General features: G+C 57.4%; 49 protein-coding genes and 1 riboswitch (2 of these 50 only partly in view). Of the genes, 22 read left to right on the top strand and 27 right to left on the bottom strand.

The window, feature by feature from the left end; genetic code table 11:
* The 4 genes from IE099_RS05270 to IE099_RS05255 form a co-directional block, all read right to left on the bottom strand.
* Positions 1-135: the beginning of a hypothetical protein gene (locus tag IE099_RS05270; RefSeq protein WP_189568006.1), read on the bottom strand. Its footprint begins 1,209 nt before the window's first position; the window shows 135 of its 1,344 coding nt (coding positions 1-135); its start codon is at positions 133-135; the stop codon falls past the left edge of the window.
* A gap of 16 nt (positions 136-151) precedes the next feature.
* Positions 152-802: a hypothetical protein gene (locus IE099_RS05265; protein WP_189568004.1), complete on the bottom strand. Its 651-nt coding sequence runs from the start codon at positions 800-802 to the stop codon at positions 152-154.
* Positions 803-899: 97 nt separating this feature from the next.
* Positions 900-1,550, bottom strand: coding sequence for an SGNH/GDSL hydrolase family protein (locus IE099_RS05260; RefSeq protein ID WP_189568002.1), 651 nt, complete (start codon positions 1,548-1,550; stop codon positions 900-902).
* Between the two features lie 24 nt (positions 1,551-1,574).
* Positions 1,575-2,972: an arylsulfatase gene (locus IE099_RS05255; protein WP_189568000.1), complete on the bottom strand. Its 1,398-nt coding sequence runs from the start codon at positions 2,970-2,972 to the stop codon at positions 1,575-1,577.
* A gap of 326 nt (positions 2,973-3,298) precedes the next feature.
* A riboswitch (cobalamin riboswitch) is annotated at positions 3,299-3,419 on the top strand.
* A gap of 146 nt (positions 3,420-3,565) precedes the next feature.
* Here IE099_RS05255 and IE099_RS05250 point away from each other — a divergent pair.
* The 4 genes from IE099_RS05250 to IE099_RS05235 all read left to right on the top strand — a co-directional run bounded on the left by IE099_RS05250 (position 3,566) and on the right by IE099_RS05235 (position 7,796).
* On the top strand, positions 3,566-4,249 hold the full coding sequence (locus IE099_RS05250) for a PEP-CTERM sorting domain-containing protein (RefSeq protein WP_189567998.1): 684 nt from the start codon (positions 3,566-3,568) through the stop codon (positions 4,247-4,249).
* A 6-nt stretch (positions 4,250-4,255) separates the two neighbouring features.
* On the top strand, positions 4,256-6,235 hold the full coding sequence (locus tag IE099_RS05245) for a TonB-dependent receptor family protein (RefSeq protein WP_189567996.1): 1,980 nt from the start codon (positions 4,256-4,258) through the stop codon (positions 6,233-6,235).
* Positions 6,236-6,246: 11 nt separating this feature from the next.
* Complete coding sequence (locus IE099_RS05240; RefSeq protein ID WP_189567994.1) at positions 6,247-7,143, top strand: PEP-CTERM sorting domain-containing protein; 897 nt, start codon at positions 6,247-6,249, stop codon at positions 7,141-7,143.
* Positions 7,144-7,274: 131 nt separating this feature from the next.
* Positions 7,275-7,796 carry a YdcF family protein gene (locus IE099_RS05235; protein ID WP_229809397.1) on the top strand — a complete coding sequence of 174 codons (522 nt, stop codon included), beginning with the start codon at positions 7,275-7,277 and terminating at the stop codon, positions 7,794-7,796.
* Between the two features lie 76 nt (positions 7,797-7,872).
* Here IE099_RS05235 and IE099_RS05230 read toward each other — a convergent pair whose 3' ends face one another.
* Positions 7,873-10,599 (bottom strand): phosphoenolpyruvate carboxylase, encoded by a 2,727-nt coding sequence (locus IE099_RS05230; RefSeq protein ID WP_189567990.1) that lies wholly within the window; start codon positions 10,597-10,599, stop codon positions 7,873-7,875.
* A 114-nt stretch (positions 10,600-10,713) separates the two neighbouring features.
* Here IE099_RS05230 and IE099_RS05225 point away from each other — a divergent pair, with 114 nt between their 5' ends.
* Entirely contained in the window at positions 10,714-11,049 is a 336-nt protein-coding gene (locus IE099_RS05225) for a zinc ribbon domain-containing protein YjdM (RefSeq protein WP_189567988.1), read from the top strand.
* A gap of 73 nt (positions 11,050-11,122) precedes the next feature.
* Here the strand turns inward: IE099_RS05225 and IE099_RS05220 are convergent, their stop codons facing one another.
* Positions 11,123-12,058: a PfkB family carbohydrate kinase gene (locus IE099_RS05220; protein ID WP_189567986.1), complete on the bottom strand. Its 936-nt coding sequence runs from the start codon at positions 12,056-12,058 to the stop codon at positions 11,123-11,125.
* Positions 12,059-12,194: 136 nt separating this feature from the next.
* Between IE099_RS05220 and glmS the strand changes: the two genes are divergently transcribed.
* Positions 12,195-14,051: a glutamine--fructose-6-phosphate transaminase (isomerizing) gene (gene glmS, locus IE099_RS05215; RefSeq protein WP_189567984.1), complete on the top strand. Its 1,857-nt coding sequence runs from the start codon at positions 12,195-12,197 to the stop codon at positions 14,049-14,051.
* Between the two features lie 64 nt (positions 14,052-14,115).
* The gene (locus tag IE099_RS05210) at positions 14,116-15,492 is read left to right on the top strand and encodes a hypothetical protein (RefSeq protein WP_189567983.1); all 1,377 of its coding nucleotides are present in this window, start codon (positions 14,116-14,118) and stop codon (positions 15,490-15,492) included.
* 88 nt (positions 15,493-15,580) lie between these two features.
* Here IE099_RS05210 and IE099_RS05205 read toward each other — a convergent pair whose 3' ends face one another.
* Positions 15,581-16,798 (bottom strand): hypothetical protein, encoded by a 1,218-nt coding sequence (locus tag IE099_RS05205; protein ID WP_189567981.1) that lies wholly within the window; start codon positions 16,796-16,798, stop codon positions 15,581-15,583.
* Positions 16,799-17,157: 359 nt separating this feature from the next.
* Here IE099_RS05205 and IE099_RS05200 point away from each other — a divergent pair, with 359 nt between their 5' ends.
* Entirely contained in the window at positions 17,158-18,255 is a 1,098-nt protein-coding gene (locus IE099_RS05200; protein WP_229809396.1) for a Gfo/Idh/MocA family protein, read from the top strand.
* Here the strand turns inward: IE099_RS05200 and IE099_RS05195 are convergent.
* A complete protein-coding gene (locus tag IE099_RS05195; RefSeq protein WP_229809395.1) occupies positions 18,252-19,115 on the bottom strand; it encodes an ROK family protein in 864 nt (287 codons plus the stop codon). The genes IE099_RS05200 and IE099_RS05195 overlap by 4 nt on opposite strands.
* A gap of 256 nt (positions 19,116-19,371) precedes the next feature.
* Between IE099_RS05195 and IE099_RS05190 the strand changes: the two genes are divergently transcribed.
* Positions 19,372-20,811, top strand: coding sequence for a sulfatase (locus IE099_RS05190; protein WP_189567975.1), 1,440 nt, complete (start codon positions 19,372-19,374; stop codon positions 20,809-20,811).
* A 20-nt stretch (positions 20,812-20,831) separates the two neighbouring features.
* Positions 20,832-22,577, top strand: coding sequence for a sulfatase-like hydrolase/transferase (locus IE099_RS05185; protein WP_229809394.1), 1,746 nt, complete (start codon positions 20,832-20,834; stop codon positions 22,575-22,577).
* A 24-nt stretch (positions 22,578-22,601) separates the two neighbouring features.
* Here IE099_RS05185 and IE099_RS05180 read toward each other — a convergent pair whose 3' ends face one another.
* Positions 22,602-23,492: a kappa-carrageenase gene (locus IE099_RS05180; protein ID WP_189567970.1), complete on the bottom strand. Its 891-nt coding sequence runs from the start codon at positions 23,490-23,492 to the stop codon at positions 22,602-22,604.
* Between the two features lie 336 nt (positions 23,493-23,828).
* Here IE099_RS05180 and IE099_RS05175 point away from each other — a divergent pair, with 336 nt between their 5' ends.
* Entirely contained in the window at positions 23,829-24,233 is a 405-nt protein-coding gene (locus tag IE099_RS05175) for a hypothetical protein (RefSeq protein ID WP_189567968.1), read from the top strand.
* Positions 24,234-24,326: 93 nt separating this feature from the next.
* On the opposite strand, the gene IE099_RS05170 is transcribed toward IE099_RS05175, so the two are convergent.
* Together IE099_RS05170 and IE099_RS05165 are read right to left on the bottom strand one after the other, a co-directional pair.
* Positions 24,327-25,046: a uracil-DNA glycosylase family protein gene (locus IE099_RS05170; protein WP_189567966.1), complete on the bottom strand. Its 720-nt coding sequence runs from the start codon at positions 25,044-25,046 to the stop codon at positions 24,327-24,329.
* A gap of 7 nt (positions 25,047-25,053) precedes the next feature.
* Positions 25,054-25,584 carry a shikimate kinase gene (locus tag IE099_RS05165; protein WP_189567964.1) on the bottom strand — a complete coding sequence of 177 codons (531 nt, stop codon included), beginning with the start codon at positions 25,582-25,584 and terminating at the stop codon, positions 25,054-25,056.
* Positions 25,585-25,691: 107 nt separating this feature from the next.
* On the opposite strand from IE099_RS05165, the gene IE099_RS05160 reads away from it, so the two are divergent.
* The 9 genes from IE099_RS05160 to IE099_RS05120 all read left to right on the top strand — a co-directional run bounded on the left by IE099_RS05160 (position 25,692) and on the right by IE099_RS05120 (position 32,053).
* Positions 25,692-26,714 (top strand): L-threonylcarbamoyladenylate synthase, encoded by a 1,023-nt coding sequence (locus tag IE099_RS05160; RefSeq protein ID WP_189567962.1) that lies wholly within the window; start codon positions 25,692-25,694, stop codon positions 26,712-26,714.
* 51 nt (positions 26,715-26,765) lie between these two features.
* Positions 26,766-27,035, top strand: a complete 270-nt coding sequence (locus tag IE099_RS05155; protein ID WP_189567960.1) for a type II toxin-antitoxin system Phd/YefM family antitoxin — start codon at positions 26,766-26,768, stop codon at positions 27,033-27,035.
* Positions 27,035-27,490, top strand: a complete 456-nt coding sequence (locus IE099_RS05150) for a type II toxin-antitoxin system VapC family toxin (protein WP_189567958.1) — start codon at positions 27,035-27,037, stop codon at positions 27,488-27,490. Before IE099_RS05155 ends, IE099_RS05150 begins: the two co-directional genes overlap by 1 nt.
* A 62-nt stretch (positions 27,491-27,552) precedes the next feature.
* The gene (locus IE099_RS05145) at positions 27,553-28,740 is read left to right on the top strand and encodes a hypothetical protein (RefSeq protein WP_189567956.1); all 1,188 of its coding nucleotides are present in this window, start codon (positions 27,553-27,555) and stop codon (positions 28,738-28,740) included.
* Positions 28,741-28,764: 24 nt separating this feature from the next.
* Positions 28,765-29,643, top strand: a complete 879-nt coding sequence (locus tag IE099_RS05140) for a metal ABC transporter substrate-binding protein (protein WP_189567954.1) — start codon at positions 28,765-28,767, stop codon at positions 29,641-29,643.
* 32 nt (positions 29,644-29,675) lie between these two features.
* Positions 29,676-30,062, top strand: a complete 387-nt coding sequence (locus tag IE099_RS05135) for a hypothetical protein (protein WP_189567952.1) — start codon at positions 29,676-29,678, stop codon at positions 30,060-30,062.
* Positions 30,055-30,822, top strand: a complete 768-nt coding sequence (locus IE099_RS05130) for a metal ABC transporter ATP-binding protein (protein ID WP_189567950.1) — start codon at positions 30,055-30,057, stop codon at positions 30,820-30,822. Before IE099_RS05135 ends, IE099_RS05130 begins: the two co-directional genes overlap by 8 nt.
* On the top strand, positions 30,815-31,654 hold the full coding sequence (locus tag IE099_RS05125; RefSeq protein ID WP_189567948.1) for a metal ABC transporter permease: 840 nt from the start codon (positions 30,815-30,817) through the stop codon (positions 31,652-31,654). Before IE099_RS05130 ends, IE099_RS05125 begins: the two co-directional genes overlap by 8 nt.
* A gap of 30 nt (positions 31,655-31,684) precedes the next feature.
* Positions 31,685-32,053, top strand: a complete 369-nt coding sequence (locus tag IE099_RS05120) for a hypothetical protein (RefSeq protein WP_189567946.1) — start codon at positions 31,685-31,687, stop codon at positions 32,051-32,053.
* 5 nt (positions 32,054-32,058) lie between these two features.
* On the opposite strand, the gene IE099_RS05115 is transcribed toward IE099_RS05120, so the two are convergent.
* The 4 genes from IE099_RS05115 to IE099_RS05100 all read right to left on the bottom strand — a co-directional run bounded on the left by IE099_RS05115 (position 32,059) and on the right by IE099_RS05100 (position 37,581).
* On the bottom strand, positions 32,059-32,916 hold the full coding sequence (locus IE099_RS05115; RefSeq protein ID WP_229809393.1) for a SprT-like domain-containing protein: 858 nt from the start codon (positions 32,914-32,916) through the stop codon (positions 32,059-32,061).
* A 99-nt stretch (positions 32,917-33,015) separates the two neighbouring features.
* Positions 33,016-34,029, bottom strand: a complete 1,014-nt coding sequence (locus IE099_RS05110) for a hypothetical protein (protein WP_189567942.1) — start codon at positions 34,027-34,029, stop codon at positions 33,016-33,018.
* A gap of 61 nt (positions 34,030-34,090) precedes the next feature.
* Positions 34,091-35,098 (bottom strand): tRNA preQ1(34) S-adenosylmethionine ribosyltransferase-isomerase QueA, encoded by a 1,008-nt coding sequence (gene queA, locus IE099_RS05105; protein ID WP_229809392.1) that lies wholly within the window; start codon positions 35,096-35,098, stop codon positions 34,091-34,093.
* Between the two features lie 35 nt (positions 35,099-35,133).
* Positions 35,134-37,581 (bottom strand): AsmA-like C-terminal region-containing protein, encoded by a 2,448-nt coding sequence (locus IE099_RS05100; protein WP_229809391.1) that lies wholly within the window; start codon positions 37,579-37,581, stop codon positions 35,134-35,136.
* A gap of 283 nt (positions 37,582-37,864) precedes the next feature.
* Here IE099_RS05100 and IE099_RS05095 point away from each other — a divergent pair, with 283 nt between their 5' ends.
* Positions 37,865-41,194 carry a sulfatase-like hydrolase/transferase gene (locus IE099_RS05095; RefSeq protein WP_189567936.1) on the top strand — a complete coding sequence of 1,110 codons (3,330 nt, stop codon included), beginning with the start codon at positions 37,865-37,867 and terminating at the stop codon, positions 41,192-41,194.
* A 102-nt stretch (positions 41,195-41,296) separates the two neighbouring features.
* On the opposite strand, the gene IE099_RS05090 is transcribed toward IE099_RS05095, so the two are convergent.
* The 12 genes from IE099_RS05090 to IE099_RS05035 all read right to left on the bottom strand — a co-directional run bounded on the left by IE099_RS05090 (position 41,297) and on the right by IE099_RS05035 (position 55,426).
* On the bottom strand, positions 41,297-42,769 hold the full coding sequence (locus tag IE099_RS05090) for a sulfatase (RefSeq protein WP_189567934.1): 1,473 nt from the start codon (positions 42,767-42,769) through the stop codon (positions 41,297-41,299).
* Positions 42,770-43,083: 314 nt separating this feature from the next.
* Complete coding sequence (locus tag IE099_RS05085) at positions 43,084-44,571, bottom strand: DUF1501 domain-containing protein (protein WP_189567932.1); 1,488 nt, start codon at positions 44,569-44,571, stop codon at positions 43,084-43,086.
* 12 nt (positions 44,572-44,583) lie between these two features.
* Positions 44,584-47,478, bottom strand: coding sequence for a PSD1 and planctomycete cytochrome C domain-containing protein (locus tag IE099_RS05080; protein ID WP_189567930.1), 2,895 nt, complete (start codon positions 47,476-47,478; stop codon positions 44,584-44,586).
* Between the two features lie 124 nt (positions 47,479-47,602).
* Positions 47,603-48,010 (bottom strand): molybdenum cofactor biosynthesis protein MoaE, encoded by a 408-nt coding sequence (locus IE099_RS05075; protein WP_189567928.1) that lies wholly within the window; start codon positions 48,008-48,010, stop codon positions 47,603-47,605.
* 413 nt (positions 48,011-48,423) lie between these two features.
* Complete coding sequence (locus IE099_RS05070; protein WP_189567926.1) at positions 48,424-49,257, bottom strand: NTP transferase domain-containing protein; 834 nt, start codon at positions 49,255-49,257, stop codon at positions 48,424-48,426.
* A gap of 7 nt (positions 49,258-49,264) precedes the next feature.
* Positions 49,265-49,753: a cyclic pyranopterin monophosphate synthase MoaC gene (moaC, locus tag IE099_RS05065; RefSeq protein ID WP_189567924.1), complete on the bottom strand. Its 489-nt coding sequence runs from the start codon at positions 49,751-49,753 to the stop codon at positions 49,265-49,267.
* Between the two features lie 127 nt (positions 49,754-49,880).
* Positions 49,881-50,039 carry a DUF1328 family protein gene (locus IE099_RS05060; protein WP_189567922.1) on the bottom strand — a complete coding sequence of 53 codons (159 nt, stop codon included), beginning with the start codon at positions 50,037-50,039 and terminating at the stop codon, positions 49,881-49,883.
* A 45-nt stretch (positions 50,040-50,084) separates the two neighbouring features.
* Positions 50,085-50,657 carry a hypothetical protein gene (locus IE099_RS05055; RefSeq protein ID WP_189567920.1) on the bottom strand — a complete coding sequence of 191 codons (573 nt, stop codon included), beginning with the start codon at positions 50,655-50,657 and terminating at the stop codon, positions 50,085-50,087.
* Between the two features lie 157 nt (positions 50,658-50,814).
* Positions 50,815-52,812, bottom strand: coding sequence for a BatA domain-containing protein (locus tag IE099_RS05050; RefSeq protein WP_189567918.1), 1,998 nt, complete (start codon positions 52,810-52,812; stop codon positions 50,815-50,817).
* A gap of 145 nt (positions 52,813-52,957) precedes the next feature.
* Positions 52,958-53,323 (bottom strand): four helix bundle protein, encoded by a 366-nt coding sequence (locus tag IE099_RS05045; protein ID WP_189567916.1) that lies wholly within the window; start codon positions 53,321-53,323, stop codon positions 52,958-52,960.
* 78 nt (positions 53,324-53,401) lie between these two features.
* Positions 53,402-54,283 (bottom strand): DUF58 domain-containing protein, encoded by an 882-nt coding sequence (locus IE099_RS05040; protein WP_189567914.1) that lies wholly within the window; start codon positions 54,281-54,283, stop codon positions 53,402-53,404.
* Positions 54,284-55,426, bottom strand: a complete 1,143-nt coding sequence (locus tag IE099_RS05035; RefSeq protein WP_189567913.1) for an AAA family ATPase — start codon at positions 55,424-55,426, stop codon at positions 54,284-54,286.
* A gap of 243 nt (positions 55,427-55,669) precedes the next feature.
* On the opposite strand from IE099_RS05035, the gene IE099_RS05030 reads away from it, so the two are divergent.
* A protein-coding gene (locus IE099_RS05030) for a tetratricopeptide repeat protein (protein ID WP_189567912.1) crosses the window boundary here: on the top strand, positions 55,670-56,980 show its 5' portion. The gene runs 732 nt beyond the window's last position; only the first 1,311 of its 2,043 coding nucleotides appear in the window; its start codon is at positions 55,670-55,672; its stop codon lies off the right edge, out of view.

Raw genomic sequence — 56,980 nt, 5'->3', positions numbered from 1 at the left:
GTTATCGTGCCCGAAGACTTGCAGCCGTTCATCGGAGGAGACCACCCGGCTCATGGGGGCTCTTTCCGCAGCTTCCTCCGCAACTAGGGACTGGCAGGCGAGGAGACAGGTGAGGAAGAAAAGCCGGAGGTTCATGAGGAGGGAAAGGGGGTTAGAAGACAGGCATCCCCAGGTCTTCGCTGGAGGAGCGAGGCTCAAAGGTGACTTTGCCTTCTTCAAATTTAACGAGGGCTTTTCCTTCCAAAAGGGTGCGCAGGGACTTGACCTCGGGCTTCATGACCTCGGCCAATTCTTCATAGGAGCTCATCACTAGCGCCAGATAGCCTTGCATGACTGGCATTTGGCCCAGCCGTCCGCCTGCCCAGTTGATGTTGCTGCTCATTTGGTTGTTCCCCTCGATGAGCTGCTCGATCTGGACATTCATCGCGATGGTGTGGGTGCGGTTGAAGGCCTCCCGTTCGAAGATCAAGTCCACGGAGCCTTCCTTGAGGCGAACCCAGGCGCCGCGGTATTGTACTCGGTTTTTAAGGAGGCCATCTTGGGTCCCCTGAATTTGATTGGAGAGCCACTGATTGATTTCCTCTTCGGTGAGAGTGACCTTGATGCCCTGGCTGGCGGCATTCTCCAAGACGCGCTCCAGGTTGCGGGTGGGAGGGGTGGAGCTTCCGTCCGCGTTCCGTCCGTCGACATCACTCAGATCCTGGGGCAGAAAGGAGAGGGTGATGGCCGTGAAAAGAAAGATGAGGAGTATCAGCGCGAAAAGAAGAACCGCTGATTGAAAGCTTTTAGACCGATCTGCCATGGACAAGGGCTATCAGATTGTGCCCGAGACTCAAATTCCAAAACACTGGAATCCGGGCGGGCGGGATCTTCGGTGGGATGGTGTGGCTTGGGTTTCTCTAATCCTTTGAGGGCACTTGGTGTTCCGCCGGGAGAAGGGGGCGCAACTCCTTGGCTACCAGACGCGCAATGATGGTATTTCCCTCCGGACTGGGATGGACCCCGTCACGGCTGAGCCAGTTTGGCTTGTCGAGGAGTAGTTGGTTGAGATCGACAAGGGGAATTTCTTCGTCTTTTGCCAGTTTCATTGCGGCTTGCCGATAACTGGCAAGGAGGGCGGGGAGACCGCCGTGTTCTTCGTAGTCCGCCTTTTCATGTCGGGTGAAGTAAGTCTCCGCTGCGATTGGGGGCGGGGTGCAGAGCAGCACCTTGGCCCCGGCTTCGCGACTCTCGGCGATGATTCTGGCCAGGTTCTCGGTATACTTTGCCACCGGCACATGAGCTCTCTCGCTATCGACCCGCAGGTCATTGGTTCCGAAGAAAATGACCACGAAGTCCGGTTGGTGGGCGAGGACATCCTTCTCCATCCTGCGAAGACCTTGCCCACTGTTGTGCCCCGCCACCCCCGAGTTGATGACCTCGAGGTTGAGGAGGGTGGCGAGTTCTTCGGGGTAGCCCCGCTTGGTAATGCTATCCCCCAGGCAAACGACTTTGGTCGCTGCGCTGACTGCGGCGCAACTGGCGAGAAGGAGGATGAGAAGGGCTTTCATGTTCTTGGGTGAACTGACTTGTTATCAGTCCGCCTTGTGGCCCTTGAAACCGACTTTGGGGTCGAGGACTTTTCCCGCGCGCTTTGGGCCACTGGCTTCCTCGGCGAACTGGGTCATGGTTGCGAGGATTTCGGGGTGCTTGTCGGCGACATCGTTTTTCTCCGAGATATCCTTGCTGAGGTCATAGAGTTCGTAGGGCTTGTTCTTGGCAGGCTTGATCGCTTTCCAGTTGCCATAACGGACCGCGCGGCTGCGGTTGTCCTCCCAGTAGAGATACTTGTGTTGGGCTTGTTCGCCTTTGCCTAACAGGGTGGGAACAATCGAGATGCCATCGCTATCTTCAGGAGCCTTGGTCCCGGCGATTTCGGCCAAAGTGGGCATCATGTCGGGGAAGTAGCCGAGGTAGTCGGTGACCGAACCCGGTTCGATTTGACCTGGCCAGCGGATGAAGAATGGAACGCGGAGACCGCCCTCGTAGAAGTTGCCCTTGCCGCCACGGAAATACTCCTTGGTCTTTGGGGAAAGGTTGGGACCGAAGGCTCCGAAGGGGAGCTTCTCATTTTTGAAATAGGGTTGCCCACCATTGTCGCCCGAGACGACGACGAGGGTGTTGTCATCCAGCCCGAGTTTCTCGAGCAGAGCGAGGATGTCGCCCAGCTGGCGGTCGACCATCTCCACCATGGCGGCATACATTTGGGAGTCTTTTTCCCCCCGCTGATGGGTGGCACCCCAGTCTGCGTCCTTATACTTTTGAAAGGCGGGTTCATCCTCGGGCATGCCCCAGATTCCGTGGGGAGGAGTCCAGGCGAGGTAGGCGAAGAAGGGCTCATCCTTGTGCTCGCGGATGAACTTGATGCTCTCCTCATAGATGAGGTCCTGGGCGAAGGTTTCCCCCTCGAAGTAGCTGCCTGTATTTCCCTCAAGAGGGATCTTCTCACTATTGCGCACCAGATAGCGGGGGTAGTAGGTGTGGGCGTGGACCTGATGATAGTAACCGTAAAAGGTGTCGAAACCATGCTTCTCGGGCACGCCGGTAGTGCCGACATCGCCCAATCCCCATTTGCCGAAACCACCGGTGACATAGCCTTGGTCTTTCAAAAGGCTGGCGATGGTGACCTCTCCTTCGCATAAGGCCGAACCTCCGCCATTGGAACGCACGGTGGCGTGTCCGTTGTGCTTGCCGGTCATGAGTGAGCAGCGGGTTGGAGCGCACACATTGCCGCCTGCCAGCATCTGGGTGAAGTGCATTCCCTCGCTGGCCACGCGGTCGAAGTTGGGGGTCTCGAGAATGGGATGTCCGGCCCCCGACCACTCGTAGTAGCCCCACTCATCGAGCATCAGGTAGACGATATTGGGTTTCTCGGCTCCATTTGCGAGCGAGGTGATCAGGGAGAGGAAGAGGATTAGGAATTGTGTTTTCATTTCTGGAGAAGAAGACCCTCAAGCGAGGAACATCCTTTCAAACGAAAACACATAAATCAGGAGAAACTTTACACGAACGCTGCAAATGGCGGCTGCGATGAGATTCCCCGATGCGGGTAAAAGGGGCTCGAGAAGCAGGGCGGGAGTGAGTCCTTGGTCTGCGGAGGAAATTGGGGTTGGCGTCTGAGGGCGAGGGGTTTGCAAAGGGAAGCAACTGTGCGGGGTGGATAGCGGTTGGTCTACGGGCTGAGCCCTTGGCCGAGTTTTCCCTTGCTTCCAGTTGAGAATTTAAGCAAACCCAGCCCGACGTTGATGCAGGTGGGTATGGAATCTGGTGAAAATCCAGAACAGACGCGCTGCGGTAACTGGTGACGAGTTTCCAATATCCAATTTTTGCGCAAGCAGGGGTGAAGGAGGGAATGAGGTTTGAGCCAGGAGTCCGAATACTTCCCTCCGCAGGTCTCCGTCTGAAATCGATATGACCAAGGGTCGGTTTTAAGGCTCTCTCGCGTTCTTAGAGAGTGACGGGTGCAGAAAGTCTCTTCCGCTGGAGGAGCTCCTGTTCTCGCTTGGGAAACTAAACATAGAGAACAATGAAATTAAATGCTGCGGCCTGGATGGTCGCTTTAGTTGTGGGGTCGGGATCTTTGGTGTCTGGAGCCGTAGTGACGACGTCCGATCAATTGGAATTCGTCGTGGGTGCCGGGGCGAACCTTTCGGTGCTGGTCTTTGACTTCAACGATGGAAGTTCGCAAAGCAGTTTCGCCTGGGGTTATCGCTGGGATGGGAGCGCCTCGGGAGAAGACATGCTCGCGGCGGTGGCTGGAGCGGACGCAAACTTAACCCTCGATTCCTCCAGCTTCGTGGGAAATGTGAGCTACTTTGACGGCGCCACTCTCCATAGCGCAGCTTCCGACTTTGGTGCGGGGGCCGTTTCGTGGGGCTATTATCTGGCGGGAGGATTTGCCGGGGATGATTCCATGAACAATGGCAATGTGGACACACCAGCGTCTATTTTGGGAGGTGGAGTCACTTATCCAACGACCTTCACGATCTCACCTACGGGGGCATCAGCGAACAGTTTTGGTGATTCCGGGAGACTTCTAGCCGATGGATCCTGGGATGTCTGGAGCTTTGGGCCCTATAATCCGGGGACCTATGCCCATGAAGAGCCACCCGGGTCGGAGGCCCCTGCCGCAGCCAGCGTGCCCGAGCCTGCGTCCACCGGGTTGTTTGCTTTTTTCCTGCTCTGCTGGAGTCTACGACGGAAAAGATAGTCGCTCGTGAAGAGAGAACTCACCATTGGCGTGTTGCTTCTCATGGGGTCCCTCGGGGCGGAACCCTTCGTGCTCGATCCAACCCTGGTCACCGCAGACCGTTGGCTGGAGCCCGAAGAGGAGGCCCAGGGGTTCTTGATGGAGGGCAGTGCGATCGTGCTGGGTGAGGAGCTGTTAGGAAAGGCGACCAGTCACTCGCTTCCCGAGCTGTTAGAGGTTCGGGCGGGGGTGTCGTTTGATTCTTTCTTTGGCAACTCCTCGCTGGTATCTCCCCGTCTGCGCGGCTTTGGCGAGGGTGGACAGCTACGGACTGTGGTGACGGTGGATGGCCTTCCCGTCAATCGAAGTGACATGGCTCTGGTTCCTTGGTCAAACGTGTCGTTAGGAAACTTGGAGAAGGTTTCGCTCCTGAGGGGTGGCCGCTCTGTTCGCTACGGTAGTGGTGCCTCGGCGGGGGTCATCGCCCTTGAAACACGAAGGAATGTTGAAGAGTTCACCGGCTCTGTGGAAGGAACTGTTGGCGACGATGAGACCTATCGACAACGATTGCGTCTGGGAGGGGTGAGCGAAGGTTGGAGCTGGACGGTGCAGGGGGAGCATTTCGATTCCGATGGTTATCGGGCGAACTCGGGGCACGACTCGTCCACGGTTTCCCTCTCGATTTTATCTCCGGAAGCGCGATGGGGGGAGAGCCGCACGACATTTTCTGCCAGTCGATCCTGCTTTGAGGATCCGGGAGCTCTCGATTGGAGGTCTTATCAAAAGGATCCGCGTCAGTCGCTTTTCCCTGATCAGAGTTTGGAGAATGAGACCGTGAGTCTGGGTAAACAGATTGAGTTGAAGCTTGGAGAGGATTGGAGTTTCGAGCTGAAAGGTTCGGCGAGCCATACCGAACGGGTGGCTGATTATCAGGGCCGGGTAAGCGATGGTGTGTTGAAAAGCTGGGAGGGGGAAGCGGTTTTCGCCCGCAAAGGCGAGGCGTGGAGTATCGAGGCGGGTGGGCGCTACCGGTGGAGTCAGCTGGACTTCGAGCGAAGCCAGCCCTTCGGATCGAATGTCGATGTCCAGTTGGCCGACCTGTCCCGCGAGGTCTGGGGTGGGTTTGTGACGATGCGCTGGGAGCCGGTGGACAACTGGGCTTTCTCTGCGGGAGCCAGCTGGGATTCCTACCGCTTGGATGGGGATGCGCAAAGTCCGAACGATGCCGCGAACCCAAGGCGAAACTTTTCAGGAGAGACCAGTGATGGAGACTACGCGCTGGAGTTTGGCTTCGAGTATCAACTGACGGAGCAGGCGCGCTTGTGGGGGCGCTATGACCGCTCGCTACGTCTTCCGGTTCTGGATGAGGTGGCGTTCTTTCAGGGCTTTGAATCGGACCTGCCCTTCAATACCGGATTGCGGCCGGAGCACGGGCAGGGGGGAGAACTGGGGGTGGTTTGGGAGGATGAGGGGTGGACTGCCAAGGCGACCTTTTTCGGACAATGGATGGAGGACGAGATTTTTTATGATGCCGTCGCAAACGTGAACGACAACCTGCCCGAGACCGAGCGCCTGGGGATGGAGCTCGAGCTCAATTGGGAGGGCGACTGTTGGGATGTGAACCTCTTTTATGCCGCGACTCTCTCACGCTTTCAAAGCGGGGCTGAGGAAGGAAGAAGAGTGCCGCTGGTGCCTCGACACTCGTTGTCGGGAACGCTTACCTGGCATTTGTTCGAACAAGTGGATTTAGGTCTGGAGGGTTGTTATTCGAGTTCGCGGGTGGACGGAAATGAGCGGGTAGTCATGGGGCAGTTGAGGGATTTTCGGGAAATTCCGGGCTATGTGGTCTGGAATGTGTCTGCCAGTTGGGAAGTGAGTGAGGCCTGCACGGTTTTTTGTCGCGTGAACAACCTCTTCGACCGGGATTTTATATCGACCCAATACTCGGACGCAATCTACCCGGGAACTGGCCGGCAAGCTTTGGTCGGGGCACGATGGGAATTTTAGAGAAAATGGATATGAATGGAAAACGAGCAGCTTTGTTTTTGTCGCTGACCGCGACGCTGTATGGAGGGCCCTACCCACCGGCAGCGGGTCAGGAAGGGAGTGGGGCCATCGCCCTGGGAGATGAGCGAATCGTGAGCTGGGCCACCATGGTGGAGTCCTTTCATCCGGATGAATCCGTGAGTGAAGCTTGGCTGGATTCGGAGCAGGCCTTGGGGCCGGCGGAAGGCAATTCGTTCGGCGTCTGCTCGTTGGGTCCGGGAGGAACGCTGACGGTGTCGTTCGGTCAAGTGATTCCCAATCGCCTGGGACCTGAGCTGGCAGTGTTTGAGAATAGCTTTTCGGACTTGTTTCTGGAGTTGTCTTTTGTGGAAGTGTCGTCCGACGGGGTCAACTTTGTGCGCTTTCCCAACCGGTCTCTCACGCCCTCTGCAGTGGGGAGTTTCGGAGCGATTGATACGACTGATATCACGGGGTTCGCGGGAAAGTATCGCCAGGGTTTCGGGACTCCTTTCGACTTCTCGGATCTGCCGGATAGTCCGCTTCTGGATGCCGATGGGATTCGGTTTGTTCGCTTGGTTGATGTGGTGGGAGGGCAGTCAACGGATAGCAGTGGCGCGGTGGTTTACGACCCCTATCCCACCTCGGGATCGGCGGGTTTCGATTGCGATGGAATCGCTTTGTTAGCTCCCGTGCAGGTCCCGATTGCCGAGTCCCAGTGGTCTCAGGGAGAGTTTCGCCTGAGCTGGGCAAGTGAGGCGGGAAAGCGCTATGCGATCGAGTCCACTGAGTCCTTGGAGCGCGAGAGCTGGACGCAATTGGAGATTTTATCCGCAGAGGGGGAAGAGCTGGCCTTTAGTTTCCCCACAACAGGCACGGCGAAGCAGTTTTTCCGCGTTGTTTCCGAGTAGCTGAATCGGATCGGGGGCGCCCGCTTTCTCTTCCATTGTCACTGTAGGGAGATTTGCTAGCGTCGGCCATGCGTAGAAAGAGGGTTCTCTTTTCGAGTCTAGGTCTGCTGCTCGTTCTTTGGTGTACGGGAGTGGCCAATTCGATCTGGCAGCAAGGGCGCAATGATGAGGCTCGGAATTCTGACTGCGTGATTGTTTTGGGAGCTGCCGTCAGCGGTTCCAGTCCTTCCCCGGTGTTTGAGGAGAGACTCCGACATGGCATCTCTCTGGTGCAAAGTGGCCGGGCGCCGGTTCTTCTTCTAACAGGTGGAGTAGGTGAGGGGAATGCTCTGGCGGAAAGTGAAGTGGGGGAATCCTATGCTCAAGCGGCAGGAGTCGCTCCGGCGATGATTTTCAAAGAAACCTCGTCCCGCACCACGAGGGAGAATCTCGTGGAAGCGAAAAGGGTGATGAATCGGCACGGGTTGAAGACAGCCGTGATCGTGAGCGACCCACTGCATTTGAGAAGAGCATCGGCAATGGCCAAGGGGCTGGGGATGAATGTTGTCACTTCCCCGACTCCCACGACGAGATACCGCAGCCTCAAGACGCAGATTCCGTTCCTGTTGCGGGAAGTCTACTTCCTGCATCATTACTGGATCTTTCGCCGGTGAAAATGAAGGTGTCCGGCTGTCAGGGCGTGATCCGGATTTTACCGAACCCGCCCCCAGTTGTTCCTTTTGTTAGAAATCAACCGGTTTCCTTGAGGCCGGAGGAAATCGCGTTTACGGTTAGCTGCAAGGCGAGGAAGACTTCGTTGGCTTTGCCATTTTCTTCTTCCATCGGCCGGTCTGCCGCGCGCCAGTCTTTGAGCAATTGGATTTGCTGGAGATGAAGCTTCTTCAAGGGTTCTTCGCGTAGGGCGAGGGTCTTGTTCATGCGCGGGCGACGGGTGGCGAAGTCTCCGCCGAGGAAGGCACCGACTTGGTCGCGGGTGCGCTGGAACTCGTCGCGGACGGTGGTCAGCACGCGTTCGCGCAGGCCTTCGTCTTCGCAAAGACCTCCATAGGCCGCCATCAGTTCGAGATTGGCGCTCATCAGGGAAGTTTCCACATTGGTGAAGACGTAGCGCAGGAAGGCGATGTCGCTGAAGGATTCCTTGAGCTTGGCGTAGGTCTCGGGATCGTTCTTTTGCAGAGCTTCCAAGCCACTGCCGACTCCATACCAGCCGGGGAGGTAGAATCGGGATTGCGTCCAAGAGAAAACCCAGGGAATCGCACGCAGATCTTTCAAGGAAGGCTTGCCGGTCCGGCGGGCGGGGCGGGAGCCAAAGACTCCGGTTTCCAGCGCGTCAATCGGGGTAGCCGAGCGGTGGAAGGTGAGGAAGTCCTCACTGGTCAAGAGCGCGCGATAGGCCTCCGAGCTGGCGGCTGAGAGGGAGTCGAGAGTGGGGTGGAATTCCTCGGGAACTCCCGTGCGCTTGTCCTGCATGGCCACCGCTTCGCTCACTCCGGCCATGAGGAGTTCGAGATGGTAGTGGGCGTTGCCTTCGTGGGAGTATTTGCGGGGCAAGACTTCTCCCTGTTCGGTCAACCTAACAGGTCCTGTTAGGCAGCCGGGAGGAAGGGCGCGCAGGAACCATTGGGTGGGGCCTGCGCCCCGGCCGATGGTGCCGCCGCGACCGTGGAAGAACTGGGGCTCGAAGTTGCGGCTGGCGAGGGATTCGGCCATTTCCTTTTGCGCGCGATGGATTCCCCACTGGCTGGCAAAGACGCCGGCATCCTTGTTGCTATCGGAGTAACCCACCATTGCGGGTTGGATGGTATCGGTGCCGCCTGCCATCAGGTCGCGATATTCGCCGAGGATTCCGGACGCGGCCGCGAGGTCGTCACCGGTCTCGAAGAGGGGGCTGACGGGCAAGCGCGAGCGCCACATGCCGTCGATGTAATCGGCCAGTCCCGCTTCCCGGGCAAAGAGATGCATCGCGAGCAAGTCGGACACTTGGCGCGTCATGGAAATAATCAATTGGCCCAGGGAATCCGAGCCCGCCTTTTGCTCTTGGTCCGCGACCACGCGCAGGTAGCCCAGAACATTTTCGCCCTCGGCGGGCAAAGTGGCGTTGACGGCGAGCAGGGGGCGATGGCTCTTGAGTTCTTCCATCAGGAACTGCACCCGCTTTTCCTCCGGCCAATCGGCAAAGCTTTCTCCCTCCGCGATTCCTGCCGTAGTGAGAATGGCGGCGATGGCGGCATCGTGGGTGGCGGAGTTGTTGCGGATATCGAGGTGAGCGAGGTGAAAGCCGAACACGTCGTTGAGCAGGATGAGGGGCTCGATCCATTCCTTGGCAGCGAGCTTGGCTCCCGCTTCGCAAAGGGTCCAGCGGGCGAGCTCGAGGTCTTCGCCGTAGTCCTCGCTATTGTCGTAGCCACCGGCGACTCCGTTGATTGAGCGTTCCAGCTTTTCGCGGCAGAGATAGAGCCAGCAACGCCAGCGTTCGGCCTCGTTGCGCTTGGAGATGGAGACACCGACTTCGCCCAACTCGTTGGTCAGGCGGGTGATGCCTTCCTCGAGTTCGATCGGCACCTTGACGAAGGGGCGGCTCTCGGTGAGGGCTTCCGCGGACTTTCGGGTCCAGCGTCGTTGCAAGCGCAGGGCCTGATAGCGCATTTCGGCGAAAGTGTTTTTGGTCACCTCGGGGGTGACGAAGGGGTGGCCGTCGCGATCGCCGCCAATCCAGCTGGCGAAGCGGATGCGGGGGTAGGCTTGCGCGGCCCGCAACTTCTCAAGAGACCAGCCCGCGGCTTCCCATGCGACTTCCAAAGAGCGATTGAGCCGGATGACGACCTCAGGGAAAACCTCGCGCAGGTAGTAGAGCGCGTTGCGGCGTTCATCGGAGATGGTGGGGCGCTCGACAAAGATTTCTCCCGTGTGCCAGAGGCTCTCGAACTCCGCACGCAGACTGTCGCGCACACGTTTTTCCCGCAGGGGATCCATGCGGGCGTCTTCCCATTCCGAAAGGCGGTTGTAGATGGCGAGGTGCTTCTCGCGTACCAGCGGGCGCTTGGCTTCGGTGGGGTGGGCGGTGAGGACGGGCTCGACCTCGACCTTGCAAAAAGCGGCGATGGCTTCGTCTTCGGAGAGGCCGCCTTCTTTCATGCGGGCAATGACGCCCGGCCAGAGCCCTCGAATGGTTTCCGGTCCATATTCAGCCCGGCGAATGGCGCGGAATCTCCAGGCCACGCGCTCTTCCACAATGTTGAGAATCTCGAACGCCAGAGAGGCCAGCTGGGCGGACTCGGCGGCTTCCCCTGGTGTTTCTTCCAAGTCGCTGGATTCCTTCAGCCAAGGGAGGCGGGCGATGGACTCGGCATCAAGGGGGAGGGAGCTAGCCAAGGTCGAGGTGACCTCGCGCAGTTCGTCTTCCAGGGCTTGGAACCCACGGTCAAAGTAGGCTTCGTTCAATTCATCGCTTGGCATGACTCTACTTCAACTGAAAGCAGGAGTCGTGCAAGGTTTTGCTTTGCAAAGTCTTTCTCCGTGACCTTGGGGGCGATTTCTAGCAAGTTCCCGCCCTACGGAAAACAACACACCATGACCTGCCCACTTTGCACTCTCGACGATATTTTGGAGCATCCCACTTCCTACGAATGCCTGACCTGCGGGCATGATTGGAAGAAAGAGACTCAGCAAGAGGAAGATACCGGCCCCGAGGAGCGTGTCGTGAAGGATGCGCATGGCAATGTTCTCCAAAACGGCGACATCGTGGCTATGGTCAAAGACCTGAAGCTGAAGGGCACCTCCAAAGTCCTCAAAAGCGGCATGAAGTCCAAAGGCATTCGCCTCGTGGATGGCGATCACGAGATCGATTGTAAGATGGATGGGCTTTCCATCGCCCTGAAAGCCCAGTTTGTGAAGAAAGTGCAGTGAGACTTCAAGGAGCGTGGGTGTCTCGCCCGCGAAAGAGATGCTCAGGCGAGACGCCTGAGCTCCTTGAGGGTTTCTACCAGCAGCTCATCTCGCGGAAGAGATTGAGGCGGGCGTTGAGTTCTCCTTCGTCGAGTTTTTCAAGCCGACGGGTGGAGAAGTCTTCGCAGGTGTAACTGGCGAGAACCGTGCCGCGCACCACGCCATCGCGCAGTTCTTCGAAGGTGAAATCGGTTTTGCCAAGGGAGGCGAGGTAACCGGCCAATCCTCCCAGGAAAGTGTCGCCCGCACCCGTGGGGTCGGCCACGTCTTCGAGGGGGAAGGCGTTGCAGCGGAAGAGACCGTGGTGGTCCTCCTCGGGGCCAAAGAGCACCGCGCCAAATTCACCCAACTTGATGATCACATACTTGGGACCCTTCCCGCGCAGGATTTTGCCGGCCTTGATGAGGTTACTGGTGCCGGCGAATTCGCGCGCTTCGCTTTCATTGATGACCAGGAGATCGACTTTCTTGAGCACCTCATGCAAGGCGTCGTTGGCGATCTCGATCCATAGATCCATGGTGTCGATGAGCACGAATTTCTCGGAGTCGGTGCAGGCCTCGATCATTTCCATCTGATTCTGGGGCGACATGTTGGCCGCGACTACGATAGGGCATTTGGCGGCATCGCCGGGGACCTTCACCGACCAGTTTTCCAACACGTTCAGAGCCACGGTGTGGGTCTTGCGGTCGTTCATGCTGTTGAAATACTCGCCGGTCCAAGTGAAGGAATCACCCTCGGAGTGCTCGAGCGAATCCTGCTGCACGCCGTTCGAAGAAAGCATTTCGAGGTGCTTCTCAGGAAAGTCTTTTCCCACGATACCCACGAGGTGCACGGGTTTGGCAAAAAAAGAAGCGGCCAAAGAGGCATAGGAAGCCGAACCACCCAGGAGGTCGTTGTGCTCGGCATCGGGGGTTTTGACATTGTCGATGGCAACGGTGCCGCCAATTACTACGGGAAGGGTTTCGCTCATGAGCTTGAATCCATGCAGGGATTTTTGAGAAAACGAAATCAAAAAAAGAGAAAAGAGGTGGCCTTGGTTCAATTTGCCAGAAGGTCATTGGTGGTTGGCTTGCGGGATCAGTTTGGTAAAGTCTGCCCCGAAAAATATGTGTGGAATCGTCGGTTACAGTGGCACCCAGTCCGCTGCCCCCATTTTGTTAAACGGCCTCAAGAGGCTCGAGTATCGTGGCTATGACTCTGCTGGATTGGCCTTGGTTTCACCGGAAGGAATTCGGGTGGAAAAGTGCGAAGGCAAGGTCGTCAACCTCGTCAATCAGCTGGGAGAGTTTGACAAAATACCTTCTCTTGGCGGTGCCACTGCTGGCATTGCGCACACCCGCTGGGCAACCCACGGACCTCCCACCACGGTGAACGCGCACCCTCACGCGGCGAGACCTGCGGGGGAAGAGGGGAACCGGGTGACGCTGGTGCACAATGGAATCATCGAGAACTATAAGGCCCTCAAAGCCCGGCTCGAAGCCGATGGCCGAGTCTTTGTGTCCGAGACCGATACCGAGGTTCTCGCCCACTTGGTGGACTCCTTTTACGAAGGGGATTTGGTCAAGGCGGTGACTACCGCGCTCAATCAGGTCGAGGGAACATTCGGGATCGCCTGCGTGGCGATTGATGAACCGGGGGTGCTGGTGGTGGCCCGACGGGGGAGCCCGATCGTCATCGGCTTGGGCGAAGACGAAACTCTCGTTGCCAGTGATGCCGCCGCCATCCTGCGATACACGCGCCAAGTGATTTACCTCGACGACAATGACGTTGCGCGCATCGAGGGGCCCAAGGTCGATATCTGTAGCCTGGATGCCATGCCCGTCACTCGCGAGTCGACCCAGATTGACTGGTCCGATGATGCGGCGGAAAAAGGGGGATACGCCCACTACATGCTGAAGGAAATTTTCGAGCAACCGGACTCCATCTGGAACACCATCCGCGGTCGCATGGATTCGGACCGCGGGAACTCCGTGCTGTCGGGTCTCAATGTCCAGCCGCGTGATCTGGCGGAGCTTCACCGCGTGCTGCTGATTGGCTGCGGTACGAGTCTGAATGCCGGTTTGGTGGGGGAGTATGCCATCGAGGACTTTGCGGGCATTCCCGCCGAGGTCGAGCAAGCTGCCGAGTTCCGCTACCGCAACCCTATCGTGGGTTCGAAGGATTTGGTGCTCGCCATTTCCCAGAGCGGGGAAACCGCCGACACTCTCGCGGCGGTGAGAGAGGCGGTGGATAAAGGCGCCCTCGTGGCGGGTCTGGTCAACGTGGTGGGTTCCACCATTGCCCGCGAGACAGGGCGCGGAATCTACCTCCATGCCGGGCCTGAGATTTCTGTCGCTTCCACCAAGGCCTTCACCTCCCAAGTGAGTTGTCTGCTGATGATTGCGCTCAAGTTCGCCCGTGCCGCCCGCATGTCACGTGAGCGCGGCGTGCGCTTTGTGAAAGAGATCGAGGCCATCCCCGATCAAGTGCGCGAGGTCCTCAAGCAAAACGATCACATCGCCGAGATTGCCGAGAACTACATCAAGGCAGAAAGCGCGTTCTATATTGGTCGCGGTTATATGTATCCCGTGGCCCTCGAAGGGGCGCTCAAGATCAAGGAGATCAGTTATATTCATGCCGAGGCCTTCCATGCCGCGGAGCTCAAACACGGCTCCATCGCTCTCCTCACCGAAGAACTCCCCATCATCGCCCTTGTGCCCGATGGCCCCGGCAAAGACAAGACCCTCTCCAACGTTGCGGAGTGCCGCGCCCGCGGTTCCAAGGTTCTGTTGGTTGCCACCGAAGGGGATGATGAGGTGAATGACTACGGGGACGACATCATTCGCATTCCGGCTGCGCCGCTACATGCCGCAGTCATTCCCGCAACCGTGGCTTTGCAACTGTTCGCCTATCATGTCGCCCGTCTCCGGGGGTGCCCCATCGATCAGCCCCGTAACTTGGCCAAGAGTGTGACGGTGGAGTAAGGCTTTAAAATAAACTCTATCATTTTATTCTTCGGTTCCAAGGAGTTGAAGATAGAGATAGGGAATGCTGAAAAAGGAGGCTGTTTCGCTAGCAGTTTTGGTATTGCTGCTTGGATTCACAAGCTGTGATAGAGAAGAGGCGGTCGAACTCAAGCATCCCGCAAAATCGGCTACCCTCGAGTCTGCTGCGCTTGCGGTAGATAGAAGTGATGATTGGCGAAAGCCGGATGAGAGAGAGCTCGAGAAATTGAGCTCACGCCTTTTGGAGTTCCGTCGGAAGTGGCTGGAGAAGCTTGGGATCGAAGAGGAGGAGCTCGACGAGTTCTATTGGAAGGAGGAGAGCCGAGAGTTTGACCTCGAACTCAGTGCAGGTGAACGTAAGGAGCTTCTGTTAGAAATCCTGGCCGCGGCGAACAACAATGAATCCCATCCATTGATCGGTTTTATCTACCCGATGGTTTGTTCGTGGGCGCGTGAAGATCCTGATGAAGTTCTCGTCTTTTTGGATCAGGAAGCCGGGGAGTGGTGGCTTCGCGAGTTGCGGGGGGAGATTCGGGTGGGACAGGCTCTCGCGGGCGATCCCGAAAAGGCTCTGTTAGAATACGAGAACGATAGGCGCACGCTCTGGGATGACGAGGGCGACGTCTCCGACGAGATCGGAGTTCTCATCATGGAATTGTGGGCGCGGCAAGATGGCGAGGCAGCCTGGAATTATATCTTAGAGACTGTCCCAGATTACAACTATTTGACGATCGCCTATATCACAGGTCTGTCGGAACAAGTGGATTGGGTTGAACAGGCGGCTCGCTTGGAATCCTATTTTGAAGGAAAATACACAAGCGAAGAGCCCTTGGCCCTGTTAGGTTACCGGTGGATGAAGGCTGACTTCGAGCCGGGGAGGAAATGGTTTGAGGAGCTGGCATCCGAGGATGAAGACCAATACAAATTCGAGTTTTGTCGCTACATGGCCGAGTCCTACTACAGCCGTAAAGATCAGAGTGATGCGATTTATCCCCTGTTTCAGAATTTGTTGGCTGTTGGCGACGAGGAGTTGGTCATAGGGGCAATTGGATTTTTGAATCTCAGCAGTTATGTGTCCTATGATAGAAAGTTGGTTGAAGTCGCTTTTGGCTCCAAGGGAGGAGAATTCAATGCTGGGCTTGCCTTGGTGACAATGAGGATGGCGGTGGTTGGTCATGCCATCCTCCAGGTTGAACCCACCCTTGAACAGCGTGAGTTTTTTGGGTTCGTAAAGGATACGATTCGAGGAACAGAAATTGATCCTCGTAGCGACGCTGGAAAATTTGCCGGGATGATCTTGGCCAACGATTTCGATAGGATGTTGGAACAGTCAGATGAGTGGAGCAAAATTGGGAGTTCCGAACCTACTCCGCAGCCTCCTGTCGTGCCAATGCCAGTCGATGAGACCGATAGCGACTGAAGTTACCAAAGAATCTGATCCGGAGCCCAATGGACCAGTAACATACCCTCCGGGGGGCCGAACCCGAAAGCACCGGAGGCGAACTCGCCTAGAAAAAGAAGGTGAGATTGAGCTCCAATTGGGTGCCATCGAGTTCTTCTTTCATCTCCGCTGGCATGGCGGGAATCTTGGCCTTTTGGATGGCGCGCATGGTGAAGCCTTCCTGAATGGTGCCGCCCGCGATTCGGGAATCGAACCGGAAGCCGGTGACCTTCCCAGTGTCATTGACCACGAAGCTCACTGCGAGCACTCCGGGCAAAATGTGTTCGCGTCGCAGGATGCACTCCCGTTGCCAGGCCTTCTCAATCTCGCGATTCACCTCGGCGAGAAAGCGTCCTTTCACGCTATCCTCCACCTCCAGGGAGCTTTCGCCTCGTCGGCGGATGGTGCCGCTCAAACGGGTCTTGGTCGCCTCGCGGTCGAAGCCTCCGTCGAGGCCCCGATTGCCCGAGACTCCGCCCGCCATTTGTGCTGACTGGGCCGCAGGCTTGGGCTCGGGGATTTTTTCCTCCGGGGCGGTTTCCTCTTTGGGTTCGGGCTTTTCCTCTTCTTTGGGGACGGGGATGCTCTCATCGAGCGCAAGGAGCTCCGCCGCCTTGGCCTGAGCCTGCTCCAATCGTTCCTGGGCGGTGGGTTCCGTCGGCTCGGGAGCTTCGAAGGGCGGGGTCTCCAGCGGTTCGGCGAGTTCGGGGAACTCGTTGCTTTGCTCCGCCATCTCCGGTTCGGGGATGGATTCCTGGATGAGGGCGGTCTCGGAGAGCGGAAGGGGTTCGCCAGGCTGGCCGGGTGCTCCCTCGCGATCGCCGTCGGAAAAGTCCGAGTTCGCCAACTCCATGTCATTAGGGGTGCGGGCCTCGCGTCCGTCTTGGGTTGGGACTTCCAGCCCGGACTCGGCGGCTTCTCCCTCGCTGGCGGCGGCGGTGCTTCTTTCGCCAAAGTAGCGCTCGGATTTGACCTCCTCGCTCGTTTCTTGACTCGGTCGGGTGGGGACGAATTCCTTTTCGGCGGGCTTGGGTTCGACCTCGGCCAGGTCCGGGGTGGTCTCCATTTGGGCCTCTTGCAAAACCTCCACCATCTCGGCTTGCAGAGTGACGATCGACTCCTCTGGCACGATTTCTTCCACGAATTCACGCGCTTCAATCACAAAGAGTTCCAGCACCATGGCCCCGACCCACAGCAAGACGAGAAACAGATGCACCGCGACGGAGACCAAGAAAGCCTTGGCCCAGTCAAAGGAGCGGGGTTTGCGCATCGAGTAGGTGTTCATCGTCAGCGGCGGCGCCAGCTATATCATGCCACTCTTGGAGAATTCAGCTAGAAAAACCGCACGGGGATCGCTCGGGGCGCTCGTTCTGGATGCTGCACGAATATCGAGCCGCAAAGAGGCGCGAAAAGATCGCAAAAATGAAAGGTTGGGAGGCTCTCAAGGGACTTCATCACTTTGCTAAGCCAAGGCCTCTTCCTCTTTGAGCCTTTTGAGCCCTTTTGCGGCGAAAAAACCAGAACCACCCCAGTCCAGCAATGGGGGTCACTTTCTCGTTCAGCATTGAGTTCCTTGCGGTACCTTTTCCAAAATTGGTGGCAACTTGGGTTTGCCTTCAGGGCGAGGAAAGCGAGGGTGGGGAGGTGAGCACGAACCAACCGAAACAACCATTGCGAATCGGATTCATCGGCGCCGCGCGCATCGCGGGGAAGAACTGGAAGGCGATTTACCACTCTGGCACCTGTGTGGTCAAAGCCGTTGCCGCGAGGGATAAGAGCAAGGCGGGAAATTTCATCGAGACCCATCAGGCTGAATTCTCTTTTGAGGAGGCGCCCACCGCCTATGGCGATTATAGCGAGCTGTTAGACTCACCGGAAATCGATGCGGTTTATGTTCCCTTGCCCACCGCCTTAAGGAAAGAGTGGGTGATCAAGGCCGCGCAAGCTGGTAAGCATGTGATCTGCGAGAAGCCCTGTGCGGTTACTGCAAAGGACCTGCGGGAAATGATTGAAGCCTGTCGGGAGAACCAGGTGCAGTTTATGGACGGGGTCATGTTCATGCACAGTCCGCGGCTCGAAGTTTTGCGAAAGCTGTTAGAAGATGAGCAACGGATTGGTCCCATTCGGAGAATCAGCTCGGAGTTCACCTTTCTGGCGGGAGATGATTTTGATGAAAATATTCGGGTCAATGCTGATTTGGAGCCAGCGGGTTGTTTGGGTGACTTGGGATGGTATAATCTGCGTGTGATTCTTTTTGCCATGCAGTGGCAGCTTCCTTCGAAAGTTTCGGCCCATACCCTCGCCGTAGCCGATGATGGCAAGACCCCGACTGCCTTCTCGGGCGAGCTCTTTTATTCCAACGGCGTTTCGGGTTCATTCTATTGTTCGTTCGATGCGGAATTGCAGCAATGGGCCAATATCTGTGGACAGAAGGGGACGGTTTCGATGAAGGACTTCATCCATCCTTGGAACAGCTACGAGCCCGCCTTCGAGATCAACCGTATTGAACACCGGGTCACCGCTGGTCCAGAGGTGAAGGTGCCTGCCAATCCCCATGTTCTCGGCGAAACTGGTCAACCCTGGGGGCAGGACACGCGAATGTTTCAGAATTTCGCCAAGGCGGTGTTCTCGGGGACTTTAAACGAAGATTGGCCCGCCATTTCTCTCAAGACCCAATTGATCCTTGATGCCTGTTTGGCCTCGGCCGAACAAGGGGGCGAGCTGGTTGCGGTGGCTGGTTAGGCCAGCAGGAGAGCTCCCGCGATTCCAGCCTGTTGGCCGAGCGCGGGAGGTACGATGTAGGGCCCCTCGCCGAGAGGGTGAAAGTAGCCTGCGGCGATCTCGCGCAGAATGTTTTCCACCTTCTCGTGAAAACTCTCGGCCTGCGAAACCCCGCCGCCGATGATGATGCGGGCGGGGGCGACGATGCTGAGGAGCGAGAGCGCCCCGTGGGCCAGATACCACGCCTCCATCTCCCACGCGGGGTGGTCGGCCGGTAGGTCGACCGCCGCCGTGCCCCAGCGCGCCGCGATCGCCGGTCCGCAGGCGAGACCTTCGAGGCAGTCGTGATGAAATTGACAAACCCCGTCGAACCGATCGTCGGGATGCCGGGGGACTTTCAGGTGGCCGAACTCCGGGTGAAGCGACCCGTGAATCAGATGGCCACCCGCCAAGATTCCCGCGCCGATGCCGGTGCCGATGGTGATGTAGGCCACGTCATCCAATCCCTTGGCCGCCCCCAGACGAGCTTCCGCCAAAGTGGCCGCATTGACATCGGTCTCGATATTCAAGCGGGCATGAGGAAAGGCTTTCGCGAAGGGAGCCAGAATCGAAATATCCGACCAGCCCTCCTTGGGGGTAGAGAGAAGGCAACCATACTGGTCCTGACCACGAACAACCCCAAGAGGCCCAAAAGCGCCAATCCCGATTGCGGAGGGTTGGCCCCGTTCCTCCAACCAAGTCACCGCCCGGTCCAAGGTCTCCGCAGGAGTGGTCGTCGCAAAACGCTCTTCCTCCAAGACCACCCCCGCTTCCGTTCCAATCGCGACGACAGTTTTGGTGCCTCCCAGCTCCAACCCACCAATGAGCTTGTCCTGGCTCATCGGGCTTTTCTTACGGATTCGTTCATTGCTATTTTCTACCCGTTTCACCTGATTTCCTCAAGAAGTAGCTTGGGAGGATTCTCGGTCTGGCTGGGGTTCCGGCAAAGACTCGTGATTCCGAAGATTTGTGGGTCTTGCTTGGAGGAGCTCGCAGCCCGAGAATGAAAAACCAAATCCTTTTCGATCTTTGTTGCAGAAATCGGTGGCGAAGAGGCGTTCCCAGCGTGGCTGAAGAGCGAAAATTGCTTAGCGTGAGATGAGGAAGTATTACATTAGTTTAGTTGTCGGGTTCGTTTCAACGATTTCTGCCGCGTTAGCGGAGGATGGAAGGAGACCGAATATTCTCTTTGTCGCTTACGACGATCTGCGACCGGAGATGGGGGCCTATGGGGCGAAAGAGGTCATCACGCCAAATTTGGACAAGCTGGCGGCGGAATCGACGCGGTTTGAAAACGCGTATGTGAACTATCCTCTGTGCATGCCTTCACGGTCTTCCATGCTGTCGGGGATTCGCTTTGATAACCGGAACTTCACGGAGGGGGATTCGAAAGTGCTTTATGAAACAATGCTCACCATGCAGTCGACGTGGCCGGCGGTGTTTCATGAGGCGGGGTATTGGACCGCGACGCGGGGTAAGTTATACCATGGGCACGTGCCGAAGTCCGAGCGAAAGGCGTGGGATGTTCCGGGGCGTTTTTATGGGCAGCCAGAGGTGTATCGTCTGATGGAGCATCATCAGGATAAGGTCGTCGAACAAGGCGGAGTGCTCAAAGACTTGGACATCCTGTTAGCGATGGAGTCGGGTCCAGCAGCCCTGGCGTATCTGGCAATTGATTGTGCGGACAATGAACTGCATGACGGGGAGATGGCGGAGGCGGTGGTGGAGTTTCTGGCGAAGGAGCGTGACCGCAAGAAGCCATTTCTGATCAGCGCGGGGTTCACTTTGCCTCACTTGCCTTGGATCGCGCCGAAGAAATACTTCGACATGTATCCGGAGGATGCGGGTGAACTGGCACCGGTTCCGGAAGGGGTGGAGCGGGTGGTCCACAAGAAGGATCAGCGGCCACTAAGCTCGAATATTTGGAATGAGGGAGTGGACGATGAGGAGGCGAGGAGGTTGAAGCGGGCCTATCTGGCATGCACGACCTATGCGGATGCGCAGATGGGAAAAATCATTGAGGCGCTCAAAGAAACGGGCGAGTATGAGAACACCATCATCGTGATGTGGGGGGACCACGGGTATCACTTGTCGGAGCACGGTCTTTGGCAGAAGAATAAAGATTACCGCGTGAGCATGAGGTGTCCGTTGATGATTAAGGCGCCCGGGGTAAAAGGCGGGCAGGTGTGTGAGCGGGTGGTGCAGAATATCGATATTTATCCGACTCTCTTGTCATTGGCGGGGATCGAGAAACCGGAGGAAGTGGTACTACACGGGCGGGATTTGAAGCCTTTGTTAGAGAATCCGAATCGCGAGTGGGAACGGGTGGCGCATGTCTCTTGTGTTGGCGGGCGCAAGGGGGTGATTAGCGAGCGGTATCGTTTCACTGAGTTTCGTTGGGGTGAAGACGAGTTGTATGATCTGGAGGCGGATCCGGATGAGTGGGTGAATCTGGCGGGAAGGCCAGAGTATGCGGAGAAGGTGAAGGAGTTTAAGAAGGAGATAGCGAAGGCGGTGTGGAACGACAAGGAAGGCTGAATTGCAAAGATACGATGAAGATGATGAGGAGGATTTTAACAGGAGTGGTGGCCTTGTCGGGGGTGGTCTTTGGGCAGGGGGAGGAGCGGCAGCCGAATGTGGTGCTGATCCTGATTGATGATCTGAGTCATTATGGCGTTTCGGCGTATGGGGCGGAGAAGTTGGGTTCCTTGCAGGGGCATTATGAGGATGTTGCCTTTGAGACGCCACGGATGGATAGTTTGGCGGTGGACGGATTGCGGTGTGACTTTGCGTATGCTTATCCGCTGTGTGAGCCGACGCGGATTGCGCTGATGAGCGGGAAAAATAACAACCGCAACTACCATAAGCCGAAGTCGCAGCATGCCTCGGACATTACCTTCGGGGACCTGTTCCAGCGGGAGGGATACGAGACCTGTCTGGTAGGAAAGTGGAAGCAAACGCGGGGGACGAAGGAGATTCCGGGCAAGGATTACATATATGAGTTCGGGTGGGATGAGTTTTGTTGCTTTGACGTGACCACGGAAGGGCACCGGATGTTGCACCCGAAGATTGTTCAGAACGGGAAGCCGTTGAAGACGGATGGCGTCGACCCTGAGACGGGGCGGCGATTCTATGGGCCGGATGTGTTCAACCGCTATGCGCTCGACTTCATGAAGAGGAAGAAGGAGAAGCCGTTCTTCCTCTACTACTCCATGGTGCTAGTGCACGATGAGCATACGCCGACTCCGGATACGAAGCCGGAGAGTGTCTATGATGACTGGGACCACCTGAAGCAGACGAGTCCGAAGGCGATGAGGGGAAATGACCCGAAGTATTTCCCCGATATGGTCGCCTATACCGATAAGATGGTGGGTCAAGTGCTCGATCAATTGAAGGCTCTTGAGCTGGAGGATGAGACACTGGTGGTGCTGATGGGTGACAATGGGACGAAGGAAATCCACAGTCATATTCTGCCCGACGGGACGGTTTTCAAGGGTAACAAGGGAGCGAACAAGGAGGGGGGCTTGCATGTGCCCCTGCTGGTGCGATCGCCGGGAGAGATTGTGCCGGGGCAGACCTATGAGGGGTTGGTCGATGTGACCGATATTCTGCCGACGCTGTGTGAGGCGGCGGATATCCCGCTGCCAAAGAACTTTGTATTAGACGGTAGGAGTTTTTGGAAGCAGGTGACCGGCAAGTCTGAGAAGGGGCATCGGGACTACATCTACACATGGTATAATGGAAATCACGATTCGTCTGATCTGAGTCAGAAGATTGAGTATGTCTTCACGAAGGAATTCAAGCGCTACGCGCCGAGCTCGCTTTATCCCGAAGGACGTTTCTTTGATTTGCGAACGGACCTTTTTGAAGAAGTTGGAGAGGAGGTCAAGAAGGTGCCAAAGCGTTGGAACAAGTGGCGCCGGAGTGGTTTGAAAGTGGACGAATTGACGGCGGAGCAGAAGAAGGCTTACGAGCAATTGGGCGGGATTTTGGAGGCGGAAGCGTATGTGGCGATGACGGGCTTGTCGGTGGAGAATGTTGGGAAGGACTTGGCGAAGGGGGAGTCGGTGCAGCTGGCGTGGACGGTGGCGCCGGCGAATGCGACGCGGCAGGGCGTGGTATGGGAATCCAGTGACCCGGCGGTGGCGTCGGTGGACAAGTTCGGGGTGGTGACCGCGCACCAGGAAGGCGGGGTTACTATCACCGCATACTCCTGGGATGACGCCATCCCGCTGGCGGATCCGACGCTTCCGGAAATGAGGAGGGACGGAATTCAGAGTGCGATCGAGATCCGAGTGCGCTGAACGATTGGGAGTTTCGGGCGGGCTCTAGGGTTTGCGGACCCAAGAACGAACGTAGTCGATGGTCATGGTGGTGGGGAAACCATCAGGAGTGGTCGCTTCGGGCACGGGGACGCGCGTGGCTTCGCCAGCCCAGTCGATGAAGGGTGGGCGGAGTTCCATGGTGAGAGCGAGAGTCATTGGAAGGTGCCAATAGCGGTTTTCAGACTCAGCGACTTTCTTTCCATCAATATACCAGACGATTTTCTCAGGACTGATCTCGGCACCATAGATATGGAAGTCGTCTCGCGGGTCCCAAGGGGCGATGTAGTGATTCCGGCAGAGCTCGGGGAGGCTGTTGGGACGTTGCCAGATCTCCTTTCCGTTTTCATCGAGGATGCGGGTGTGGAGGTTGCAGTCGATGAAGTTGGGGCCGGTGAACTTGTGGAGTTCGGGATGGTAAAGGCCTTGAAGCATTTCGACGATATCGACCTCGCTGTAGGTGACGCGGGGATAGTCCGGATTCCGTTCGCGACCGTTGCTGTAGAGCCAGAAGGCGGGGCAAAGACCAGGGAAGCGGCTGCAACCCTTGATGCGGGCTTCGAAATAGCCATAGGTCGTTTTCTTGTGGGACTGAAGGATGCCGAGTTTGTAAAAGTATTCCGTGCCCCCAAGGGTGTGGGGTTCGTAGCGGGCGGTGATGAAGAGTTTGCCGTTCTTTTGCACCAAATTATCAGGGTCCCAAGACCGCTCGCCCCAGGGACGGGTGTGGGTCTCCCATTTTTGGGTATCGATTTTCGGGCCGTTGAATTCGTCGGAGAAGGCGTTGACGAGTTGCCAGTTTCCGGGGACGCCGTGGGGCACGACCTTTTGGGCGGTAGCGGGGACGAGCGAAAGCAAGAGATAGCTTAGGGAGGTGAGGAGGGGGAGTAGTCTCATGGAGGTTTTCACCTGATACGATTAGGAACGTGAAAGCTTTCGTCTTTGCACGACAAAACGGACGGAAATCCCTTAGTCTAAGAATGCTTTGACTGAAAAGCCTTGGGTATCTGTCTAAGTTGGGTGATGGGGTTTCTTTTCCAGAGTATGGTTCTCTATCTGTTGGCTTCGTTGGACCCAACGACTTGACTGAAAAATTTGATGTTGTCGGTGGAACGAGTGGGATTCGGTCTTGTCTGACTTTTGTTTGGAGAGAGGGGAAGAGGAGCAAGTGAGCTTCGAGCGTGACGGGTTGACGGGGTCTCCTTTTATTTCTTCAATGCGGAAACCGAATCCATGTCAAAAAGTCCCCAGCTCATCATTCTTTCCAATAGCGCTCAGTTAGAGAAATTATTTGAGGAGAACAAGTCGGCGTATCAAAGTTTCAAGGGGTCTTACACCGCATCTGTTTATGGGAATCTGAGGCTCTTGGATGAGATGCCCTGTTATCAACTCGCCTTCAGTCCTTATCGGGAGTTGGCGGCGGAGTGTGAGATGGAACACTTTAGCCTGAGGCAAAGCCTTGCCACTGGTCGCATCTATCTCTGGAACCTCAACTATGGGGGCCACGCTCCGCGACTCGAGCTTCGTCCGGTCAAGCTCACCCATCTCCAAGACCTTTCGCTGATGAAGCGCTATCATGAGAACTGGGGTTATGAACTCTCCTTGAAGATCGACAAGAATCCCCGCTACGAAATCTAACAGGTCTCTTCAATCCTTCTGCGAAGACGACTCCGAGGCTGCACGACAACCGTCTTCTTTGCGCGGAGACCTTTTCGCTTCCTGCTAGTTTTCCTAATCCCAAATGTCTTGCTCCAGCAATTGCTTGGTGGCGGCTTCGGCCCAGCCTCGGTTGGCGGCGGGGCTGGCGGGGGAGGGGTGGAGGATGCGGCCGAGGGTGGCGGGGTAGTCGATGGTGCCGGCGGCTTGCTTCAGCTTGGTCTCGGCATAGGCTCCGACCCCGATGAGGAATTCGGGCTGGAGGGTCTGGATGAGGGTCTGAAGGTGGGCGAGGCAGGCTTCCTCCACGGGAACGAGGGAGGCGGCGGGAAGTTTGTCGGGGGTGAGGTTCGCGCCGGTGTCTTTCATCCACACGAGGGGGCAGTAGTTGGCGATAAAGTGTCCGGCGAAGAAGTCCTGGGGGTCGGGGTAGGTTTCGCGAAAGAGTCCCCAGAGCCGTTTGCCCGAGACTTCGGAGCGGGTGCAGTCGAAGCCGGTGATGGGACGCTTGGGGTGCTCGGGGTCGGGCTTTCCTACCGGGCCATCGATGCCCAGCCAGTCGCGCACGTGTTCGATTTCACCGAAGGGCACTCCGGTCTGGGCCATGCCGTAGGGGCCGGGGTTCATGCCGAGGAAGAGGACGCGCTTGGTGCCGTTGCCATACTTTTCCAAATAGTCGCAATGCCGTTCCCACGCGTATTCCAGTGGGTTGTAGGTGTGGGTGACGGGGGCGGGAAAGGTGAGTCCGCGCAGTTCCTGGCGCAGGGTGTCGGCTGCGGAGATGAGGGCGTTCATGGGTGGGTCACTGGCTGCCGTAGTGATAGCGGGCGGATTCGATGATGCCGGTGGTGATCTCGGAAAAGCTGAGGCTGGTGGTCTCCAGAATGAGGTGGGAGGTTTCGTCGTAGAGCGGGTTGCGGGCCTCGAGCATGGTCCGGATGCGCTCGGCGGGGTCTTCGATATCGAGGAGAGGGCGTTCCTTGTTGCGGGAGGTGCGCTCGAGAATGGTCTCCGGCTGAGCGACCAACCAAACGACGAATCCCAATTCGCGCAAAAGCTTGCGGTTTTCCTCGCGAAGAATGATGCCGCCCCCGGTGGCAATGATGCGCTTGTGGCACTTGTCTTCGGTCAGGCTGTGGAGGACCTGGGTCTCGAGGTCGCGAAAGAATTCTTCCCCTTCCTTGGCAAAGATATCGGCGATGGGCCGCTTCTGCTGGGCGATGATGCGGGCATCGGTGTCGATGAGCGGGTAGCCGAGAGCCTTGGAAAGTTGACGTCCAATCGTCGACTTTCCTGTGCCCATAAATCCGACTAACACCAGGTTCTTTAGCATTCGCTGGCGCAGCCTAACCAAGGCCCCTGTCAGAAAAAACCAAAAACGACGGAAGGGGCTTATCAATCGAACATTGAAAAAGTAATCGCACCCTTGTAACGGAAGCCATGGAAACACGGGTCGAGATAGCGGACTTCGAAGATTGGCGCGATTTGGCGGGCGAAGCAGTGGACCTTTTGCGCGCTGGCGAGGTGGTCGCTTTGCCCACGGAGACGGTCTATGGACTGGCTGCCGATGCCCTCAATGAAGCGGCAGTGGCCAAAGTCTTTTCCGTGAAAGGGCGTCCTTCCTTCGACCCCCTGATCGTTCATCTCCACGGCTGGCGCGATATCAAGAAGGTGGCGGAAGTTCCTGCCGAAATCGAAGACGCGGTGCGGGCCCTCACCCAGGAATTTTGGCCGGGGCCGTTGACCCTGGTGCTGCCGAAAAAGCCTGAGGTTCCGGATTCGGTCACCGCGGGTTTGCCCACCGTTGCGGTTCGGGTCAGTGCCCACGAGGTGATGCGCGAGGTGGCCAAGCAAGTCGGTCCCATCGCGGCACCCAGCGCGAATCTTTTTGGCCGTATCAGCCCGACCAGTGTGGCGGCTGTTTTGGCCGAATTGGATGGCAAGATTCCCCTCGTGATCGACGGCGGGGCTTGTCGCGAAGGCCTGGAAAGCACGATCATTAAAATCGAGCCCGGGGAGAAGCAGCCGCTCATTACCATTTTGCGACCTGGTCCGATTACGCGCGAAGAGTTGCGTAAGTTTGGAACGGTCAAAAAGGCCCGCCCGGCCAAGAAGGGAGAGACCGTCGAGGTGCCGGGGCAAACCGCCAGTCACTATGCGCCCAATGCCCAAGTGGTGATTTTGGAGAAAGATCAGGAGTTCACCCCCGAGGAAGGCAAGAGCTATGCTCTCTTGAGCTATCGCGGCGATAGCAAGTGGGAGGAAGCCCACGAGTGGATTGCGCAAGAGGCGCTGAGCCCGGGCAGTGGCAAGCTGGCGGAGGCCGGAGTGAGACTTTTCCACCTCCTGCGAAAGCTCGATGACGCCAAGCCCGACATCATTCTCGTCGAGCCGCTTACCGAAACCGGAGTCGGGGTCGCGATGATGGATCGCCTGCGCCGTGCGGCCAGCAAGGAAGCCTAGTCGAGCCTGAGCCAGCTTGACTTCTGCCGCATGTGGACAAATAATGTCCACATGAAAACGATGACTGTGCGCGACCTGCGTAACAACTTTTCCAAGGCCGAAGCTTGGCTGGCGGAAGGGGAGGAGATTCAGATCGAGAAGCGGGGGGTCCCCGTGGCCTACCTCTCGGCAAAGTCGTCTGAGTCGAAAGGGGAGGAGCCGAAGCGAGAGTTCGTGATGCCGGACTTCGAAGCGCGGCGAAAGCGGATCTGGGGAGACCGGGTCTTTTCTGAGGAAGAGGTGGAAGCGATGCGGGAGGCCGAAGAACGCCACTTGTTTTAATGAAATGCTATCCCGACACTTCCTTTCTGTGTGCCGTTTACCGCGAACAGGTCCACTCCAAGCAGGCAGATGCATGGATGGCCCAGAATACGGAGCCCATCTCGATCGCTGGTCTGCTCGCTCTGGAGTTTCGCCAGTCTGTTCGGCTGCAGGGATGGATCCATGAGCGAAACCCGAGTCAGGGATTCTCGATGTTCGAGACCGATGCCATGTTGCGCGACTTTCAGTCCGACCTGGCAAGTGGGCTCTGGAAGATGGTGAGTCCGGATTGGGCTGCGATTCACTACATTGCCGAAACCATCAGTTCCAAGCATACTGCGGTGAGCGGGAATCGCCTTGCGGATATCCTGCACTTGGCGACCGCCATTCATCTCGGGGCGGAGACCTTTCTTTCCTTTGATAAAAGGCAGCAAGCGCTAGCCGTGGCGGAGGGAATGGCCCTTGGAGTGAATTAAACGCTATTTTGTTGCATTAAGGTCTTGCGCGGGTCGAATTCTTAACGCAGCTTAATCGCGTTATGCGAATTGCGATAGGAGTTTTGGTGGCAACGACGGCGTCGGTGCATGCGGATTGGGCGTTGAATGATGCGAAGGATTGGGTCTCTCTTTCGGCCCATGCCCGCATTGTGGGAGGAGTGACTTCGGGTGACTTTGAGGAATTGGCGGCGCATGCGCACGATCCCAATCAAGATGTTGTCTTGCAGGGTCTGGAGGTGGGAGCGAATTTGCGTTTGAACGACCATATTCAGGGCTTTGCGACCGTGAATGTGTTTCAGAATTTTGAGGATGAGCTCGATGCGGAGTGGGAAGAGGGTTTTTTAAAGCTCGTTGAATTGCCCGGTGGTTTCGAGCTCCGTGGGGGACGCTATCTCAATCGCTTTGGCGGGCAGAATTCCAAGCACCTTCACAGTTGGGATTTTGTCGATGCCAATCTGGTGACCGCGAATTTCCTCGGTGACGAGGGATTGGTGACCGAGGGGGGAGAAGTGACATGGATTTGGGATGGTCCCGTGACCTCGGCCTTTAGCTTGGCTTTCGGTAGCGCTCTCGAGCACGACCATCACGGGGAGCACGAAGAGGAAGAGCATGAGGACGAGGAAGAAGAGGACGACCACGACCATGATCATGGCCACGGTGGTGCCGAGGATGCCTTTTTCTCCGACGAGTTGCTCACCGGGCGCTGGTTGGTGCGTTGGGACCAGAATGATTTTCACCGTCACGAGTGGGGCCTGAATTTTGGTCTCGGGGAGAACGGATATGGGCGCGACACCACCCTTTATTCCGGTGACTACTACTACACCTATCGGAGCAATGGCTTGGAGCCTGGTGGTAAGTTCCTCCGCGTGGGTGGGGAGCTCTACTACCGCGAGGTGGAGTGGCATGATGAGGACGAGGGCATCGATGGCTCGGGCGAGCATTGGGGTGCGGTGGTGTCTGCTACCTATGGATTCGCCGAGGACTGGGAAACCAGTTTGCGTTATGGCTGGATTCAAGGAGAGTCCTCTGGGCCAGAGCCTGATGAAGTGATTTTCGAAGTCGAAGAGCGCCACCGGGTGTCAGCGGCTTTGACCAAGCGTTTTCGAATTGCAGAAGAACAGAGTGCTTTCGCTCGCGTGCAGGCAAATTTCGACGACCTTCCCGAGGGGAACGAACAAAGCGTTTTCCTGCAAATTGGATTTGATTGGGGCGGGCCTGAAATCCGCTAGAATAACATCAACAAACTACTCCTTATGAAAAAACTACTCATTCTCCTCTTCACCGCGGTTGCCAGCTTGGCATCCGGGCAAATCAAGGTCTCCAGTCTCCATCCCCTCATGGGTGATCTGACCCGGCAGGTGGGAGGCGAGCGAGTATCGGTGACCGATATCGGCAAGCCGGGCTTCAATGTTCACACCTTTTCCCCCACCGCCAAAGACTTGCAATCAATGGGGCGGACCCAGTTGATTGTGGCGTCGGGAAAAGGCATCGAGCGCTATTTAACTGCGATGAAGGATGCCGTGGGAGGAGTTCCGGTTCTGGAGGTTGGCCGTTCCATTCCCTCGCGCACCATTTCGGGAGGCGAGGCACTCTATGCCTGTTGCCCCGAGCACTCGAAGGGCACGGTTGACCCCCACTGGTGGCATGATGTCAGCAATATGGAGCGGGCGGCCAAGGTGGTGGAGAAGCAGCTCATCAAGATGGATCCCGCGGGTAAGGATTATTACCAGGCGCGTAGCAAACAGGTGCGGGCGCGCTATCAGACGCTCGATCGGTGGGTCAAGGCTCAGATAGCGAGCATCCCCAAGGGACAGCGCAAGCTGGTCACCGCGCACGCTGCCTTCGGGTATTTTTGCAAGGCTTACAAAATGGAGCCCATCTTCGTGCTCGGGATTTCCGGGGACCACGAGGTGCCTGCCCAGGAGCTGGCGAAGGAAGTTTCCAAGCTGAAGGAGGAAGGCATCAAGGCGGTCTTTCCTGAAAAGCGTTCCAATCCCAAAGTCTTGACCCAAGTGGCCAAGCAGGCGGGAGCCAAGATCGGCCCGGCCTTGACCGCTGATGGCGCAACAGCTAGCTATGACCTGATGATTCAGGAGAATGTAGCGGCCATTGTGCAGGCCTTGGGTAAATGAGAGATGCGCCACTGAGGGAAGGTTTTTTACTATTGGCTGGGTTAGCTTTGCTGGCCTGGCCTTTGTCGTTGGTGACGGGACAGGCGAGCGTATCTTCCGACGAGGTAGTGGCCCTGGAGTCCGCGGAGGGCTGGGTCACGGATGTGAGCGTGGTCGCGGTCCACGAGTTTGTCTGGATGGAGCTTCGCCGTGGCGACGAGGTCTTGGGCCGCATCGAGGGCCCGGAGCGGGAGGGGGAATTTGAGTGTCTGTTAGAAAAGCACGGTGAGGTTCTCGTGGTGGCGGCGGAGTTTGTCGAAGGCACCCCGGAGACCGCGATGAAGGTCACTCTCTGGGCGGGGGCGATGCCCGAGATTGTGCTGAATATCTGGGGTGAAGGAGAGTTGTTGGAAGAGGTGGAGGTGAAGTTTCATGAGTGAGTGCTGCGACCATCACTATGAGCCGGGCCATTCTCCGCATCGGCTGGAAGTCGAGGGGCTGTGCGTGACTTACGGGTCGGTGACCGCTCTTTGCGAAGTGGACTTTGCCACCACCTGTGGCAATCGTCTGGCGCTGTTGGGGCCCAATGGCGCGGGCAAGAGCACGCTCATTCGGACCTTGGCGGGACTCTTGAAGGCGGAGCACGGGTCGATTCTCTGGCGGGGTCAGGCTTTAACGGGATCGACGCGCGAGATTGCCTACTTGCCTCAATTGGACCGTCATCGCGAAGGCTTTCCAGTCACCGTGCGCGAAGTGGTGGCGATGGGGCGGCTGCCGCATGTGGGCTTTTGGAAAGCCTCCCGCAAGATTGATGAGGAAAAGGTCGAGGAGGCCATTGCGGTGATGCGGCTCGAAGATCTGGCCCATCGCCAAATCGATGCTCTCAGTGGCGGTCAACGGCAGCGGGCCTTTCTCGCGCGGGCGTTGGCGCAGGAAGCACACATCGTGATGCTGGACGAGCCCTTCACTGGTCTGGATGTGGAAAGTGGCGCGGAGTTGGCGGAGACCTTGAAAGACCTCGGCACGCGCGGGCACCTCGTCATTGCCTCCCATCACAATCTGGCCACGGTGGAAGCGATTTTTGATCAAGCGCTGGTGATGAAGAAGCGACAGGTCGCCTTCGGAGAAGTCAGCGAGGTGATGGCGCGGGTTGAGGTTCGCGAGGTTCTCGGTCTGCAGAAAGGAGAGCTCCATGTTTGAAGTCTTTGAATTGGGGCTCATGCGGCGGGCGCTTCTGGCTGCGGTGATGATTGGTTTTACCAATGGTTTCGTGAGTGCCTTCGTGGTGCTCCATCGCAGTCCGCTCAAGTTGGGTGCGCTCAGTCACTCGGTCTTTCCCGGGATTGCCGCCGTCGTCTTGTTAGCCGGTCTTTCGACAGTAGGCGTTTATCTGGGGGCTTTGGCCGCTGCAGCCTTGGTGGGATTGGGGGCGGTGTTTTTCGCGCGCAAGTCCATGGTCGGCGAGGAGACTGTGCTTGCGGTGCTTATGACCGGGGCCTTTGCCACTGGGGTCATGATGCTGACTCGTTACGAGGGCGCGGGGGGATTGGAAGACTGGCTGTTAGGCAACATCGTCGGCATGTCCGACGCGGACCTTTGGATGAGCTATGGCGTGGGAGTGTTGGCGGTTACGGTGCTGGCGTTTCTGCGTCGACCCATTCTCGCGACTCTTTTCGAGCCTGATGTGGCGGCGACCTTGGGAGTGCGCACCTCGGTGCTGAACTATGGTCTCTTCGCGCTTCTCATTCTGGTGCTGGTGACGACTTTGCAAGCGGTGGGGGCGATTCTCGCGCTTGGTTTCATCGTCACTCCCGCCGCGACGGTGCGCCAGTTGGTGGGCTCGGTGCGGGGCCTCTTTTTCTGGAGCGGAGTGACTGGGGCGCTGGGGGCCGGTCTGGGATTTCTGGGGGCCACGATTTTCAATCAGCCAATCGGTGCCTTCATGGTCGTGGTGATCACCTCGATGTTTCTGCTGGCGGTCTTGATTCGGCGGCTGCGCGATGGGTATGCTTCCCGCCGACATCAGCATTGAGGTCGCGACTGGAAAAACTTATCCTCAGTGATGAGGCGCAGGGACAAGGGTTCGATTCTGGACGATGCGAGTGGACTGATGGCTCCAGGCGGGTCACAGGCTTGGTCGATCTATGGGCTGGGACTGGTTTTGCCTTTGCTCATTTTTGCCTATGCCGGCAAAAGTTTTCTCCTGCGCGAATCCTTCTATTTGTCGAGCCGGGGAATTGTCGAACTCTATGGAGATTCCGCGCGCTGGATGGCAGCTTTTTACCTGGGCATCGCGCTCTTCGTTCACGCCCGTTGGTGGTGGGGAGGGAAAGGTTATGAGCAGGCCCATCATACCCTCATGGGTGTGGCCTGTTTGTTTTTTATCGGGGGCTACTTTGGGGCCTCGGTTTGCGCCCTGGCCGGGGTGTGAGCCGACTAACGAAGGACCTCGAGGGGGAACTTGTAGCGGGTGCCCTTCGCGTTTTCGCCGATGAGGGGATACTTGCGATTGCGGGGTTTGAGTCCAACGAGTTGAAAGGGTTCGCCGTTGGAGTGGAAGTTGCGGCGATAGTCGTGCTCGGTGAGTCCAAAAAGGGGGGCATATTCGCGGAAGAGCCGTTCCTCGGGGTCGAGGCCGTCGGCGGGTTCGAGGGAAACGCAGATGCCCACGGTCGCTTCGGTGGAGGAGTATTGGCTCTTTCCCGCCGATAGGGTCAGCCCGCATTCTTCCGCAAGCGGTCCCAGCTGCGCGAGGATGCGTTCTTGAAGGTTCAGGACCGTGGTGCGGTCGAGATACTCGATGGGGCCTTGCGAGAACTTGGGATTGGGAAGGACCTCGAGCTTTCCCAAGGTTTCCTTCTTGCGGCCTCTGATGAAGGTTTGCGAGAGGTCCTTGTCCGGCTTGCGGTGATAGTGGGAAAAGATTTCTCCGGTTTCCGAGTGAGCGAGCACCCAGGGGGACTCGGGAGCGGCGACTTCGTCACTGTCGTAACAGCGCTCGGGACGCGCTCCGATCCGGCGGCAAATGGCCTTCCAGCGTTCGTCGTGTCCGCAGTTCTCTCCGGTCTCGATGGCGGCCAGGGCGTGGGCGATTTCGTGCAGAATGGTATCGAGGACTTCCTCTTCCGGATTGAGCGCGGCCAGGGTTCGGCTGATGGAGATTTCCTTTTTTGCCGGACTGCAAAGCCCAAAGCGGCGCTCGGCATTGTCGAGACGACCGGTCCAACCCCGCGCGGTGAGACCATGTTCGGTCAACTTGGCGTTGAGGAGGTTGAGGGCTTCCGGAGGACTCATGATGCGGATGAAGTCTGCCACAACTTCGGTCCTGACGAAAGGCGGGGCTCTGCCAGCGAAGTCCCGGGTCGCACTGCGCGGGACTCTTCGCTATCGCATTCAGCTCAGCATGATCTCAAGGTGGCGTGCAGTGAGTTGGCCCATTGTTTTGCAATCGGAGAGGTCTTCGCCGGGGTAGTAGGAGGCGAGGTCGTTGCGTAGGGTTTCCACGTTGATTTCGGGGGAAAGAGTGTCCTTTTTCATTACCGAGAGCAGGGAGCTCAGACGAATGCGTTCGACCTTGGCGCGTCGTGCCATCTGCGCGCGTTCCTCCTCCACGTATTGCGCGATGGTCTTGCGGTTGAGGGCGCGGAAGGCGACCCGGGTGATCGCTTTGTTGGAATCGAAGTGATAGGAAAGGTAGGTCTTGCTGCGACCCTCGTAGCACTGTTGGTCAAAGTCGATGGGCCGCACGCGATACTGAATCTCCTCAAAGTCCGGGGTGATATCGACCACGTAGTTGACCGAACGCATGTCGCCTAACAAGCGGATGAAGCAACGCTCGTTGAACTTGGTGAACTCCTTCGCGATCCGCACTTTGTTTAGGTCTTTTCGCTTGAGGTAATCTCGCAAAAAGACATCGCCGGGCACCCCTGCGATGTGCTCTTCGATGAGGGTGTTGCCATTGACGAGATAGTTGAGCCGGTTGGGGGAAAGAAGGTGTTCCAGCTCCAGTCCATAGAGTCGGGAAGCATCGGCGGTCTTGACATAATAGTAGTCCGAGTTGCCGTTGAAGAGGTTGCGGATGCAGACGCGGAAGGGTCGCGAGTTGCCGAAGGAGCCGAAGTCGATGCGGTCGACGGTGAGGTGTTCGGTCAGGGTGAGGTCGCCGCCGATCTTCAAAGTGGCATAGATACCGGTGAGCTGCGGAATGAGCTCCGCCATCACCTCGGGAGGATACATCACGGTCAGCCAGAGGGTCTCTTCGCCCGAGGGGTTGATGTAGGGCGCGGAGCCGGTGAAGCGATGGAGTTCTTCGTAGACGAGAGGAATCTCAGACTGGCGCCCGAAGTGATAGAGATACTGTCGGAGGGAAGACGACAGGGGGTAGAGGGTCTTGCGGCGCGAGATCATGGCTGGTGGCAAGAGTGTGCTACAACTCCGCCCCCAAAGTCACTGCCGGAGTCTGCGCGGGCTACAGAATGAGCATGCAATCCCCGTAGGAAAAGAAGCGGTAACGCTCGGCCACCGCCTGGCGATAGGCCTCCATGATGAGGTCTTTGCCCGCCATCGCGGAGACCAGCATCAGGAGGGTGGATTCGGGAAGGTGGAAGTTGGTGAGGAGGGCGTCCACCGCTTTGAGCTTTCGCGGAGGATAGATGAAGATGTCGGTCGCGCCGCTGGTGGCCTGGGGGTAGTCGGGCTGGACCTCGGCCAAGTGCTCGAGCACGCGGGTGACGGTGGTGCCAACTGCGACGGTGCGTCCGGACTTTTCGCGCAAGCGGCTGGCGGTCTCGGGGGAGAGGCGGAAGTTCTCCGAATGCATGTGATGGTCGGTGACGAGCTCGCTTTTGACGGGACGAAAGGTGCCGATGCCAACGTGGAGGGTGAGAAAGCTGTGCGGGAGTTTTTCTAACAGTTCGGGGGTGAAGTGCAGTCCCGCGGTGGGCGCGGCGATGGCTCCCTCTTCTTTCGCGAACGTGGTCTGGTAGCGATTGTCGTCCAGCTTCTCGGGGTCGCGCTCCATGTAGTGGGGTAGGGCCAGGGCACCGCGCGCGGGGTCGGGCATTTGGTCCCACTCGATGATGCGGTTTCCGTCCTCATCGACTTCCACCACGGTTCCGGTGGCCTCGCCAATCTCGACGGTGCGGCCGGGCTTCATCTTTTTGCCAGGCCTCACCATGGAGCGCCATCGGGTATGGGAAATCTCTTCCACCCGCAGGAGCTCAATCTTGCCATCATTGGAAAAGAAGCGGGCGGGGACGACCTTGGTATCATTCAGGACAAGTAGGTCATCCGGCGTGATGTAGTCGGGGAAATCGGCGAAATTCCTGTGCTCGATGAGCCCGCTCTCGCGATGGATGACGAGCATGCGCGAGGCCGTGCGCTCCTCCAAAGGATGGGAGGCGATCAACTCGGGAGGGAGGTCGTAGTGAAAGTCGGCCGTGCGCAGCATGGGAGGACTGGTAGAGTGATTTGACATCTCCGCCAAGGGCGAAAGTCTCTCCCGAGAGCGACTTACTCGGGAACCACCCGTCCTTTGGGAGGATCGGCAAAGAGGGGCGGCTTGTTGGTTTGCTGGGGTCGGGTGAAGGGAGTGTTCTCCCACTTGGGATCGGCCACTGAACCCGTGCCGCGGAACTGAAAGAGTCCGCTGAAGCCGGTCAGATTGAGGGGCAGGGTGACGAGCTTGAGCAAGCCCTCGGTGTCGGCCCGCGCGGTCATGTCGAGCGTCTTGCGGGCGAGGTCGATGGAGCCCTCGGCCTTGACCGTGAGGGAATCGGTGGAGGTGATGAAGTCGTCGGTGAGGAGGATGCCGGAACGAATGAGAAAGTTGGCGGACGCATCGCGGGCGGTCTCGTGGGAGGCGCGGTCATGGCCTTGTATCCCCGCGATGAGGGGGGAAAGGGGGCCAAAGACCGGAGCCTTGAAAAGCTCACCTTGCTCGAGCCCGAAGTTCCCGCTTCCGTTCAGGGTTTCGATCTTTCCCGCCGTTCCCAGAAAGTCCATCCGACCGGTCAGAAGGCCGCTCTCGATTTTCTCGAAGCCATAGGTTTCGCCAATGTCGGAAAGCCGCAGGCGGGTCCAGCGCAGTTCTCCACGAAAGTCCGGGGAGCGTCCGGGGATGCTGGGGAGCAAAACGGTGAGCTGGCCGTTGATGGGCCCGGAGAATGCGTAGGAAGAGAGTTCGCTCACGTCCACCTGACGATGGTGGGTATGAATCTTGGCCGAGGTCTCCCTTAGCTCCACCGCTTTGCCGAGGAAGGTGTAGTAGAGAGGAGCGGGAGCCTGGATGTGGGTGTGGAAGGAAGTCCGGCTACGCTCGGGGCGATGGTCGATCGCGCCCGAGGAGGAAAAGGCGGGAGGCGCGGATGTGCGGTAAGTGCGCTCCAGGTAATCGGCAACCGAGGGGATGAAAAGCCGCAGCACGGGAGGCACCCAACAGACGCCGTGCAGGTGCTCGATGCGGGTCAGCTTTTCCGTGTCGTCATAGCTCACCGAATCCGCCCGGACCACCGCTTGCTCGGGGCCGCCGTAGGCGCGGTAGGATCGGTCGGAGGTGAGGTCGAACTCGATCTCCGGCCGGGTGTAGATTGCCTGCAGAGGAGTGAGGTTGAACGAGGAGGACGCATAGTTGGCGGGGACTCCGTTGTAGGAAAAGTTTTTGAGCCGAATCTGACCCGAGGCCGACCAGTCGGTGAGGTTGGAGGGTCGAATGCTGCCGGCCAAGTCGAGCACCACTTCGGAGTCGTCTCCGAATTTGACGCGATCCAAGGTCTTTCGGATGTCCCCATCCGGTTCGATGAAGGGGTCGAAGAGGTGGGGAGGGAGAGTGGAATGGGCCTGATAGCGGACGTTCTCGTTTTGAAACAAGAGTTGCCCTGTTAGACTTCCTTCCGGGTGTTGGAGCACGAGGTCCCGCAGGTAGAGGTTGTTCTTTTGTAAGGAAAAGTCGGAGGTGAGTGACTCCCACGCGCCGTCGAGAAAACGGAATTTTTTGAGATTGATTTCTCCTGTTAGACTGAGCTCTGGACTGGAGTCCGGGGGCAACAAGAGTTCACCTCGGGCGGAGATTGAGGGGGGCTGGGTGAACTCCAGTTGCGACAACTTGTCGATGCCCAGACCCGTGCGCATCAGACGCTTCAGGCTGGCACTGGAGGCGACCTCGAAGTTGGCCTGACGCTTGAGGAAATTATAAAATCCGTTTCCTGCGAAAGAGCCGGAGCCGTCATTGAAGTTGGCTTCCTCCAAGAGCAGGGAAGAGCGGTTGATGCGTCCGGCGAGGTTCAGGTCGCGCATCTCGTAGTTCAGCCGGGAGATGACGGGAGCAGTGAAACGGAAGCTGCCATCGAGGGTGCTGGGCTTGGCCAGGCTGCCCTCCACCTTCAAGGCCAAGTGCGCGGGCAGGGTTTCCGAGGTCTTCCAGTGCTCAATTTCCTGATGAAGCATGGCGAGGAAGTCATCCAGCGGCAGGCTGTCCTCTTCGCCCCCGTCCGAAACCCCGGGCAGTTGAAAATCCAACAAATTGGCATCGAGGGAGATGTCCAGTTGGCCGAGACGTCCGGTTGTCTCGGTGATGGCAAAGCCATTTTCGCGGCTGAGGCTGGCCTTTCCCGTGAGCTGGCTGAGGTGATGCGGGGCACAGGAATCGGGAAGCCGGAGGTAGGCATTTTCGAACTCGGCGGAACGGACTTGCCACTGTCCGCGCAGCGCGATGGCCCGATCAATATCGAGATAAAGAAGGTCCGCGGAGGCGAGGAGAGTGGTCCGATCCTCGTCCGCGAAGATAGACAGATCCTTGGCCACCAGGCCGCGCGAAAAGGAGAGTCGCACCGAGGAAAACTCCGCATGCAGGCCATAGGCATCCAGCTGCTCCTGCAGGCGTTCGCCCCATTCTCCGGAGAAGCCGCGCTGATTGACTTTCCACAGGATCGTGCCGCCGACCACCAGCGTCAGCAAAACCATCCCGACAAAGCAGGACTGGCAATGACGAAACCACGGGCAGCGCATAATGCCAATTCTACCACTTTCGCGGGGAAAAGAAAGGGTAGGTGAAGCCTGGAGCCGCTCGCGACTGGGAGCTTTGAGCCCAAAGAGGGGTTAGGTGGCTGCCGGCGTTTTCTTTTGGTGCGCTGACGAGTCGATTAGCGTCTAGGAGAGAAAGTGTATTTTGAGATGATTTCTGACCTTCCGTCGCGGCCTGATGTCGAGGATGGAGGTGAGCTCTCGCTGAAGCCCAACTATAGCCATGACCCGTCCCCCATTCCGATTCGAACTGAGCCGATTCGAACTGAGCTCCTTGTTTGCCGTTCTGGCCGCTTCCATGACGACGGCCTGGGGAGGGACAGTCACGATTTCGGGCTCTGCTCCTTCTGGTGAGATTTTGACCTCCAATAATTCGGGGGGAACTTGGACCAACCTTTTCGACGAAGACCGCGATGGCAATCACGCTCGTGGGCAGCTGTTCAATCTGCCCGATGGCTTCGGGTCGGGCTATGAGATCACCGCCATCACCGTTCACAAGAATGGCAACCAGACCTTTGCCAACGACACCCTCACGATGAGGATCTTCGAAGGGTCGCAGGCGGCGTGGGACTCGGGGACTGGACACAGCTTCTCGACCGATGGTGATGACTATTACGTCGATACCACTGTCACACCGATTCACACCGAGGCTTTCACGTTGGATGGGGCAATCAACAATGGGCAGTATGTGACTTTCCAGTTCGATACTCCCGTCATTGTAGGGGAGGACTCCAGCTTCGGGTTCCTGATGACTTACGACGAATCTGTGGATGGTTCAGGAGGAGTGAGCCCCGACTTTTTCCGGCACAACGAGGGAACGGCCGGTCAGCGGATTTCCATCACTGTGGATGATCACAACGTCACCACCGCACGACATATCCGGCACTTCATTAGCGGACGGGTGCTCACGATCGATCCTAACACCGACGACGATGAAGACGGGCTGGCCGATCTTTGGGAGACTTTGAATTTTGGGGATTTGGATGAGGTGGGCGCGGGGAATCCCGATGGCGATGGCGTCGACAACGAGGCCGAGGAGACTGCTGGCACGGATCCGAACAAGCGCGATAGCGACGATGATGGCCTCGATGATGACGTCGAGATTGCCGGCCCCACCGATCCCCTGGACCCCGACAGCGACGACGACAATTTGCAGGATAGCGTGGAAACCGGGACTGGGGTCTTTGTGTCGAATGGCAACACGGGGACCAACCCCATGCTGGCCGACACCGACAGCGATGGGGTGAATGATGACGTCGAGATCAACCTGGGCTTCGACCCTTTCGATGGGACTCATCTGCCCGCCGAGCGACCAAACATCATCTTCATTATGATCGACGATGCCGATGTTCAGGAGATTGGGGTCTATGGGCAAAAGACTTTGCTGACTCCCCGGATCGATACCATGGCGAGCGAGGGCCTGCTTTTCACCGACTACTACACCGCCAGTCCAGTTTGCCACTCCTGTCGCTCCTGTTTGATGACGGGGCAGGACTCACGTCGTTCGCAGGATCGCTTCAACAATGGGGACGGAACTGGCTACCAGGTGCCCCTCGCCGCCGAGCGGGTTACCATCGGGGAAGTGCTTCAGCAGGCGGGCTACACCACCGGCTGTGTGGGCAAGTGGGGAATGGGAGGACCGACCACCACGGGCGCTCCGTGGAACCAGGGGTTCGATTTCTTCTGTGGTTATCTGGGACAGGTGCAGGCCCACGATGCCTATCCCAAATACCTTTGGAAAAACGATCAGAAGATCTACTTCAACGAAGACCAGTTGGGGCCCGGCGACTCGCTTTACATTGCGGGGGCGGAGAACTTCAACACCGCGATTCAGGATTGGGATGATCCTCATGGCAACGTGGCCTCGCACGATGTGGTGGTGGCGGAGGGACTGCAGTTCATCGAGGACAATGCGGACCAGCCCTTCTTTCTCTATTGCGCCTGGACTCCACCGCATGCGCACAACTATCCCCCGGCGACCTTGGAGGCATTGAGCGATGAGGACGGACTGGTCTACAATCCCTTCGACCTCGATCAGACTTTCATCAACGAGCTGTATCCTGGTTCGCCCTTTGGCGCGTCGACCACCACTCCGGGTTATCCGGATTTCGAGTCGCACACATACGCCGCCATGCTCTCGGTTACGGATCGGGATACCGGCCGCATTGTCGACAAGCTGGTGGAACTGGGGATCGAGGACAATACCCTCGTCATCTTCAGCTCTGATAATGGCGAGTCAGGGGATAGTGCCATCTTTTTGACCCCCGAGCACCTGAAGACCGGTTACTCCGATTTGCGGGGGGAAAAGAAGGATACTTATGAAGGCGGGATTCGGTCTCCCTTCGTCGCCTGGTGGCCCGGAACGATTGCGCCCAATACGACCTCGGGGGTGATTGGGACCTTCGCCGATCTTTTGCCGACCTTTGCCGATATGGCCGGAGTCTCAACCCCAACACAAATCACGGGGCGCTCGATTCTACCGGTTTTGAAAGGCGGGACCGAGGCCGACCTCCAACCCCGCGACTATCATTACTGGAGCTTTCGCGAGTTCAGTAACGGCTTGAATCGGCGTTGGCGGGCGGTGCGTCAGGGAGACTGGAAAGTGGTTCGTGACCGGGTGAACGATGGTCGTCCCCCGACCTACGAGCTCTTCAATCTCGCCACCGATCTTCACGAGACTACGGACCTTTCTGCTAGCGAGCCGGAGGTTTTGGCCCGGCTCATTCCTCTTGTGGAGGGGACTCACGAGGTTTCGAACTTTCGTTATTTCCGGGCTGACGATGAGTTTTTCACCCGCACCAATCTCACCGCCTCGGCCTATCAGATTGGGGTTCCCGATGGCAGTGGGGCGGACAATGGCTACAGCTTGGCTCCTGATGGGACTGGGAGTGGCTTCAACTACCTGCCCTTTAGTTCGGGGCTCAATCAGGTGGCGAGGTTCACTTGGACCATGCAGTTTCCTTCGGGTGGGGCGGCTTCGCTGTTGTTAGGATCGGTGAACGATCCGGCGCAGTGCTTCTCGGTTTGGGTGGAGCCGGCCACCTTGTCGCTTTCCGCGAGTTACCCCGGTGCCACGGACGCGAGCGCCGTGCTGGCGATTGCGGATTTGGCCGACAATCGCTTGGAGTGCGTATTGGAACTTGATCCCACCACTGGAAAAGGAGAGGTGACGGTTGGGTCTACGGTCTTGTTATTCGATTTTGCCGCCAACTTGGGACCGCTTCGATTTTGGGGCTACGAGGTCGAAGGAGCGACTGTCCAGGTCAGCCGACCCCGTTGGCAGTTGGGTCGGGTCGAGACTGCGGTGCTCGATCTTGGGCAAAGCGGAGATGATTTCGTTGCGCAATATCGTCTGCCATTCTCTCCCGGGCAATCGGCTACTCCGCAATACAGTTTCGATATGCAGACCTGGTTCGACAACCCTCCGGGTCTCCTCGACACTCGCTCCGCGAGTTCACAAGGAGAGCTTTTGGGGACGTGGACTCTTTCGAAAGACGGACTGCTTCCCCGCTCGAGCAAGCGCCTCTTTTTACGCAGTCGCGTCAAGCAGTAGGAAGAACCTAAACGTTCCTATTGAAAGGCTCGTCCGCCATGCCAACGGCCTCGGCGAAGCTTCATCAATATTGCTCCGTTTTCTGAGACGACTTCATTATCGTCAGTTTTCACTTTTTTTCCTGGATCCAAGCCGCTTTCTCTTTTGCTGCAAGGTTGGCGATTGCGGCAGGTAAGCGCCATTTTCTTTAAGATAAGTCATCAACTTTTCCTCCAAGGCCTTTGCTTTCTTCGGCATCGATGCAGCTAAGTTCTTTGATTCCCTCGGGTCGTTGGCCAAGTTGAAAAGGAGGACGTCCTTGTGATGGTAATTGTAAATCAGCTTGAAGTCACCGACACGAATCGCGCTGGCGGGATAGCTACCTTCGCCCTGATAATGCGGGAAGTGCCAATAGAGCGTATCACGTTGCAGCGGCTTGCCTTGAAATAGTGGCACCAAGCTAACACCGTCGACATGCTGATCCGGTTTGGCTTCAAGTCCTGCCATCTCCAACAACGACGGATAGAAATCCATACTGCTCACGGGCTCTTTCGTGCGAAGTTTAACTTGGGAATGACCTGGCCAATGGATCAATAAAGGAGTTCTCAAACCGGCTTCGAAGAGAAAGGTCTTGCCGCCACGTAAAGGTATAACGGAGGTCGCGTCCGGCTTGTTCACCGTTGAGCGCCCGCCATTATCACCGGTAAATATGATGATTGTTTTTTCATACTGGCCAGCTTCCTTCAAGGCATCAATCAGCCTACCGATATTTCGATCTAGATTGTAAAGCTCACCAGCGTATTCAGGGCTGTCTTGATGTAGCTTGTGAGGCTGGTGGGAATAATCGTCGAGGGCAGTCTCGGAACGGATTCCTAATCTCTCCGCTTTCTTCTCGAATCTTTCACGCAGCTCCGATTTTGATTTAATTTGGTCGTGCATCGCAAAGTAGCAGAGATGCAGATAAAAGGGGTTGTCACGCTTTGCGGCCACGAACTCCACGGCTTCATCAGTGAGTAGATCGGTGAAGCAATCCCCTTTTTTAGCCTTGTTCGGGAAGTAACCCGCGCAATCAAACAGTCGGCAGCTATTGGCTTCGATAATAGCTTTTTGAACAGCATAGCCATGATTATTAGGTCCGCCGGTTGCCTTGAGATTGCCCATGTGCCATTTGCCAAAGAAAGCCGTGTCGTAGTTCGCCTCCTGAAAGGCTTCGCCCAAGGTTATCTCAGAGTCTTCGATACCGCTGGAGTGTGGGCCGGGACAATAGACAACTTGCTCTTCACCTTCGCGGCTGAAGAAATAATCCGCCCCCTTCAACCACTGTGTGACTCCATGGCGAGCGGGGTTTTTCCCCGTCAGAACACTCGTGCGCGTCGGCGAGCACATCGGGCTTGGAGTGTAGCAATTGTCAAACCTCATCCAGGTTTTCGCAAGTTCGTCGATCCGTGGAGTTTCGTAAAACTCACTCCCATTGTATCCGACATCGTGCCAGCCGAAATCGTCAATCAGGATAAACAGAACATTGGGTTTTTCTTTCTCAGCATTTGCCGCAGAAAGAATCCCAGCAAACAGAGTTGTTATTAGTATTTCTTTCATGTCATTCACTACTGCTACGGGAAAATCTTTTCCGTCTAGAGTAGCCCCCAAAGTTCGGCTACCGGGAGTCGGAATTATGCTATGGTAGCGAGGCGTGCTCACCGAGCCATTACGTCCCCATTTGAGAGCACCGCCGCTTCCAAAATTGGAAGAAGAGCAGCGTGGAGGGAAAAGGAAGTGAAAATGTAAAAGGGCAAAGATTGAGTCCAAAACCCCCTCACCTAACTTTGTATGGCCGAGTCCTTTTGCTCTATCGGTATTCTCTGTGGATTGGAATTCGGAATGATTGTCGCCAGGAAAGAGAAGACTTCTTATTAGGCCAGAATGTCCTTAATCACCCGGGCTTTCTTCACTCCGGTCAGCTTCTGATCGAGTCCGTTGGCGTTGATCGAGAGCTTTTTGTGGTCGAAGCCGAGTTGATTCAGGACCGTGGCGTGGAAGTCGCGCACGTGGACCTCTTGGCCGGGCAAAGGCTTGTAGCCAAAGAGGTCGGTCTCTCCGTAGCTGATGCCGGGCTTCACCCCGCCACCCGCCATCCAGATGGTCGCAGAGTTCGGGTTGTGGTCGCGGCCAATGAAGGCCATTTTGCCCCCGCCGCGGTTCTCCTGCATCGGGGTGCGGCCGAACTCGCCTCCCCAGATGACGAGAGTCTCGTCGAGGAGTCCACGCTGCTTCAGGTCGGTGAGAAGTGCGGAGACCGGTTGGTCGATTGAGCGGCATTTGTCCTGGAAGCCATGGTTGAGCGCTTCGTTCTTTCCGGCACCATGGGAATCCCATCCCCAATCGTAGAGCTGCACAAAGCGCACTCCGGACTCGGAAAGACGACGGGCTAACAAGCAGTTGTTGGCAAAAGATTCTTTCCCTGGACGAGTGCCATACATCTCGTGGATGTGGTCGGGCTCGTTGGAGATATCCATCACTTCGGGAACAGATGTTTGCATCCGGAAGGCCATCTCGTATTGGGCAATTCGGGTGAGGGTCTCGGGGTCGCCGATATCGGCATAAGACTTTCGATTGATCTCGTTGATGGCCTGGATGGACTGGCCCCGCAGCTGGTGACTGACTCCGCGGGGATTGGTGGTGTTGAGGACTGGCTCGCCCACCGAGCGACATTGCACCCCCTGATAGACGGAGGGCAGATGACCGGCGGACCAGAGGGCGTTGCCCGCGCGAGGGCGGCGGCCACCGGAAAGCAGGACCATGAAGCCCGGAAGATTTTCGTTCTCGGTGCCCAGTCCCCACGTCGCCCAAGAGCCAATGGAACCATGTCCCAGCGCGGAGCTGCCGGTCTGCATGACCAGCTGGGCGGGACCGTGATTGAACTGGTCGGTCTTGAGGGTGTGGATGAAGCAGAGGTCATCGACATGCTTGCTGAGGTGCGGTAATTGGTCGGAGACATAGGCCCCCGACTGGCCGTATTGCTTGAAGTCGAACTGCGGTCCCAGCATGCGAGGAACTCCTTGAATGAAGGCAAAGCGCTCGCCCTCCAGGAAAGAAGCGGGGCACTCCTGCCCGTTGTATTTAGCCAGCTCGGGCTTGTAGTGAAAGAGGTCGAGGGTGGAGGGGGCGCCCACCATGTGAAGGAAGATCACGCGCTTGGCCTTGGGCGCAAATTGCGCGGGCAGGGAATCGAGGGGATTCGTCTGACTGTGCTGAATATCGAGCGCCCGGCCCAAGCTGCGACCTTGGGTGGCCAGCCAGAGTCCCCCCAATCCAGTCATGCCGTCCCGGAGAAAGTGGCGACGGGTTTGATAAGTGAGCTGCTGGCGTTTCTGTTCGCGAAGAAGAGATTCGAGGTTCATGGCGGGGTGGGTCTAACGGGTGAGAGTTTCGTCGAGATTGAGGATGACCGAGCACAACAATGTGCGGGCCGCTTCCTCCGGAGTGGCATTGATATCGGCCGCGAGTTGGGGCTCGCTTTGATAGTTTTTCAGAAAAGTTTCATAAGCTTCCATAAGCTTCGAGATGGTTTCCTCGTCGGGGATCTCGGTGGTGGCGAGTTGGTAGGCCTGTGAGATCTGCTCTGGCAGCTGGCCCTCCTTTTGAAAGACCCGCTTGGCAAAAGCTTGGGCCGCTTCGAAGAAGGCCTCATCATTCATGGTCATGAGCGCTTGCAGGGGAGTGTTGCTGACCATGCGACGCTGCTTGCAGAACTCGCGCGAAGGAGCATCGAAGGTCGCCATGCCGGGGAAGGGGATCTCCCGCTTCATGTAGGTGTAGATCATGCGTCGGTAGCGGTCGTCGCTTCCACGGGCGGCAGTGTTCCACTTGTCACCACTTTGGAAGGGCTTCCAGACTCCGCCTGGGATGGGAGGGAAGGTGATGCCGCCCAAGCGCTTTTCACTCAGCAAGCCAGCGGCCTGCAGGGCGGTATCGCGCACCATCTCGGCCGTCATGCGCTGGCGGGGGCCGTAAGAGAGATAGATGTTGTGGGCGTCCTGCTCGCGCTTCTCGGCGCTCACTTCGGCAGTTTGGCGGTAGGTGGCCGAGAGAGCGATTTCACGCAGCATCTCCTTGGTGCTCCACTGATGTTCTTCCGTGAACTGGTGGGCGAGGTAATCTAACAGAGCGGGGTGGCTGGGGGGCATCCCGGCTGCGCCAAAGTCCTCCAAGGTCTCGACCAAGCCCAAGCCAAAGAGCTGGTGCCACAAGCGGTTGACCCAGACCCGCGCGGTCAGGGGATTCTCGCTGGAGGCCAACCATTTGGCAAAGTCCAGACGGTCGGGTTCCTCGCTCTTGATGGGAGGAAGGTTGTCGGGGGTGCCGGGCTTGATGACCTCGCCGCGGGTCATCCAATTGCCCCTGATAAAGAGTCGCATCTCCCTTTCCAGGCCAGGCTCAACATCGTGCATGATGAGGGTGCGTGGACCCTTGACCTTGGCGAGGCTGTTCTGGAGATTCTGAACATTGCGGAAGGCATCAATGCGGGCGGGACTCGCGCCCTGCTTGATCCAGTCAGGCAAGTCGCTGAAGGCAAATTGAAAACGCCTGACCACCATGGGCACGCTGCTTTCATTGCCCTTGGCTCCGCTGTGAACCAGTTCCAGGCGGAACCGGTCATCGGGTTGGTAGTCGGTGAGCGGTTCCTTGAGAATCAGGGCTGCCCAATGGGGGTGAAACATCTTGGTGGTCACTGACCAACCATTGCCCTTGCTCGGATCCATCAAGCCGCGCACATAGCCTTGGTTGTGAGCCACACTGGTGGAGACATGCTGGAAGGGGATGTTTTCGGCGGAGCCATCTTCCTTCAGGCGGCTCAACTGAACATTCTTCAAGGAAAAGCCAGCCTCGGCCATGTGCCGCGCAGTCTCGATATCCTCTGGCAGGACTGTGAGCTTGAGCACCGTGAGCGGATTCTGAGGCCCGTTGCCCAAGGAAAATTCCACCGTGTGGCGTGCTCCGCCGCCGGGGGTTCCGGTGGCGAAGAAGTCGGGAGTTCCTTCCTCTGTGGTGCGGGTTTCCGCCACCAGCGAACTTCCCCGGGTGGTGAAGTGACTGTCCACGGGGGGATACCAAGTGGATTCGTTATCCATCTCCTTGGTGAGCGTAAGGTAGTCTTGCTCGGCCTTCTGGAGAGCGTCGAAAGTCTGCAGCACTTTCTCCTTCTCCTTTTCCTCATTGGGAACGCGAATGGAGACCTCGTTGGCGTTGCGGTCGGCATCGCGCGTGTTGTTGAAGAGGGCGAGGGTCTGGAAGTATTCCTCGTGTTGAATCGGGTCGTAGGGATGGGAGTGGCATTGCACGCACTCCATGGTCAGGCCTTGCCACGTATTATAGGTGGTCGCGGCCCGGTCCATGACTGCCATCACGCGGAACTCTTCATCGTCGGTTCCTCCTTCGCTATTCTGGGTTGTTAGGCGATTGAATCCCGTGGCGACGAGGTCATCGAGGCTGCGCTCGGGCAAAAGATCTCCCGCGAGTTGTTTGATGGTGAACTCGTCAAAGGGCATGTCTTTGTCGAAAGCCTCAATCACCCAATTTCGGTAGGGATAGATGTCGCGGCGATTGTCAATGCCGAGGCCTTCCGAGTCGGCATAGCGGGCCAAATCCAGCCAAAGAGAAGCCCAGCGTTCCGAATAGGCAGGCGAGGCCAAAAGTCGATCCACCACCTTGGCGTCGGCCTCCGGAGATTCGTCCGCAAGATAGTCGCCCAGTTCTTGCATGGTGGGGAGTAGTCCGGTGAGGTCGAGGGTCACACGGCGGAGCCACTCGGGGCGACTGGCGGGCTCGCTGGGGGTCAATCCGCGTGCTTCCAGAGTGGCCAAAATGTGCTTGTCGATGGTGGTGTGTGCCCAGTCGGATTCGACTTGGGGAGGCTCCGTCACTTCGACCGGGGTCATGGACCAGTGGCCCGACCATTCCGCGCCTTCGGAGATCCACTGGCGAAAGAGATCGATTTCGTGAGCTTCGAGGGGTGGGCCGTGTTTGGCCTGCGGCATGATTTCGTCGTCATCGGCAGGGAGGGTGATGCGTCGCATCAGTTCCGATTCCTCAGGCTTGCCGGGCACGATCGCCATTTCGCCAGATTCTCCGGCGATGAGAGCTTTTTCCCGATAAATGAACGAGAGCCCCCCAGCCTCCTTCACCCCGCCATGGCAAGCGGTGCAATGCTTGACGAAGAGAGGATTGATCTCTTGGGCAAAATCGATTTTTCCCTCGGCGGGAAGGCCGAGGGTGATGGAAGTGAGAATGAGCGGCAGACGAAGCATAGCAATTCGGGTGTCGGGTTCTGCGTCCCTCCAAGAAGGAGATTGAGAACCTCTACTCTAGGGTTACGACCGGTCGGGTCGGTTCTTGCACCACCAACCTCTGCTATTTGCGGAATTTTGCCAATTATTTGGTCCAGGAAACCTCTCCGTCGGCAAAATGCTCTTCTTTCCAAACGGGGAGACGGTTTTTCAATTGGGCGGCCAAATAATCACAAGCTGCAAACGCCGCCGGTCGGTGGGGAGAGCTGACCGCAATCGCCACGGCCTTTTCTCCAACCTTCAAATACCCAGTGCGGTGAGTTGCCGCGATGGCCTCGACATCGGGGAATTTCGCCAAGGTTTCGTCGACCAGTTTTTGGCCCTCGGATTGGGCTAAAGTCGGATGCGAGGTGTAGTTGAGCGCGATCACGTCCTTGCCCAAGTGATGGTTCCTCACCCGCCCCTCAAAGACGACCAAAGCTCCGGAAGACGGAGATTCCACCGCAGCAATGAGCGGCGCGGGATCGATGAGTTGGGTGGTGATGCTGAACATGGGGTCAGCTATATGGGAGGGAGGATTTTTTGAACAGAAGGAAGCTGGGGGAGGGAGGAAAAGGAGTTCGCAGGCTCCTTGGCGACCGCGCGAAATGAGTGACCTTTTGGAGTGCGCGTCGCTTGCTGCCGCTTTGGGAGAGATGAGTTCGTTCTCTGACCTGCCCGAGAAGAGCAAAGCTTGCTTGCTCGAACGCGTGGGACTGCGATTCAAAAAGTGCAACCTACCAATTCGCCAATGCCCTCACCCCTCACTCTTCATCCCCCATCGGTAGGGTCCTCTTGATAAAAGGACCGCGAGAGTTCTGGGTTGTGCGAAAAGTTCTCTCGCGGACGAAGGGCGTGAGCCTGGGGACTTTCCCCGACCATTCGCGGCTGTTTTATCAAAACAGCCCTACCGGTGAGGCCCTAGCGCTAACCGCCGGCGAAGGGGGGGAGGAAGGCGACTTGGCCTCCCTCGGGTAGAGGGGTGGACCAATCCACAAACTCGTCCGCTAGCACCGCCTTCACGGTATCGAGGTCGAGGCTGAGATGATGCTTCATGCGCACTTCTTCATACAGACCGGCCAAGGTGGCTGCAGTAGTCGTCAGCTTTTCCTCAGCCGCAGGGACTTCCGCACTCAGCTTGCCAAAGTAAGTAATCGTGACCTCTTTGGAAACCATCCCGTTCTCGGCGAGAAGTTTGAGTTCGTTGAGTTGTTCGGGTCGATTGGCGTTGTCGAGTGCCAGTGGATTCGGGAGAGGGAAGGTCTGGGGCGAGAGGGACTCCAGAAACTTCCTCGCACAACGACGATCCGCAGCGAGATAGTCTGCCAATTGTTTGGCTGCTGAGGGCTGGTAGAGGGTGCAGAGAGGTTCCGCTCGACCATCGAGACGATTGAGAAAGCAGCTGGCTGCTTGCGAGGGGTCGGCATTCTCTAACAGATGCAGGAGGGTGGCCTCGTCAAAGAGAGGGAGGTCGCACGCGATCACGAGCCAGGCGGTATCGGGGTCTTTGGCGAAGGCCGCTTGCAAGCCTCCCAGCGGGCCCGGATCCGGACTGAGGTCGGCAATCACTGGCTGGGAAAAAGAGCGTTCGTCGTCATGGGCGACCGAAAGATAAACGTCGCCAATGTGCGGAGTGACGACCTCGAGGGTGCGGTCTAACAAGCTTTTGCCTTCAAACACTAAGGACGCCTTGTCGCGACCCATGCGACGGGATTTTCCTCCAATGAGGAGGAGGGCTTTGACGGGAAAAGAGGGGCTCATGATTTTGTTAGGCTGGGGAAAGGTAGTCGGACTTGCCGCCGGTCTTCTTGGCGAGTTTGAGGTCGCTGATGACGATGGCGGGATTGGCTGATTTACACATATCGTAGAGAGTGAGGGCCGCTACCGATGCTCCGGTGAGCGCTTCCATCTCGACCCCGGTCTTTCCTGTTGTGCGTGCGGTGCAGGTGACTAATAGGCTATGCGAGTCCAGCGGAGCAATCTCGACTTGAGACGAGTCCAGCGGGAGCGGATGGCAGAGAGGAATCAGTTGGGAGGTCAGCTTGGTACTCTGAATCCCGGCCAGGATGGCGGTGTGGAGAACGGGGCCTTTCTTGTTTTTAAGCTCGCCATCACTCATCGAGCCTAGCAGCTCAGATCCCAGCCGCACGACGCAGGTAGCAACCGCCGTGCGGGTGGTGACTGCCTTCTGGCTGACGTCGACCATGCGGGGTTGGTCCGACTCGGAGAGGTGGCTGAGGTTCGCGCCTTCGTTCATGCGGCGAGGCTAAAAGTTGGCGCTCAAGAGTCGAGACTTTCTCCCGCTTCCATGAAGACAAAAAAGTCCGGAGCGCGAACGCTCCGGACTTTTAACTCTCTGGGGGGACAGGGAGAAAACTGGGCCGTTAAGCTCTCTTTCCAGTCACCGCGTGAACGATGAAGAGGATGACCGCAATGATGCCGAGGATATAGGCTGCGTTGAGGGCGAAGGACATCACTCCAGTTGCACCGAGTACGGCTGCGATAAGAGCGATAACGAGACAGATGATTGCATAGTGTAACATAATTTTAGTTGGTTATTGGTTAGTTGGTTGTTTGGGGTGAGAGTTTTAGTGAGCTTTTTCTTCGACGGCATCCACGGACTCCTTGGGTTCTTCCAGAGAGAGGCTTTCGATGAAGTTGTCGACCTTGGTATTGGCCGAATCCAAAAAGTTTTGGACGAAGGTCATTTTGTCGTCGTAGGAGAAGCTTCCCGAGTCCTCTAACTTTTTGTAGGCTCTTTCGGTGTGGTGCTTCTGCAGATTTTTGATTGAGTCCGAAAGACGCTCGAGACGTTTGGTGAGCAGCTCGCTTTCTGCCTCAATGAGGTCACGGGCGTGGTTGGCATTTCCCTCGGCCGTCTCCTTGGTTGTTTCGACTGTCTCTTTTGCTTCGTCGAGTTCCTTGAGAAGGGACTTCAACTTTGCTTCGCGTTCCTCCACCTCTTTCTCGAGACGAGCGACGCGTTCTTCCATGGTTTCGGATTCCTCAGTGTAGACATAGCCGACCCGTCCTTCAGTGACTGCTTTCGAGTCGGGGTTGGTAGTGGGGGCGGTGGTTGCGGCGGGTTCAACTTTGTCTTGCGCAGCAGTTGGGAGCGCGAGAGCGATACCGGCAGTGTAAAGATAGTGTTGGAGTTTCATGACGAACTTTTAATTGCAGGTCGTCGGCCAATTTACTTTTTTGGAGAGAAATCCTTGTAGCTACAAAGAAAAACGCCTCCCGCGGAAAATGCGGTGAGGCGTGGATAGATGCAGAATGCGTGGCAAAGTGCCTGTGCTCCGTGCAAAGTGCGGGAAGTTATGCAGTGGCCTTCTTGCTCTTGGCCTCGCTCTTGGTTGCGGGCTTTTTGTTGAGGGTCAAGATGGCTTCCGCGAGGAGGAAGAGCAGCATGGCGAGGAGGAAGGGTCTCCAGATTTCCTGCAACAAGCTGCTGTCGGCTTCGGTCTTTTGCTCGAAGAAGCTGACCTTGGTGTCGGGAAGAAGGGTCTTTTCGATTTCGCCGGAATCGAGTTTGTCCAAGGTGATCTCGGATGCGGGAAGATTGAGCGCAATGAGGCCGGAGTCGCCATTGTCATCGCGATAGATACCCGCCGAGTAGGGGTAGTTGGCATCGTTCAGAGCGGAGTCAATGAGGCTGGCACTGGTGGTGGTCGCTTGACCGGCTGACTGGCTGTTTTCATCGAGCCGCTGCGCTCCGGCTTCTAACAAGCGTTGAACCAAAACAAGGTGAAGCGCGGTCTGCTCCAAGTCGGACCAAGTGTAGTCCGGCAAAGTGGTGAGCAAGTGCGCGGTGCCTTGGCCCAAGACCTTGCGCACCAGAAGCGGTGAGCCATCATCCCAGCTGGCCAACGGGATGGCGTCGGTGGAGGAAGCGAGCGGGAGTCGCTTGATGCTACGGAGTTGGTCCACGGGCAGGGGCGTTCCATCCTGACCGTCGCGGAAGGGGCCTTCGTCGCGGCGCCAATTGTCGCTGGCGATGAAGAATTTTCCTGCGGGAGCAGTCTGAATCGGTTCCCAAGCGAGGGTGGCAAAGGTGGCGTCGGGATCGGTCTCGTTTGGCAGGAAAAGCACCTGTCCGCCACTTTCCAAATAACTGCGTACGATGACGGCGGCGGTGTCGGTGGGCAAGGGGGCGGTCCAAATGAGAAGCGCGCTCTTGCTCAGGTCGAGCGAGGCTACGTCCGGATTGGGGCCCGCGAGTTCCAGCTTCTCGATTTGAAAAGTGTCCAGTCCCGGAGGAGCCACTGCGCGCGTGAGAGCTGCCATGGCGTCATTCGGCAAAGTGCCATCGTGAACGAGGGTGGTGAGCAAAGGCTGCTGTTCGCCGTAGGTAAAGTAGAGGTGGTTGTCGCGCACGTTGGGATCGGGCGGCAGGGAAACCCGTCCCCAACCCTTGGCCTCCGCATTGGGAAGGGGCAGGGTGCGGCTGAAGCGTAGGTTCTGTCCCTCTACCGTGACGGTGTCGGTGGTCGGAGCGCCATTGAGATTGATGGTCACGGGAACGGTTGCTCCGCCCGTGGACTCGTCGCGGGAGAGCTCCAGTTCCAGGGTCAATTCCTTTTCGCCCCGGCGGGAAGACAGCAAGCGGATGCTGCGGTTGTCGCGGGGAGTTTCCGGCAAAGCGAGAATCCGCAGGGAAGTTGGCGAAGGCAGGTCATTGAGAGTTTGCGCAAAGGCCGGCCAGCGGGAATCGTCGGTGCGCCAGTTGGCCAATTGCAAATCGGTCGCCAACCAGATCTCGGTCCGTCCGGGTTGAGCCGCGCGCAGGTAATCGAAGGTGGTGGCAAGGAGGCTGGGCAAGTCCGCGGCGGTATCGGTAGGCTTGGTCGTGGAAAGCTCGGGCAAAATCTCCGGCGAAGGCACCTCCGACATTTCGCCGGTGGCGGAGTCTAACAGAACGAGTCGCGCGGTCTCCAGTTCGCTCATTGCATCGGCCACTTGTTGCAGCACGAGCTCGCGCTTGCTCGGTTGACCATCGGCTTCGGTTCGCTCCATGGAAGCCGAGCGATCCAAAATGAGCACCACGGTATCCACACTGGCTCCGAATCCCAGGAAGCCACCTAACAGGGGGCGGGCGATGGCAAAGACCAAAGCCGCCACCGCCAAGGCACGACAGGTGAGAATGAGGATGTGCTTCAGCTTCTTCTTACCCCGCGACTCCCGCGTCGCCTTAAGTAGAAAGTCCATCGCCGCCCACTTGACGGTGCGGTGCCTTCTCCGGTTGAGGAGGTGAATGATGATGGGCAGGGAGACGGCAAGGAGTCCCCAAAGGAGGGCTGGTTGAAGGAAGGACATGCTATTGTTCGTGGTCGAAAGGAGGGCGGCGGGCTGGTGAGGCCTTGAAAAACCGAATGTTCAAAAACTCAAAAACCAAAGAGGGGTGTTGTAGGGTGTGGAGACGGAATGGTGGGGCAAGGATTGGAGAGGGCTTGAGGTCGCGCTATTCGGCGGGTGGGAGTTTTTTGACAATGGTTGTGAGGATGCGGGCAAGTTGATCGGCTTCGTCTTCGATGGTTGCCATCTCGTCGCGAAGAGAGGCGGGAAGGGTTTGAGAGAGAAGGCGGGCCCAGTGGCGGGACTCGGAAGCCTCTTTTCGGGCGACACGCATGCGATAGATTTTGTCCCGCTGAGAAAGTGAGTCGTTGGCCTCGATATAATTCGCTCCTACCGAACCGGACGAACGAAGAAGTTGCTTGGAATCCTCCCAACAAACCGGAGGCAGGTCCTCTTCTGAAAGAACACGACGAACCGAAACCGCGAACTGATAGGTTCGCTCTTGCAGCTCGTACTGTGTTCCCTTCGCCATCAATTTTGATTTTTGAGTTTTTGAACATTCGGTTTTTCAAGGCCTCATGAGCTTTCTCTTCTCCACCAATCCTTCGAATCACCTCAGTCGGTTGGTGAGGAAGTCGGAAAGGATGGCCTCGTAGTCTTGATCGGTGACGATTCGCTGATAGTCGGCTTGGGCGTCGTGGGCTTTGGCTTCGACTTTGGTGAGGTATTCGTTGAGGGCGGCGTGATACTCGTCGACGATGAGGTTGGGCTCGGCGACGAGGGTGGAATTGTCCTCGAGGTCGACGAAGCGATGGGGACGGTCGAAGGCAAAGTCGATCTCCTGCCTGTCTAACAGGTGGAAGATGGCGATGTCGTGTTTGCGATAGCGCAGGTGTTGCAAAGCGTCGCCAAGCTCTTCGGGATCGCAGAAGAGATCGGAGAGAATGACCACGAGGGCGCGTTGCTTGATCTTTTCCGCCACGGTGTGGAGGGCTTCCACGAGTCCGGTCTCGCCCTTTGGCTCCAGCTCACCCAGCGAGTTGAAGATGTGCTGCAGTTGGGAGGCGGAACGCGATGGAGGGATCTCGAGGTGAATCTTGTCGTTGCAGACCGAGAGCCCGGCGGCGTCCCCTTGCTTCACTAACAGATAGGAGAGCGAAGCGGCGATGCGGCGCGCATATTGAATCTTGGTATCCGTCTCACCGCTGGCAAAGTTCATCGAGCCCGAGGAATCGACCACGAAGTAGGCGCGCAGGTTGGTGTCGGCCTCGAACTCCTTGATGTAAAAGCGGTCCGAGCGGGCAAAGGCTTTCCAATCCAGGCGACGGGTATCGTCGCCGGGGACATACTTGCGATACTCGGCGAATTCGACCGAGGAGCCGCGATGGGGCGAGCGGTGCTTTCCCGCCACGCTGCCAATCATCGCCTGCCGGCTTTCCAGCGGGAGGGCCGAGAGGCGGGCGAGAAGATTGTGGTCGATGAAGTCGTGCATTTACTCGTCGAGTTCTTCCAGCAATCTCGCCACGATTTTCTTCGAAGTCATTCCCTGGGACTCAGCGGCAAAGTTCGGGATCACGCGGTGGGTCAGAACGGGAGCGGCCACGGCGAGAAGGTCTTCGCGGCGCACCATGTAGCTGCCATGCAGAGCGGCGCGGGCCTTGGAGGCGAGAATCAAGTTCTGGATCGCACGCGGGCCGGAACCCCAACCAATCAGCTCGCTAATCCAAGCGGGAGCATCGGGCGTATTGGGGCGGGTGCGGCGCACGAGGGTGACCGCGTCGTCGTAGATGTGATCGGGAACAGGCACGCGGCGGACCAGCTTTTGGTAAGCTTGGATTTGGTCGCCGTTGAGCAAGTGGGAAAGCTTTTCGGGAGCCTTGCCGGTAGTCTCGCGCGCGATGCGGCCTTCTTCCGCCGCGGTGGGGTAGTCCAGTTCGATGAGGAACATGAAGCGGTCGAGCTGGGCTTCGGGAAGCGGATAGGTGCCCTCCTGCTCGATGGGGTTCTGGGTGGCGAGAACGAAGAAGGGCTTTTCGAGAGTGTAGGTCTTGCCAAGGACGGTGACTTTCTTTTCCTGCATCGCCTCCAGCATTGCGGACTGGGTTTTGGCAGGAGCGCGGTTGATTTCGTCAGCGAGGACGATGTTGGCGAAGACGGGTCCTTTGATGAACTCGAACTCGCGCTTACCGCCGACTCCGGATTCTTGAATGATGTCGGTTCCGGTAATGTCGGCAGGCATCAGGTCGGGAGTGAACTGGATGCGGGAGAAGCTGAGGTCAAAGGTTTCGGCCACCGAAGAGACGAGCAAAGTTTTTGCCAATCCGGGCACCCCCATCAACAGGGAGTGGCCACCGGCGAAGAGAGAAATGGAGAGCTGTTCGACGACTTCCTCTTGTCCGATGATGACTTTTCCAAGTTCGGCTTTCAGCTTTTTGTAGGTGTATCCCAACTGGTTGATGGCTGCCACATCATCCTCGGGCAGGTCCGCATTGGAGGAGTTGTTGGAAACCGAGGCGTCGGTAGGTTCGGGAGTGGTCACGGCCGGAGTGGGCTCGGAGGCGACGGGATTTCCGGTCGGAAAAGGAGTAACAGTTGAGTCACTGTTCGGGGTGTCGGAAGAAGGATTGTCAGACATTGCTATAATTTACTGCCCGAAAGGCTACGACCTTCCTTTCTTTTGTCCAGCAGAGGGATTTGGAATCGTAATTGTTCAATTGCGACGGGGAGGAGGAAGTTTGGGTGTTCTTTCGTCAAGGAGCACAGGCGTCCCGCCTGTGAACCCTGCCGCCCCAACGGTACTTTCCTTATCCAAACTGCCCTCAACTTTCCCCATTGTCACTTTCACAGGCGGGACGCCTGTGCTCCTTGAAGAGAGGAGATGGCGTTCGATGATTCGAAGGTGGTCTTTGAAGCAGCCAAAGATATTGCCAGGCAAATTGCCCTAGCCGTCGAAGAGCGAGGGCGAGCGGAAACTGTCTTTGTCCGGGTGGTGGCGCGGGAGGGGTTTGATTTGGAAAAGCGAAGAGGACGGGAGATGATGAGAGTATTCAAGGAGCGTAGGCGTCCCGCCAGCGAATGGAATGATTGGGAAGCGGGAAGGTTGATTGAATGGGAACGCGCCGTTGAGGCGATGGGGTTCACAGGCGGGACGCCCGTGCTCCTTGGGTTTGTTCACTGCGAATTGGCGCGGAAAGACCTTGCTCGATGGGGATCGGGGTTTGAGAGTTCTGGCATGCGCCTTTTCTGCCTGCTGTTCACCTTGGGCTGGGCTTCACTTGCTGCTCAGGACACGCCTGCCACCGAGTTTCAAGTCGAGTCTGTTATTCAACCTTCAGTCGCCAAGCTGAAACCGCCCCGCTGGTATCCCGAGTTGATCTCGTTTGACCCGGCTGTCAGTGCCAATTCCAAGGAGGTGCAAAAGCATGTCACTCAAGGGATGGCCCTCGTTCATGGAGGGTGGGATTTCGAGGCCTACCGCCATTTTGTGGAAGCGGTGAAGAAGGATCCGGAATGTGTGATGGCGTATTGGGGCTTGGCTCTTTCTTTGGCCAATCCGAATAGCGAGGTTGCGGAGCATCGTCTGGCGGCGGTCGAGCGCATGTTGGACTTGGTCGGCCAGGGGAAAGGGACTGCTTCCGAGCGCGGTCAGGCGGAAGCGCTGGCTTTTCTTTTTTCCGACCAAAAAGGCCGTGCCCCGGAAATCTTTGAAGCAGTTTCCAAGGACTATCCTAACAATTTGCAGCTCAAGCTGATGGCCTCTTTTATGAAAAGAGATGGCTACGATGACCTCTTGGGGCCTGGTCCCGGTCAGCGGGAAGCTTTGGCTGAGGTGGAAGATATTCTCATCAATAACAATGACAGCCAGATGGCGCTATCGTTCTGGGTTGCCTTGCAGACCGAGCATCCTGATCCTACAGGCGAGCTGCGCAAAAAGGTGCTGCCCCGTGTGCGGCGTCTTGCCAAGTTGGCTCCTGATTTTCCCACCTATCGCGAGCTTCTCGGTCACTTCGAAAAGCGTGCGGGCAACCTGCTCCTGGCGAAGAAGGAGTTTTCAACCGCGATTGATCTCTACGAGAAGATCATGGCTGAAGATGGGGTGAAATACTACGACTGCCCGAACGTGATTCGAGCCAAACTCTCATTGGCCAACGTCTTGCGCAGCCTCAACGACTATGAAGGGGCCTTTGCG

Origin of the sequence: Roseibacillus persicicus (assembly GCF_014651675.1) — a bacterium.
GTDB classification, from domain to species: domain Bacteria; phylum Verrucomicrobiota; class Verrucomicrobiia; order Verrucomicrobiales; family Akkermansiaceae; genus Roseibacillus; species Roseibacillus persicicus.
The sequence above is the reverse complement of the archived record's forward strand: the minus strand, read 5'-3'. Positions and strand labels throughout refer to the sequence as shown.

What these genes read in the sequence shown, in the direction of transcription:
- IE099_RS05050 (WP_189567918.1), bottom strand. Translation starts at nt 52,812, where the DNA reads ATGTCCTTCCTTCAACCAGCCCTCCTTTGGGGACTCCTTGCCGTCTCC.
- IE099_RS05255 (WP_189568000.1), bottom strand. Translation starts at nt 2,972, where the DNA reads ATGAAAACACAATTCCTAATCCTCTTCCTCTCCCTGATCACCTCGCTC.
- IE099_RS05175 (WP_189567968.1), top strand. Translation starts at nt 23,829, where the DNA reads ATGTCAAAAAGTCCCCAGCTCATCATTCTTTCCAATAGCGCTCAGTTA.
- IE099_RS05070 (WP_189567926.1), bottom strand. Translation starts at nt 49,257, where the DNA reads ATGAGCCCCTCTTTTCCCGTCAAAGCCCTCCTCCTCATTGGAGGAAAA.
- IE099_RS05240 (WP_189567994.1), top strand. Translation starts at nt 6,247, where the DNA reads ATGAATGGAAAACGAGCAGCTTTGTTTTTGTCGCTGACCGCGACGCTG.
- IE099_RS05055 (WP_189567920.1), bottom strand. Translation starts at nt 50,657, where the DNA reads ATGAAACTCCAACACTATCTTTACACTGCCGGTATCGCTCTCGCGCTC.
- IE099_RS05190 (WP_189567975.1), top strand. Translation starts at nt 19,372, where the DNA reads ATGAGGAAGTATTACATTAGTTTAGTTGTCGGGTTCGTTTCAACGATT.
- IE099_RS05045 (WP_189567916.1), bottom strand. Translation starts at nt 53,323, where the DNA reads ATGGCGAAGGGAACACAGTACGAGCTGCAAGAGCGAACCTATCAGTTC.
- IE099_RS05250 (WP_189567998.1), top strand. Translation starts at nt 3,566, where the DNA reads ATGAAATTAAATGCTGCGGCCTGGATGGTCGCTTTAGTTGTGGGGTCG.
- IE099_RS05110 (WP_189567942.1), bottom strand. Translation starts at nt 34,029, where the DNA reads ATGATCTCGCGCCGCAAGACCCTCTACCCCCTGTCGTCTTCCCTCCGA.
- IE099_RS05180 (WP_189567970.1), bottom strand. Translation starts at nt 23,492, where the DNA reads ATGAGACTACTCCCCCTCCTCACCTCCCTAAGCTATCTCTTGCTTTCG.
- IE099_RS05205 (WP_189567981.1), bottom strand. Translation starts at nt 16,798, where the DNA reads ATGAACACCTACTCGATGCGCAAACCCCGCTCCTTTGACTGGGCCAAG.
- IE099_RS05080 (WP_189567930.1), bottom strand. Translation starts at nt 47,478, where the DNA reads ATGCTTCGTCTGCCGCTCATTCTCACTTCCATCACCCTCGGCCTTCCC.
- IE099_RS05195 (WP_229809395.1), bottom strand. Translation starts at nt 19,115, where the DNA reads ATGAGCCAGGACAAGCTCATTGGTGGGTTGGAGCTGGGAGGCACCAAA.
- IE099_RS05130 (WP_189567950.1), top strand. Translation starts at nt 30,055, where the DNA reads ATGAGTGAGTGCTGCGACCATCACTATGAGCCGGGCCATTCTCCGCAT.
- IE099_RS05225 (WP_189567988.1), top strand. Translation starts at nt 10,714, where the DNA reads ATGACCTGCCCACTTTGCACTCTCGACGATATTTTGGAGCATCCCACT.
- IE099_RS05185 (WP_229809394.1), top strand. Translation starts at nt 20,832, where the DNA reads ATGATGAGGAGGATTTTAACAGGAGTGGTGGCCTTGTCGGGGGTGGTC.
- IE099_RS05145 (WP_189567956.1), top strand. Translation starts at nt 27,553, where the DNA reads ATGCGAATTGCGATAGGAGTTTTGGTGGCAACGACGGCGTCGGTGCAT.
- IE099_RS05170 (WP_189567966.1), bottom strand. Translation starts at nt 25,046, where the DNA reads ATGAACGCCCTCATCTCCGCAGCCGACACCCTGCGCCAGGAACTGCGC.
- IE099_RS05125 (WP_189567948.1), top strand. Translation starts at nt 30,815, where the DNA reads ATGTTTGAAGTCTTTGAATTGGGGCTCATGCGGCGGGCGCTTCTGGCT.
- IE099_RS05160 (WP_189567962.1), top strand. Translation starts at nt 25,692, where the DNA reads ATGGAAACACGGGTCGAGATAGCGGACTTCGAAGATTGGCGCGATTTG.
- IE099_RS05100 (WP_229809391.1), bottom strand. Translation starts at nt 37,581, where the DNA reads ATGGTTTTGCTGACGCTGGTGGTCGGCGGCACGATCCTGTGGAAAGTC.
- IE099_RS05120 (WP_189567946.1), top strand. Translation starts at nt 31,685, where the DNA reads ATGAGGCGCAGGGACAAGGGTTCGATTCTGGACGATGCGAGTGGACTG.
- IE099_RS05210 (WP_189567983.1), top strand. Translation starts at nt 14,116, where the DNA reads ATGCTGAAAAAGGAGGCTGTTTCGCTAGCAGTTTTGGTATTGCTGCTT.
- IE099_RS05220 (WP_189567986.1), bottom strand. Translation starts at nt 12,058, where the DNA reads ATGAGCGAAACCCTTCCCGTAGTAATTGGCGGCACCGTTGCCATCGAC.
- IE099_RS05140 (WP_189567954.1), top strand. Translation starts at nt 28,765, where the DNA reads ATGAAAAAACTACTCATTCTCCTCTTCACCGCGGTTGCCAGCTTGGCA.
- IE099_RS05090 (WP_189567934.1), bottom strand. Translation starts at nt 42,769, where the DNA reads ATGAAAGAAATACTAATAACAACTCTGTTTGCTGGGATTCTTTCTGCG.
- IE099_RS05165 (WP_189567964.1), bottom strand. Translation starts at nt 25,584, where the DNA reads ATGCTAAAGAACCTGGTGTTAGTCGGATTTATGGGCACAGGAAAGTCG.
- IE099_RS05095 (WP_189567936.1), top strand. Translation starts at nt 37,865, where the DNA reads ATGACCCGTCCCCCATTCCGATTCGAACTGAGCCGATTCGAACTGAGC.
- IE099_RS05260 (WP_189568002.1), bottom strand. Translation starts at nt 1,550, where the DNA reads ATGAAAGCCCTTCTCATCCTCCTTCTCGCCAGTTGCGCCGCAGTCAGC.
- IE099_RS05150 (WP_189567958.1), top strand. Translation starts at nt 27,035, where the DNA reads ATGAAATGCTATCCCGACACTTCCTTTCTGTGTGCCGTTTACCGCGAA.
- queA (WP_229809392.1), bottom strand. Translation starts at nt 35,098, where the DNA reads ATGTCAAATCACTCTACCAGTCCTCCCATGCTGCGCACGGCCGACTTT.
- IE099_RS05265 (WP_189568004.1), bottom strand. Translation starts at nt 802, where the DNA reads ATGGCAGATCGGTCTAAAAGCTTTCAATCAGCGGTTCTTCTTTTCGCG.
- IE099_RS05115 (WP_229809393.1), bottom strand. Translation starts at nt 32,916, where the DNA reads ATGAGTCCTCCGGAAGCCCTCAACCTCCTCAACGCCAAGTTGACCGAA.
- IE099_RS05230 (WP_189567990.1), bottom strand. Translation starts at nt 10,599, where the DNA reads ATGCCAAGCGATGAATTGAACGAAGCCTACTTTGACCGTGGGTTCCAA.
- IE099_RS05040 (WP_189567914.1), bottom strand. Translation starts at nt 54,283, where the DNA reads ATGCACGACTTCATCGACCACAATCTTCTCGCCCGCCTCTCGGCCCTC.
- IE099_RS05155 (WP_189567960.1), top strand. Translation starts at nt 26,766, where the DNA reads ATGAAAACGATGACTGTGCGCGACCTGCGTAACAACTTTTCCAAGGCC.
- IE099_RS05035 (WP_189567913.1), bottom strand. Translation starts at nt 55,426, where the DNA reads ATGTCTGACAATCCTTCTTCCGACACCCCGAACAGTGACTCAACTGTT.
- IE099_RS05085 (WP_189567932.1), bottom strand. Translation starts at nt 44,571, where the DNA reads ATGAACCTCGAATCTCTTCTTCGCGAACAGAAACGCCAGCAGCTCACT.
- glmS (WP_189567984.1), top strand. Translation starts at nt 12,195, where the DNA reads ATGTGTGGAATCGTCGGTTACAGTGGCACCCAGTCCGCTGCCCCCATT.
- IE099_RS05060 (WP_189567922.1), bottom strand. Translation starts at nt 50,039, where the DNA reads ATGTTACACTATGCAATCATCTGTCTCGTTATCGCTCTTATCGCAGCC.
- IE099_RS05075 (WP_189567928.1), bottom strand. Translation starts at nt 48,010, where the DNA reads ATGTTCAGCATCACCACCCAACTCATCGATCCCGCGCCGCTCATTGCT.
- moaC (WP_189567924.1), bottom strand. Translation starts at nt 49,753, where the DNA reads ATGAACGAAGGCGCGAACCTCAGCCACCTCTCCGAGTCGGACCAACCC.